Here is a 52,797-nt window from a genome sequence, read left to right as displayed (position 1 = left end):
CGCCAGAACCGCCCAAGCCCCTCCCAACGCTAGGAGCAGTGCGGCGCAGGACAGGAAGGGGATATGCCTGCCCGTCGCGACGGCGGACCCCACCATGGCAACGACAATGGCCGCCGTAAGCAGCAATGGCCCGGGGCCTGGCCCTGCGACGGTGCTGGCCGCTGCCGCAACAGCCACTCCGGCGCACAGGAGGGCCAGCCCTGCAGGCACTGACCGCCACCGGCCAACAAGGGCGCCGGCCAGCATGGCGACCGTGACGAAGACAACCCCGGCGAGAACGCCGTCATAACCGCTCTGGCTGCCCAGAAGCACGCTGGATATGCCGGCACCCGCAAGCAGCAGACCTGCGACAGCAGAGAGTCCGATGGTTCGCAGCGAACCTGCCCACAGCGCAGGAAGCCGCTCGGTCGCATCCGCCGCAAAGGAAGGGACGTCGTAAACATCGGGAGCCGGGGGCACGTCGCGTTCGTCGCGCAGGTAAAGCAAAGCGCCGTCAGTGATGCCCGCCTGCCGAAGGCTCAGCGAGCCATCCAGAGTGAGGCCCAGACTCGTGGTCAATACTGACGACGTGAGTGCACCGCCTCTGCCACTGACCGCATTTTTCGGGGGTTCCCGGTCATCCATGAGCGTCCGGATTTGGGGCATCAGTGAAGCCACCGGTTCGTCGGAGGGAAGCCTCAGATCCAGATGGCGGTGCGGAGCAATGACGGTGACCCGACTCAGGACGCTGCTCATCGGGTCCCCTCAAAAACGGTTACGCCTGCCGCCCGTGCGGACTGACGGGCAGATTGTTCGTCCAGCAGGTGCTGGACAAAGCTAAAGCCGACACAGATGGCGGCGATGAGAGCGGCCAGCAGGAGTGACTGCATTAGTCTTGCCGTCGCCGTCGTGTAGGTCCGTTCCTCGGGGTTCCTGCCGAACAAGAGGGAATCATCGAGCCGGTGCTTCCGCACACGCGCGGACTCCAATAGCCGGGAATCGTAGTCTTCCGCCATGCTTCGTTCCCCTTCAGACTTCACCGTAGGCATGTCCATGCTTGCCGACGTGCCAATCAGCCTTTAAACCTATCGCGGCACTTTTCCAGTGCAAGTCAAGCCATGTTTCTTACCCTGTTTACTGCATCGACTGGACTTAACTATCCGGGTTGTCCATGCTGTTAACGGTGTTCGGTGCCGACCGGCGCCGGCGCAGTCCTAATTCCTACTGGGGGGAACGATGGCTATTTTTGACATGGGTGCTGACACCCTGGGCAACCTCAACAAGCAGACCGACGCATCACATCAGGATCTTGGTGCCCTCGTCAGGCGATTCGTGGATGCCGTTACACCGCTGGAGGGCCGGTTCAGTGGTGCCGGCAAAGCCGCCTTTGACTCTTTCAAAAACCGCTCCGACCTGGTCGCCTCGGAGCTAAACGCAGCCCTCGCCTCCATCGTCCACGGCCAGTCCGGCATGGATACCGCCTTCCAGCAGGGCGATCTGGCCGCCAGCGACAACGCCCGCCGCGGCGAGGGATCGGCGAACTTCGACGCCGCACGCTTTCAGGGCCGCGCCGGCTAATACCGGCTCCCGCCGTCTTTCCGCAGCAATCCTTTCTCTGAACCTGAAACGGAGCAGGGGCCGCTAAGGCTCCGACACAAAAATGACTGCCAACCGCATCGCGTACGACACCAACGTCTCATCCCAGGTCCAGGGCGACATCCAGGCCCTCGCCTCCCAGCTCGAGAGCCTCATCGCGCAGCGCCAGTCCGACATCAACCAGGCCATGTCCGACTTCCGTGCCGACGGCGTAGACGCCGAGTACCAGGCCGTGGAAGCCCGCTGGGGCAACGCCGCGGCCGAAGTCAAGGCGATCATCGCCCTGGTCCGCGGCACGCTGAGCCAGAACGACGAAACCGCAACCACGGCCTCCACCTCTGCCCGCAACGCGGTGCAGAGCATCGGCTAGAGGAACCTGGTTTTCATGGTCGGAGTCTGGAACATTGACGTGCCCGCAAGCGCTGCCACGATCAAGTCCGCGGCCACGCAGCTAGCCGCTGTCGAGCCGGAACTGACGGGCATCGAAACTTCACTCAACGAGGCTGCCGCTGCCATACCAGGGGAGGCGGCCGGAGTGCTCGCAGCGCTGAGCGATGTGCTGACGGCGGGTATCGCCCCAGCGACCCGCGAGGTCCTGGAACGGTCCGGGACGATTTTCACTTCGACCGCCCAAGCCTTGAGCTTTTACGAGCAAGGCGACCTCACGATGGCCGCAGCCTCACAACGGAGTGCAGCCGTTATCACTTCAGAGCATTCTGCACGCCCCGGTCTCCACGGCCCGGCACCGATGTGACGCAACAGAAGGTCTCAGCACAATGGTCTTATCTCCGGAAGTATGTGTCGCACTCGGTCCCTCGGGCCTGGATCCGACGGCCGGTTGCCGGCTGCCCGATGTCGACTCTCTCGACGCCGCCGCCGCGGGGCTGAAGTCGCATACCCAAGGTTTCCATGAGGCAGTTGCTGCGTCTGCAAGACAATGGCAGACGCTGGGAACCTCGTACGCCTCTGACGAGGCGCCGATCGTGCTCACCGCCTTCGACAGGGTGACACCCGTCTCGGCCCGCGTACTGGATCAAGGGCAGGCAACGTCCGCGGCGCTTTCCAGTTTTTCGGGCACATGCCGGGAGCTCAAGGCGCGGTTGGAGCAATACGGTCAAAGGGTTTACGCCCTTGACGCGGACATCCGGTCGTTTCCCACCAAGGTCGAGACAGTCACCATGGTGAAAGGCGAACAGATCAGGAGCGAGGTCCATCAGGACTGGACAGGGGACGCCGATCTGAGCGGTCGCCGGAACGAGCTCCAGGCCGAGGCCATGGCCATTTACAACGCATACCTTGAAGCGCAGAACACCTGTGCGTCCGCTCTCGCTGGGGTCTCGGGTGGCGAAGCCTATTCTCAGGAACCTGCCGCGGCCCACAAACCCTCCGGAAACTTCGTGGACGAGGTCCTGTACAACCTCGGTTCCGCCGTCGGCATCGCCAATAACGATGCCGACCACCCTTGGGGGCGGGAGGTGGTGCCGTACCGCCCGAACGGCACCCTCGGTTTACTGCAAGGCATCGGGGCCGGAGCGGTGGAGCTTGTGGACGGCGTCTGGTCGCTGACCCTGACAGGAGACCAATCCAAACGGGATGCGGCGTGGGGTGGAATCAACGCGTTGATCTCAAACCCGTCGTCCTTCGATTTGCGTCAACAGTTGTTGTCGTTTACGCACGCGGAAGAGGCCGAGACAAATGCATCTTGGGCTTTCGGTGCAACGCTAACCGGAATTGCCTCCTTCGCCATTGGCGGCGGGGCAGGCGCTGCCGTGAAATCGGGAACCGCGGTCAGCAGGGCCGGCCTGGTGGCCGAGAAACTCAGTATTGCCACCATGGACACTGCACGTTTGGGCCACCTGTCCGCGGCGCTGGGACGAACCGCGAGCGGACTGGAATCAGCCGGAGCATTCTTGGCCAAACCGGGGTCGCTCACCCTGAAAATCTCCGATGTGCTGATGCCTCAGACGACAGCAAAAGTCCTCGACACCATGACCCATGCACGTGTCGCCGTCTTCTCAACGCTGGACGCAGCAAAATCGACGGCGGCGGAAACCGTCGCCGGCACCCAACGAACAGCTGCTACAGCAATGACAGCGGTAGCCGAGGGACTCCGGACTGTTGACCATGCAGTGCCCAAAACCCAGTACGCGCTGGCCCACGGGGCGGCCCTGCCGGTCGACGCGCCGCGTCCAGCCACTTGGTTGGACAATAAAGCCGCGTCAATTCGGGAGGCTAATCCGCCGGCCTTTGTGCCTCCGGAACGCCCGTCGACCGGGACAGGGCCAACCTCGCCAAGCGTCAAGACGGAACCGTTCGTCAGGCCTGATCACATTAGTGAGACCGTTGTTCTCCGGCACGGAGATAAGACGTTCCCGGTCTCTCGCAGGGACAACTTCGCTGCCCGAACGGGCCTGAAGCCCAACACCGAGTACATCATCGAGCATCGCGGCAAAATGAAGGATGAAACCGGTCTGCTGCAAGCTGACAGCGTAGAGAAGTACTACACCGACGCCACCGGTGCCGTGACACGTGTGGACACCTACGCCGGCGTGAAGGGAGCCTGGTCGCCCGAGCTGAATAAGCCGATGCCGAACGTGACGTACAACGTTGTCGCACAGGTAGATGGCGGCCTGCACAATACCTTCACATTGGTAATGGACAGCCATGGGCACCTGGCTTCGGCGAAGGGGCACATCTCGTCAACACTTGTCGGAGACGCGAACCGAAATGGCTGGCAGCAGCTCAAGGCCGGGCGGCTCGGCGGGCCAGGCTACGATGGCGGGCACGCCGCCCCGTCGGCCTTGGGATTTATCGGCGAACGGGCTGGACTCTTTCCTCAGCACTCCTGGCAGAACCGTGGAATAGGCGAGGAAATCGATTCGGTCAGATTCGGCAGGGTGGAGTCGGACATCGTCACTGAGGTGAAGAGGCGATTAGGGGCAGGACAACCTGTAAGTTTGAATTGGTCGATGACAACGACTCCCAGTGCCAGACCTGGCCTGCCGGCCAGGTTCCGGCTTCGCCATGGCTTCACAGGAGAACAGTTGACCACCATTCCATTCAACAACATGCCGAAGTCGTAGGGGGCAAGCATCATGCGGCAGAGCGAGACGATTGACAATGCCTTTATATCCGACGGCCTGATCAGGCTGCAGAAGGAGGCGTTTTCAGAGGGCGGCCCGGGGTATGGGGCGGAGGCTATCGTCAGCACCTCCCTCATCCAACAGAGCATGTCCCGTCGGTACGAGGACGTACTGCGGAACGGGGAATGGGGCTTTCCCGACTTCGACACGGAATTTTCGGACGAAGCCATGGATAGTTGGCTTCTGGAAGTGCGCGCACGGTGTTATGTTCCGGGGGAAGGAACATGGGTGACCTATCGTGTCTATCTGTACCCGGACGCTCCGGGACGGCTTGAGGTGTTCGACGAGGAAATCCTGACGAAGGGCCTATTTGAGTCGTCCGGTCAAAAAGAGCGGCCCTCCGATGCCGAAACGCTGAAATCGGAACTCATTGCCTTTCCGCGAACGATGGATAAGGTCCCGGCTTGGATGTTGGACACGCTTCAAGCGGCAGGCGTAACGCCGCCTGTGTACAACCCCACACTGAAAACGGTCGACTGGGACAACCGCCGCCGTCCCGTCACGGAGCGGGGGACAGATTTCTCGGGCGAAGCCACCATCATCGACTCCTCTCTGGAGAAGGGCGTCTTTGCCAAAATAGGCCGAAGGCTTTTCGGGGGTTAGCCAGGACGGGACGCCGTCTCACAAAGCAGATCTCTTTGACTAGGAACGATTTGGACTCGGCGCCCTTGGTTCAGCAGCGGCAAGTTTCGGTTCAGCGTGACAGACCCTCCCACGCTGACCCCGATCACGAACAACAAACGCCTCCGGCGGCGTCTGGAGCTACTCGATTGTTATCCAGTGCCGGGTGCCTGGCTCCTCGAACGCCTGGAGGAGCGCCCCCAAGCCCGTCAATATCACCTGTTGACATTCATGCGCCGAAAGCGTCGGCCAACGAACGTTGGCACGTTCCGGGGGCTCCGTGAAGCAGGGCTTCCCTGGCCGCCCGCCATATAAAGAAACACGCAGGGACAGGCGCCAGGAAGCGCACCTAAACTGGCCCAGTACGAACCACCACGCCAAGACCCGCCGTCGTGACGGCGGGTCTTGGCGTTTCCGGCGCGGCAGGACCCGGATAAGCCTGTCCGCCTCTGAGGCGGCCGATAGCATGGCGGTGACGAAAAGAGGTGTTGATGGTGGCATCTACAGAAAGCCCGACGGAGATCCAGGACGCCGGGGCCACGGAACTTTCCAGCCTGGGAAGTGACGTACAAGCTCGACTGCAATCCCATGAGCTGGCGCACTTCGTCTGCTGCCGGGACCTGGACTGGCGGAAAGCAGTCTGCGGTTACGAGGAACCCGGGGCGGTGATCCTGGAGAACCCAACCACATTCTGCACCAGGTGTGGAGGTCATTCACGCCCATGGGGGAGTGCTGGGCTCCGGCAAGTGCCCCTTCGATGAGCGGTCCTGCCCGGATGATGAAACCGTGGACAAAATGATTGACGAGCGTACGTCCTGACGGGCCGCGACCGATGACACCGAACCATCAGCAGCTGATCGGTCTGCTGGCCGGCGCGGAGCCGGAGGTCCTGGCCGGCCGTTTCGCCACGGAATTCATGCCGGAGACCGGTATGGAAGGCGAGTCGGGTTCCTTTATCTATTTCGGGAATGGATTCTGGGACGTCACGCTCGACGGCGGCACTCGGTTCCTTTCCGCGCCGTGGGGTATGCGGGTCGAGTTGGAACCGGGCTTGGTGGAGGAGGCACCGGGGAGGCGGACGCCACCTCGCCGGCCGCCGTGGTCGCTGGTGCTGCCGAGGTACTCGACTTTCCTGGGACGGGAGCATGATGACTGGCAGATCGCCGCCAGCAGGCCGGTCGTGGAGGAAGCTGGTGAGCTGAGCATGGCATTGACGAACCTGGAGGCCCCCGGTACACCGGCACCCTCACCGTCAGCACCGACGCGTACACGATCAGCCGAGTCGATCTGGTGTACATGGTGCAGACCCTCCTTATCGAACGTAGCGAGCCGAACGCCGAGGATCTGGCTGTGCTCGACTACATCAAAGCCGCCGTCCCGTACGCGGGCGAGGATGCTGGCATGAGTGGATTCGCCGTGGAACTCACAGTGGGCCTCGCTGATGTCGGGTCCATCCGGATCGAGGGTCGAGGGCCGGAAGCGACCGTCTTCCGGCTCCAGGAACCTCAGCGCTGTTTCGCTGGCAGCCAGCTGTAACGGTCCTTGGTCGGTTTCCATGCTGACGATCTTCCAGCGCCGCTTGGCGGCTGTAGGCCTCTTGGCCGGCAGCATTATCGGCTGCGGTGTGCCGGGGATGGAGAAGGAGCTGACCGGTCCGGAGGGCTCCTCCATGCCGGCGCAGAGTGCCTGCTCGAGGTTTTCTCCCGCCGGCTGCGGGGCGCTGGCCTGAGCGTCTCAGCTGCCATCGATGCGCCTTCATCCTGGTTATCCTCTGAAGGAGAGATTGTCCGCCGGGCCCGAAAGCTGGGGGAGTGTCACGGACCCGGCGATCTGAAGCTGCGGTTCGCGGCTACCTTTGCTTCAGCGACAAGACCAGTGTGCGGGACACACATTGTGAAACGCGGGGTGAACCTGAGAGGCGAAGCTCGCTTTAACCCCCTATTTGAGGGGTGTTCTCAAGATTTTCCCAAGCCAGTGCCGTCGTCGCTCTGCGTCCGGGTCGACGGGATGTACGGGGCAGCTGAACAAATGCGGTGAGGGGGGCGGCGGCGAGGAGACCTCCCGTATTCGGATTCATGAAGCCCCCGCCCTGGCCAGCTGTTCAGCTCAAACCTGCCGGCAGGCTGCACGGTGCCTTACCGTGGCTTCCCGTGCTCGCGAGGCTTCCGGCCCCGCCGTCGGCCCGCTGGTGGTGCAGCCAAATGCCGGCGGCCCGGCATTCGACCAGGTCCGCGAGCCGCTCCTCCCACCATGCTTTGTCAGCCTATGACCCGGCCGGAGTCTGCCACACCGAAAGGGTCTTCAGGCCGTCCCGGTAGGCCAGCGCCGGCGCCGTCTGTGCTGTCTTCAGGGCGGCAGCCGCCTCATGCGCGGACTGCAATCTCGGGTGGGCGGCCCCAGCGGCGGCCCAATGGCCACCGACGCTTGACGTCGCGGCTCCGACCAGTTTCGTGATCTGGCCGCGGGTGAGGCCACTCCGGTACATCCGTGCCCGTTCCGGATGCGGGGCAGCCTCCCGGCGCTTCGTCACACGGCTATCCTGCCAGCATCGACGGGCCGGATGTACTGCGCTATCGGCTGACGGTCACGGCTGGTGAGGATCAACGAGTCAGGAACAATAATGTTGCCGTGAGGGCAACGAGTGTACTGATCTCGGGTGCTGGCATCGCCGGCTCGAGTGCGGCATATTGGCTGGCGCGGCGCGGATGGAACGTCACCGTCGTGGAGAAGGCGACCGCCATCCGGTCGAGCGGGAACCCCGTCGACGTGCGTGGGGGCGCGGCTGCCATCGCACGGGAAATGGGCATCTGGGCAAAGCTCCGTGAACAGGCGACCCGGACGGAACGACTGGTGTTCGTCGATCGGCGTGGGCGCGTGCGCGCTGCGATTGCTACCCGTAAGAGCTCCGATCCAGAAGAAGAAGTGGAAATCGCGCGCGCAGACCTGGCCGCCGCCCTGCTGGAGAGCGTCCACGGGCAGGCGGAGATTCTTCACCACGAGTCGGTGACTCGGCTGCGGCAGGACCGCGGCGGCGTCGACGTCGAGTTCATGCAGGTCCCGCCGCGCCGCTTCGACCTTGTCATCGGTGCCGACGGTCTGCATTCCAATGTTCGCCGCATCGCTTTTGGCCCCGAAGCCGACTTCGCCCGTGGTTTCGCAATGTTCGTCGGCACGTTGCGCACCCTAATGCCCGTCGGTGACCCTCGCACCGTGGTCATGTACAACGAGCCGGGGATCTCGCTGTCTGTCCACCCGGCCGGGGGGAAACCGTTGGCCGCATTCATATTTCGGTCTGTCCAAGCCTTTGATCATCAAGACAGACAGGCTCCGATGCGACTTCTCCGGCACAGCTACGCGCATGCGGGCTGGCTCTCGCCACAGGTCCTCGCTGAGTGGGAGACCGCGGACGATGTCTACTTCGACGCGGTCACCCGCATACGGGTGCCCCGATGGAACAACGGCCGCATTGGCCTGCTCGGAGACGCCGCGGACTGCCTATCTCTGCTTGGCGAAGGTTCCAGTAACGCGATCGTTGCCGCGAAAACCCTCAGCGACGCACTCAAGTCGCACCCCGATGACTATTCCGCGGCGTTCGCTGCTTACGAGAACACGCACCGTAAGCAGCTCCGCCCATACCTGCGAGGTGCCACACCCGCCTCCCATTTTCTGGTGCCTGCCAGTGCTGCCGGCCTCGCCCTCCGTAACACGGGAATCCGTCTGGCAACCTTTCCCTCGCGGCACCGACCGATTTCGCCCCACGGAACCACCCCATAAACGGACGGCCATATGGCTTTCCAAGGAGCGCCATGGTACTTCCAAGGAAGAGCATGGACACTAGACTCGGTCGGCGGCGGTGGGCCAGCGGTCCACCCTCCGGGACATGGCTTCCTAACCCAGTCCGCCGTCGACCTCCAGACACTGAACGGCAGGGCGGGTTCCCAGCCCGGCGACACTATGCTCGGGGCTCAAGTGCAATTTTTCATGCATTTCCCTGGCTGATGCCGACAAGACACTGTCGCAACACACCACGATGACCACGAAGGCGACGTTCAGCAGATAACAGTGCCTTGGTAGGGGGTTCCGGTCCAGACGTTGCCAGGGGCGGCCGCATAGTTGCCGCGGACCTGGTACGTCCACGTGCCTTTGGTTGCCGGGTGGGCTGAGTATGTCCCGTTGGTGGTTTGCACCGCGGCGCCGCTCGGGTCGAGGAGGATGAACTGGTAGGAGGTGGCCCGGGGGACCGTTCCGTAGCTGTTGAGGGTGACGTCCAGGGAACGGCCGCTGCCGCACGTTGCGGTGACGCTGGCGCCGACGGGGAGGGCGAGGACCAAAGTGGACGCGGTGAGCTGGCCGGATGCCTTGCCGCTGAACGCTGCCTGGGCGATGGCCGGCCCGCCCGCCAGCAGCATCGCCACCGCGGTGGCGCAGACGGCACGCCGGATCCGGCACACGTTTTTCGTGTCGGCGGGCTGACGTGTACTGGGCACGGATTTCGGCTTTCGTCGGGGGCTGTTGGTTTGGTGCCTACGTAATTGGCGGGCGGGCGGCGAGGGCTTCCTGAAGGTCCGGCAGATGCAGCTTGATGTTATGGACCACAATTACAGCCTCCGCCATATCAGCCATGACCAGGGCTTGTTCCATCTGCCCGCATAGGTGACTCATCCTCAGCGCTCCGGCCATCGACGATGCCGCTTTCAGGCTGAGCGCGGCCTCGGTGGCTTTGTGCCGGTTGCCGGTGCCGACGCTCTGTATGATCCGGTCAACGCGCCCGGGCAGCAGTGCCGCGTAGGACGCCGCGAACGACTCAGCCGCCGCGTTTGTGGACCCCTCCGCCAGCTCCAGAAGATACTCCGGGGCCAGTACGGGCGGCGGTTCAGCCAGCCGAGTGCGCCGGCGCACCGTCCGCCCCGTCCCCGGACCCGTTGACGGGGCGAGGCCCCTTCCGCCAGATCCTGGCCAGAAGCGTCAGCACTAGGATGCCCGGGGCCCCATAGGTCAGGACGATCAGGACCGCCGGTTCGCGCAGGGACCGGATCACCGTTCCAAGGTAGGGGACGGTGGCGGCGTGCACGTCCACGGTGTCGCCCTGGATCGTTGCCTGCCATGGGTCCGCGCCGTTGTTGGCGTCCCCTTTGGTCCGCACCGTTGTCCGGTTGCTGTTGCGTTTGAGTTCGACGATCCGGTGCGTCTCGACGCGCTGGTCCCCGACGGGGATCTTGTAAGTGATGATGTCGCCGGCCTTCAGGGAGCTGACCGGGGTCGGGACGGAGACAACGACGTCGCCCGGGTTGATCAGCGGGGCCATGGAACCAGTGAGCATGGTGGACGTCTGGTAGCCCAGAAACCGGGGGCCGACGGCGAGGAACAGGAAAGCGGCGACGGCGGCAGCCATGAGCGCGGTGGTCACGGCACGGACCAGGATGCGGCGAGCCGTGCGCAGTGTGTTGGCCGACGGAACTTCGGGTTTCGCTGTGCCGGGCGCAGGGGCTTCTGTTGCTGATGCCATGGCTGCCTGCCTTCGGGGATGGGCCCCCTCCGCCGCTGTTGGGGGTCAGACGGCGGAGGGGACGTTCGGGGGCTACTTGTCGGTGCCGGAGCGCTGGGTGCCGGTGAACGCCAGGTCGATGGTGCTGCTCTTGGCCTGGAAGGTGTTGTCGGCGCCCGTGGGCAGGGTTAGGGTGACCCGGAGGTTGTCTGTTTTGTTGGCCGCGACAGTGGTGAGGTTGGTCAGCGAAAGATCGGTGCCGATGACGGCGCGGGAGGCCAGGACACTGTTCGTGATGCCGGTGCACGAGTAGGTGTAGGCCGGTGCGGTGCCTGCTTCGGTCCATGGAACGGAGCAGCTGTCGATGGTCAGCTGCAGGCCCAGGTTCGGGTCGGTGTCCAGCTTGGAAGACGTGGGTGCCGTGGTGGTCAGTTTGATACCGGCCAGCGCCTGGTTTCCGGCGGCGTTGGTCAGGGTGACTGCGCGCTGGACGGTGTCGCCGGGAACCAGGCCAGTGGCGGCCACGCTGAGGCGGTTGGCAGCGCCGGAGCCCAGGGCGATGGACACCGTGCCGGATGAGACGTCAGTGGACGCGGAAGTGGTGGATGTAAAGGCACCGTAGGTGCCCAGCCCGGCGACGGCTGCTGCGCTGCCGACCAGAGCCAGGGATACGACGACCTTGCCGGTAGTGGAGTTCAGGTTGAGACCCATGATGGCGAACGTCCGTTTCTTGAAGGAGTCCGACCCGCGGACTGAGTGCGACCGGTCTTCTGTGCCGGTATTGATCACTCTCGCGGGGGAACCTCAAGGATCGTTGCGGTACCGGTCAATACTCGATCAAGAAAAAACACGGCCGCCTACAGTCGCTCAAGCTTTGCTCAAGCCGGGTGCAAGGAGGGGAATGCGTTCCTAAATCTCTCTGAGGTTGATGACACGCGGATTGCCTCCGTAACGGTGTCAGTGCCTGGTGGGACTATGAGGGCATGACGGCTCCAACGGTGGAGGCGGCGATCCACGAACTGATGGATCTCGCCTGGAATCTTGTTTACGGACTGCTCGAGGACCGGCGCCTGCTCGGCGACGGGTTATGCGTCGAGGAGTACACCGGGATCCATTCCTGGGTGGAGGAAGCAACCCGGTACACCGTCGTCCACTCAAGGACGGTGGCGGTACTCTTCGTGGACACCCGGCCGGTCGACGCCGCCCCGTTCCATCACGATCTCTTGGGCGCCGACGACCCGAAAACGTTCTTCAGCGTCTCGCAGTGACCGGGGACTTCGGGTAACGGCTGCGCCAGCTGCCGGCCTGGACCCAGAACACCAGTGTCGGCACGGCAAAGAAGACGGCAACGTGGATCCATTGATTGGGCACCGGGCGGAGGAGGCAACTGAGTGCCCGTGCCAGCGGCGCGGCGAACACAAGGCCGATTCCGAACGCGTACCACAGCACCATAAAGCGCGATGCCCGCCACGTTGGTAGGGCTGCTCTCCGCCGGCTCGGCCGTCAACTCCCGCAGGACAACGATCAGGCATACAGGTACGGCCCAGAACGCGACTGCAATAAACCATCCCTTGATGAAGGCAGAGGAACCCAGGACCAACCAGCCGGCGTACTTTAACGGGACGTCTCATCGGGCGATCTTTATTCCGGCCACGGCGCCTGTCCATGGACCTGTTGGATCATTCCGTATCAGGCTGACGCCAACGTATCCGGCCTGCAGTTCTACGACCTGGGACAGGACCTCCGAGCAATCGACGGTGAGCGAAATTGGCTCTGCCCCGGTTCCTGGATCCTTGTCGAGGAGCATCTGCACGCCGTCGATGCCAACGCACGCCGCTGTAATTCTGTACGCCCCGGAAACCTTCACTGTTGCGGACTTTCGGAAGCCCACCCCCGGCCCGTCGGCCGGTCCGGAATCGTCAATAAGCACAGAGCCGGTTGCTGCCGCAAGGCGTTTCTTCAGCTCGGCGAAGTTGGTTGCTTCCGCGCTCAGCACCTCACGATCCTTCGTCGGCAGGGAAGGTGCGGGGCGGCTCTTGGGCCCAGCCGCCGTCAGCTGCCCCTCGATGTCATCCTCATAGCTGCAGGCGGCCATGCTGATCGCCAGCAGCGCGCTAACAATTAGAGCCTCAGCGCGGCAGACCGCGTTCGTTCCCCCAGTCGACATGGGGCTGAGTCTACGGTCCGCTCACAGATTGGCAAGTCAATCTCGCACCCGGGGTCCTGGCAGCCGTTGGCTTTGGCGACTATGTACAGGTGGCGGCCCCGGAAGGCCAGTCCGTTCTCGTCGTTCAGGACGACTTCGACGGGGATGTCGTGCTCATCTACACGGAGCAGGACGACTTCACGTACAAGTTCAGCCGCGAAGCGCCGGAATTCTCAGGCTGGCCGAGGGTCGAGGACCAGGATTGCCGGCTGAGTGCTGCCGGCGCGGGCCTCCTGGTGACATGCGATGGCGACGCTGTGGCCATCAACCCGTAGGCAGGTGCTCCCATAGGCAAGCGCTGTGAGAAGCTGTCCGTAAAAGCGCATAGGGGAAAAGCTTTTGGATATCCTTTCGGTCATCGCCGTGGCTACCTTCGTTCTGCCCGTGGCTCTTGGTGCAACTCTGCTGTACTGGATCATTCGCTTGGGCGTGAAACATGGGTTGCGATCCTACGAGGCAGAAAAAGCCCGGGACGCAGATACTGTACCCTGACGGGTCACATCGCTGCTGGTGGACGCTTCCTTCTCTGCCAGGAAGCTTTGCCCGCGGGGAGTGCAGAGGAGCGTACTGATACAAGAATCCCTGCCCCCCGGGATGCGGGGGAGTTGCGGCGCGGGAGATGACGGAGCCAAAGGTCGAGGTTGGGGGGCAGCATGATGGCGCCGGGAAAGATAGGTCGCGGTTTTTGGGGGACAGCACTCTTGATGTGCCTTCTGACCGCTTGCGCTCCGGGAGTACCTGGCGGGACAGCGCCCGGATCGCCCATTTCGGCGTCGCCCGCACCGGTGGACGGTGTCGACGTCGGCCGGGACGCCGCAGTTCCCGAGGCCGGAACCACCAGCTCAGGGGCTGCTCCCGCGAAAGGCGCCCGCCTCTTCTCCCAGGCCGAGGTGGAGGCCTTGGCCGGTCTGGTGGCAGGGCCGGGCGGAGCTTCGGGCAAGGTCCTTACCGGGGGACCGTTGTGGGACCAGAATCAGTCCCTGCATTTCGGTGCGGGTGCGGCACGGGTGAGTCCGGCCGAGTGCTCGGGGGTGCTGGCGTGGGGCATGTTGATGACCGCGGGATTGCCGGCCGCGGGGACTTTCAGCGGAACCCGTGCCGAGCCCGTGTTCGTCGCCGTCACCGCGGACCGTGATGCCGTTTTGGCGCTGGCCTTCCCCTCCATTTTCAAGCTGCCGGACTGTTCCCCCGCCAACCTGACGATAGAGGATGGCTCGTTCACCGCGACGTACCAGCGGGCCTCGGCCTTCACCGACGCTGACCAAAGCTTTGCCGTGATTGCCACGATCATCACGGAGGGCCGGCGCCCCGCCCATTTCCTCCGTGTGGCGGCCAAGAACGGGACCCTGTTTGTCCAGGCGACGATGCCCCTCGCCGACCCCGGCGACTACCGCGACGAGGCGAACCGCCTCACCGGTTACGTCAATCAGGTGGTGCGCGGCGAACAGCAACTCCTGGACGGTGACACCATTAGCCCCGCGCCCGGCCAAGTACCGCCCGCCGGTGTTGTGAGGTCCTGATGCCGACGACGGCGCGGGGGCGCCCGCCGTCGTTCTCTGATCACTTGCCAGTGGTTGCCACGAAGGCTTTGATCTTGCTGGCCATCTCTGGTGCATGGGTCCAGTGCAGGTAATGCCCGCCCGGGAGCATCACAATTTCATGGTGAAGGACATTACGTAGCCGGCTCTCGTGCAGCGCCGGGTCCGGAGCGGTTTCCTTCGCGGAAGCCAGCAAAATCAGCACGGGCAGGTCGGCCGGATAGCGCAGCGGCTGCACCTTGCGGGCGTTGTCAGCGATCCGGTTGGTCTCGTCGACGACGGCAGGGTTGCCGAAGTTCCAGTTGGCCATGCGACGCATCTGCTCCCGTTCACCGGCTGTGTAGGCGGTGCCGTCCGGCTCCACGAGGCCGGGTGCGAGCATGGCCGCCCACCGGAGCAGGCCACTGGCAGCCACCAGGCCTTCCCAGTTGATACCGACGGCGGGGACACCGGTTTGGTCCGCATGTAGAGTCGGGACGGCGGGTACTGTGGGGTCGATGCCGACGACCGCAGCGACGTCGTCCCGGTACCGGTTGGCGTACGCGAGCGTGTAGAAACCGGCGATGGAATGGCCACCAAGAATGTACGGTTTCGGCACGTCCGCTTTTGCCAGGGCCTCGTGCAGCTCGGCGGTAATGTTCTCGACAGTGCGCTCCACCCTAGGCTGGTCGCTATACCCGTAGCCGAAGCCCTCCACAACGACGACGTCGAAGTCCCCCAGCTCCCGGATGAGCGGTGCAAAATCCAGCGCCGGCGCCGGCGTACCGAGCCCGCTGAGCAGCACAATGGACTGTCCTGTCCTTCCGTTCCCCGGTGTGCGGACGACGTTGAGGGCACCATGGCTGGTCTGCACCCTTTGCCCGTACGGCGCGCTCGCGGTCCGCTCCGCATGGTTCATGGCGAAGTTGGCAACTGTGGAGGCAAACAGGAGACCCGCCACGATGGCGGCAGCCAACCCCAGACTGCGAAGCCGGCGGCCTGCTGTTTTCGCCTGGCGCTGCGGCTCGGACCGGCCAGGTGATGCGGACCGGGTTGAAGCGTTGGAGGCTGGCGGTGACACAGATGGCCGAAAGTTGTTCATGGGCCAAGACTGCCAACCGGCGGCAGCACGGGGGAGTGGTAAAAATCCCCGGTATGAAAAGAATCCTGCCGGCAGGGATCCCGGCGGCTGCCGCGTAGGTACAGTGGCCTCATGCACCGTGTCGTTGCGCTGGCCTTGCCGGACGTCGTCGCCTTTGACCTTGCGATTCCAGCGCAGGTTTTCGGCCACGAAGACGAGCGGCGGCTGTACTCCTTCAGGGTCTGCGCAGCCGAACCCGGCCTGGTCCCGACCACCACCGGATACGCCATCCACGCTGCGGAGGGACTCGAAGCCCTGCTGTCGGCCGACACCGTCGTCGTGCCGGGGTTCAGCCCGCTCACCGATCCTCCTGCCAGCGTCTGCGACGCTCTCCGCGAGGCGGCGGGGAACGGAGCACGGGTGGTTTCCGTCTGCACGGGCGCCTTCGCCCTCGCGGCCGCCGGCCTTCTTGACGGAAAACGTGCCACAACGCACTGGAGAAACGCCCAGCGCCTGCAGACACTTCACCCGGCAATCGCCGTCGACCCTGGCGTGCTGTACATCGACGAGGGCGGCGTCAGCACCAGCGCAGGCGTTGCTGCCGGCATCGACCTTTGCCTGCATCTGGTCCGCAGCGACCACGGAACCGAGGCAGCGAACCGGATCGCCCGGCGGATGGTCGTAGCCCCGCACCGCGAGGGCGGGCAGGCACAGTTCATCGAACGCCCGGTCGCCGCACCGCTGGCCCACTTCGCCGAAACGTGCGCGTGGGCGAGGCAGCATCTGGCAGAGCCGCTGACCGTCGTCGACATGGCCGTGCACGCAGGCTGGGCGGCCAGCAGCTTCGCGCGCAAATTCCTGGCGGAGGCGGGAACAACACCGATGCGCTGGCTGACCGGCCAACGCATCGCCGAGGCGTGCCGGCTGCTCGAAACGACCGACCTTACCGTGCAGGCTATTGCTGACAGGACCGGACTGGGAACTCCAGCTAACTTCCGGCTCCACTTCATGCGCGAACTCAACACCACACCCTCCAGTTACCGCCGCCTCTACCAGGGGCGGAACCGCAGCCTCACGCGGGGATCCTAACTGCGCCGTGCTGCGCCCCAACGTGGCAAAGCCGTCACCGCGGTCCCCGGAGGGAGCGCGGTGACGGCCCGGCAGCGGCCAGTATCCCAGAGCGGCCAGTGTCCTGGAACGTCCCGCGTGTTAGAACGTCCAGGGCATGGCGTCGTGGTGGAGGTCGCGGAACGACCCGAACTTCCCCGCGTTGAACGCGAGGCCTTCGCCGTCGCGGTCGCGGCAGGCCACCACCTGTCCGAAGAACACCTGGTGGCCGCCGACGTCGTACTGGCGCACCACCCTGCATTCTGCCTGCGACAGTGCACCGGCGATCACGGACAGGCCGCCCTCGGTGCTCTCGAACTCACCGTCCTCGGCCGAGTTTCCCCCACCTGTCTGCGGCGCAGCAGGCCGTGGCAACCGTCCCGGTGGACCGCTTTGCGTTCCTCGCCGACGTTCTTTCGGCCGGATTACGGGCAGCCGTCGACGGCGGCAGCTGATTTTCGCGGGTGTCGGCAGGTGACCGTTGCCGGACGGCGCATAGGCTGGGGGAGGACGGCCGGGACTGGTCCGCCAACCGGCACCTCACCCGAAAAGCCAGTACCGTCGTCGTAAGAACCAAAGGTGCAATCATTAGGGGCAGCATGAGCAAGAACGGCAGGAACCGGAATAAGCGCAAGGGTGGCGCCGGCGGATCGGGTTCGGGCGCACGTGCCTCTTCGCCCGCCTCGCTGAGCTCGTTCCGGGCCGGACGTGCCGTGGACTCGCTCGCGCCGGCTTTCGTTAGGTGGTTCGATGACGGCACGCCCGGCGCTGCCGCCACCGCTTTGGACTGCCTGGCGGCCATAGAAAGTGTCATGGGCCGGTACATGGACCGGGTGGCTGCTGCCGACCTGACAAGCCTTGACCCTGTGATTTTGGCCGAGGCGCTCGCTGCCGACCTCGCCGCGACCGCGGGAGATGAAGACGACGACGACCGGGGTGAGTTTGTCATCGCCGCCGTGCACGGGTTCGTGGACTTCCTCGAGGAAACGGACCGTTGGTCCGGTTCAGCCGATCAGCTCGCCGACGTCCTTGACCTGCTCAACGCCCTTCTCGGGGAGACCGAGGAATGGGCCCTCGTTGACGTGCCGGTCATCTCCGACGAGGACGCCGTGAAGGCCTTTTCGGAACTCCCGCTGATCCAGCGGACCACGGCCTTGCTGCAGTGGATCGGCGACGCAAAGCCGGTGACCGCAACCGGGGCGCTCCGGACCAAGGACATCGAAGCGGCGGCTGCGTGCCTCGGGCTGAAAGCCAGGGGCGGACCCAGGCAGGCCGGAGCCCCGCAGGCCAGCGGCGGCGTTGCGGAGAAGCCCGTGCCGACGGTCCGCAGCATGTATGAGGTGCCGTTGCTGGCGCAGGTGTGGGAGACGTTGGCCCGCACCGAGCTGATCAAGATCGGCCCAACGAAGGCAGTGCCGTCGCAAGCCGCCGCCTACTTCCAGGCCGGCCCCACCTCGGACCGGCTGGAGGAACTGGTGTTCTTCGTCGAGCAGTTCATCTCGGCCTCCGTGCTCGACTATGACCCTGAACGGCCGTGGGAAGTTCTCGTCGCCGCAACGGTGGCGTCGATCCTTCTCGCGGCAGCGTCGGAAGATCCTCCGCGGGCGGACGCTGTGCTGGATCCTCGGAAGGGAGCGTCGCCAGAGGAGAAAGCCACGGTCGAGTCATTGAAAACTGCGGCGTTGGGCCAACTGGAAACGCTCGCCGGGCAGGGAATTCTGACAATCGACACGCATTTCCGGGTACCGCCGGCCCTGGTCCGGTGCATCGCGACCACCTATGAGGATGCATCGGTGCTCGAGGACCTGGGCCTGCTGGACCTCCCGGATTTGGACCTGGATTCGGAGGATGCGTAGCGCCGGGCACGCGGATGCTCCGTGGCTGCTAGGAAGACTCAAGCTTCCTGAGCCGGAAGCGAAGCTTTGATGCACGGCCGGGGTCATCACCGAGGGCCTTCGTTTCCTCGATGTACTGGTCTCCGAATTCCTTGAGAAGGAGATCATCGACAATCCGCACGTGTCCGGCGGGAAATTTGTAGGCCATTCTTTCCCGCACAAAGTTCCAGTCCGCATTGCCGATCAGCTCCACAGCCTCTTCCACGGTTGTGATGCTCATGGCATTGAGGAGATTCACCAGCCAGTCGTATTGTTCCTTTTTGCTTCGCGGGTGGTCCGGGAGTTCGGCCAATAGAACCTCCGCCAGCGCATCCGACGTTATGGGCTCGGCGCGGCTTTTTGCGTCGGCGGGCAGACTGACTTCTTCGCGGGCAACAGCCTCGTGTATTTTCACGAATTCGTTGTCCGCGAGTTCAATGAGGCCGGAAGCGAGGGTAAACGCACGGTCGATTGCCGGCGGAATGGCGCCGACGGCCTTGTACCGGACGTCGTGCTCAAACTCCGCCCAAGCATGTTGCAGGACAGTTTTCACCTGGACCCCAAAGCGCTGGACGATGCATCCGGCGCATCCAATCGGTGTGTTGTCCCCGCTGACTTCAAGGATTAAGTGGTGGGCCGCGTACCCGAGGACGCCGCGGTTAACCTGCTGGGCCTTCTTGTCCGTGGTCTCCAAAACCCGGAACTGGCCAGCCAGGGCGGCTACAACGTTGGCGACGTCGGGCTCAATGTAAGTAATCACGCGGACGCCCAAAATATCGTCCAGGTCGTCCAACCCGTTCGGATATTTCAAGGTGCCTTCCGGGTTTATCTTGCTTAACTTCCCCTTGACAGACTCGGCGCTCTTCACCCGGCCTTTGACGAGGTGGTAGTTGAGTCCATCGTCCCGCAGCCGGGCTTCGATTGCGGTCTGAATGGCTGTTAGTGACTCGGACAGATGAGAATGCTGGGCAGTCAGCCTCGCAACATGTGCCTCTACTGCAGCAGAAGTGCCAAGCTGGATTCGTCCGATTAGCCCGCTGATGAAGGAGTGTGGTGGCATGCCTAAGACCGGCAGGAACGATCACGCCCGCAAGGACGAAATTCCCTCGACGCTGCAGCGTTCCGAGCAGAAAGCCCAGGACACTTTCGCGAAAACCTACGATTCAGCCCTGGAGTCCTATGGCAACGACGAGGGCCGTGCCGCCCGGACTGCCTTCGCAGCAGTGAAACACAGCTACGAGAAAGTAGGCGACCACTGGGAGGCCAAGGAGAATCGCGGCCCCTCAGACCAGCACGCGGAGGAGGGCATGGATTCCCGGGCGCCAACCGCCGGGGGAGTCGACGCGAACGCTTCAAAGGGCCACCTCTACAAGCTGGCCCAGGAACTGAACATCGAGGGACGTTCGAAGATGGGCAAGGACGAACTTGTCGAGGCGCTGCAGAAAGCCAACGATGCCGCTACCCGGAAGGCGCGCGGGGACTGAACCTACCCCTCTTTTGGGCGGAAGTAGGCGGATCCCGACGGCGTACGGTCCAGCGCGCCGGAATCGACCAGGTAGCGGCGCAGCAGCACAACGTCGTCCGTATAACTGAGGAGCCGCTCATTGACCTGCCGTTCCGTGAGTTCCTCGCCCGGCTCGAACGTATCGCCGGCAATCCAGGCCAGAAGCTCCCGCCGCTCCGCCTGGTTGGCCGGATACCTGTCGATCCGGCCAAGGCGCACGAACCGGGCCACTCCTGTCTGTGCCTGACGTTTGGGCTGTTGGGTAAGAAGGTCCCGGAAGATCGACTCCGACACCGCCAGTCCATTGCTGCCAATGCGTTGCACCAGGCCTGCTTCGAGCAGGGCGGCGATGGCCCGGTCCCGCCGTCGGCCGGCCGGCCCGGTGGACGTGTCGGGGACGCCGAGCACGATTTGTGCGTAGGCCGTCCGCGCGTCGTGGTTGGCGAGGGCCGCAATAACGCGCCGCCAGTGCGGCCCGCTCTGGCTCGTCTCTCTGTTCACGGCTTCCCCCTCGATATGGCGCTGCCGTCAGGCTACGACACCAGTATGGCGCCGGGCCGGCGCCGTGATGTGAAATGGTTTTGGGAGAGCATCCTGCAGCGGGCCTGAAACGGCAGAGAACAACCTGGACTATTGCGCTGGCCGTGTTGGGCGCATGTCTTCTTGGGAGTCATACCAATGGTCCAGGTGGCCCGCGCGACCTCCCTGGCAGGCATACTTTAGGGAGACCGCCCGTACGCCGGAAGAATTCGAGGATGCCTGTGACTCCTGCCAGCACCGTTCCCAATGTCACCCTAAATAACGGCGTCCAGGTCCCGCAGCTCGGCTTCGGCGTCTTCCAGGTTCCGCCGGAGGAGACCCAGCGCATTGTGGAGGACGCCCTGGAAGCAGGCTACCGCCACATCGACACGGCGGCGGCGTACCGCAACGAGGCCGCCGTCGGCGCCGCAATTGCCGCCTCGGGAATCCCACGTGCGGACATCTTCCTCACCACCAAGCTGCGCAACGGCGAGCAGGGCACAGCCCGGGAAGCCTTCCGGAACAGCCGCCGCGAATTGGGCGTCGACTACGTTGACCTGTACCTGATCCACTGGCCGGTGCCGTCCCGGAACCTTTTCAACGAGGCATGGAAAGTCATGGAGTCGCTGCACGCAGACGGCGAGATCCGCGCGATCGGCGTGTCAAATTTCCTGGCGGACCATTTGGACACGCTCCTCCAGTCGGCGGAAGTGGTTCCGGCCGTCAACCAGTTTGAGCTGCACCCGACATTCCAACAGCCCGAACTGGCGGCGAAGAGCCGCACCCTGGGCATCGCCGTCGAGGCATACAGCCCGCTGGGCCAGGGTGCTGACCTGAACGCTGGAGCAGTGACATCCACCGCAGACAAGCACAACATCAGCCCGGCCCGGGTAATACTGGCCTGGCACCTCGCCCAAGGCACCATCGTCATTCCAAAGTCAGCCAACAGCGGCCGCATGCGGGACAACCTGGCCGCCGTCGACGTCGTGCTGTCACCGTCCGAGATTAACGCGATCGCCGCCCTTGAGGCCGGCGCCCGCATCGGCTCTGATCCCGCCGTCGCCGCCCACAGCCAAATGTAAGGGGACCCAATGAAATCCAACGAACTGCTGCTGGACGCCTTTGGCCGCATCCGTGAAATCGTGGAAGCCACGCTCAACGGGATCGACGACGATACCCTGATCCGCCGTCCATCAGGCAACGGAAACTCCATTGCCTGGCTGATCTGGCACCTCAGCCGGGGGGAGGACGCGCAGGTCGCTTCGGCTGCGGGGCTGGCTGAGGTCTGGACCTCGCAGGGCTTTGCTGGCCGCTTTGGCTTGCCGCTCCCCGAACGGGACACCGGCTACGGCCATTCGTCCGACGAGGTCGACGCCGTGCGGGCCCCGGGGGATCTCCTGCTCGAGTACTACGACGCCGTTCACCGGCAAACCGTCGACGTCCTGAACAACCTCGGTGATGATGACCTTGACCGGGTCGTCGATACCCGCTGGGACCCGCCGGTCACGTTCGGCGTCCGGCTGGTCAGCATAGTTGCCGACTGCCTGCAGCACGCGGGACAGGCCGCCTACGCCAGAGGCCTGAAAGGCGGCGTGCACGCCTGACAGTCCGGGGGTGCCCTTGCCCGGTTTTGGCGGTCGGAGGAGGATAGGCGGCACCAACTCCAGGAGGCCGTGATGACCCAGCTTGGCAAGTTTGAGAAGTACCTGATCGAGGAATTTTTCGACGATTACCGCGCCGGGGCCCTGAGTCACCACACCTTCACCCGCCGGGTGGCCTTCATCACCGGCAGCATGGCTGCCGCGTCTGCCGCCATGCTCCTGGTCGGTTGCACGCCGCAGGAAGTTCCGCGGAGCACCGATCCCATGCCCACCCCCATACCCACATCCGGTTCCGCGACGGGAACCGCCTCCGGTGGCGCTGTTCCGGGGGCAAAGAGCCCGCTGTCCGTTCCCGAGGGTGCGGCAGGGATTACGACGGCGACAGTGAAGTTCCCGTCCGCCGGCACCGAGATCAGCGGGTACCTCGCCCGGCCCGAGTCGGGTAAGCCCGGGCCCGCCGTCCTGGTCTGCCATGAGAACCGCGGGCTGACCCCCCATATCCAGGACGTGGCCCGGCGCTTCGCGAAGGAAGGCTATGCCGCCCTGGCGATCGACCTGCTGAGCAGGGAAGGCGGCACGGCGAGCCTGGACCGGGACGCAATTCCGGGTGCTTTGACGCAGGCCGGCGCCCAGCGGCACGTCGGGGACTTCTCAGCGGGCTTCGACTACCTGCAGAAGCAGGACTTCGTGGAGCCTGGCCGGATTGCCATGACCGGCTACTGTTTCGGCGGCGGCATCACCTGGCAGTCCGCGGTGGAGATCACCGGCCTCAAAGCCACGTCAGCTTTCTACGGGCCGGCACCCGACTTGGACAAAGTTCCGGCCATCAAACCCGCTGTGTTTGGCGTCTACGCCGAGCTGGACGACCGGATCACCGGCGCCATGCCGGAACTGCGGGATGCCCTCGCCGCCACCAGCGTGCGGAACCAGCTCAAGGTTTATCCCGGCGTCGACCACGCATTCCACAACGACACAGGCGACCGCTACAACGAGCAGCAGGCAACGGCCGCCTGGAACGACACACTGGCGTGGTTCAAGAAGTACGTCTAGCCGCCTAACCTGCGGCGTCCGGGCTCCCTCCGGAGTCCGGTCCGGATGCGTCGTGGGCCAGGGCTTTCTGGCGGCGGTACACCTGAATGGCGATGGCGGTCGGAATGACGGCCAGGGCAAAGGCCCGCATCCAGGGGCGGTCCAGGACGTGGCCGGTGAGGGAATCGAGGGAGAAGCTCCCCGGCCCGCCGATCGTGAAGGACGCTGCCGCAAGGCCGAGGACGGCCGGGTATTCGAGGCCGCCCTCGGTGGCGAAAAAGCCGTTGGGGGCGTGCACGCTGGCAGCAACGCCCATGGTGGTGGCGGCAGCGGCGCCGGCAGCCGGCGTTCCAAGTCCCAGCGCGAGGGCCAGGCCGGCCCCCGCTTCGCCAAGGCCGGCCAGCACTGCGCTTGGCTTGGCTGGCCGGAACCCCATGGCGTGCATCCCTTTGCTGGTGCCCTCGATTCCGCCGCCGCCGAACCAGCCGAAGAGCTTCTGGGTGCCGTGGGCAATCAGGACGCTGCCCAGACCCACGCGGAAAATGGTCTGTGCGGCTGAGGCGGCGACCGGGGCGACTGGACTGGTGCTCGTGCGGCTCATATGAATCCTCCTGTAAACGGTTCAGCCATTCGGCTGCTCTTCAGGCGATCTTGTCCGACGATTCTAGTCCGGCTCCTGTCTAGTTGGGCTCCTGCGGTTTCGGCTCCTGCGGCTTAGCGTCCTGGCCTTTTGGCCTGGACTGCGGGAGGTGCCCCTGGCGTCCGGCTTCACGCAACAGCAGCCGGATGTTGGCGTACAGCACTGCCCTGACCGCGTCCGGTTCCAGCCGCTGCCCGCGCCGGATGCGGGATTCCAGTTCCTTGCAGCAGCGCTCCAGCCGCAGTGCTCCCGCCATGGCGGAGGTCGCTCTAAGGCTCACGACGGCGTCGGCCGCCATCCGCGGATCACCGCCGGCCAGGCCGCGCAGGATCTTCGACGCCCGCTCCGGCAACATCTGCAGGTAGTCGTCCATGAAGGCCTCTGCGAAGGCGGGACCCACTTCCGTGGCAAGGACCTGCAGCGGACCGGCGTCCAGGACAGGAATGTCTTCTGTGCCGGTCACTTCACACCGCCTGCTGCTGTCCCCTGCATGCCTCGCCCGTCGCTTCGTGCCGCGGCCCTGCTGCGCGGCTTACCGGACACTTTCCCGCGGGGACCTCAAGACGGGAGAAACTTTTGCCGATGTTCGGATCAAGAATGCGGACCGTTCAGGCCCGCTCCAGCAGCACCATCACTTCGTAGTGGGTGGTCTGCGGGAACATGTCCAGTATGCGGGCCCGCCGTGCGGTGAAAGAGGGGAGTGCGGCGAGATCGCGGGCGAGCGACTGGGCGTTGCAGCTCGAGTAGACCACATGCTGCACGGAGGACTCTTCAAGCCAGCCGCACAGTTCCTTGCCGATGCCCCGCCGTGGCGGATTGACGATCACCAGTTCAGGCTCCTGGGCCGAAGCGACGGCAAAGGCCGTGGCATCTCCGGCCTGGAAGCTCATACGCTCAAGCCCTGCCTCGTCGCTGCTTAGCTTGGCCGAAACGATAGCTTCACTGCTGGTTTCGATGCCGGTGACGTCACGCGACGGGTCAGCGCAGTGCAGGGCAAAGCCGCCGACGCCGCAGTACAGGTCCCAGACCGACGCTGGCGAGAGTTCGTTGACCCACTCGCGTCCCTGCCGGTACAGGGCCGCGGCCATCTCGCTGTTCGTCTGGAAGAAGCTCTGCGGCCGGAGGTGGAGATCGAGGTCATTGACCCGCATGCGCAGCGTTGACTGCTCGGTGAGCAGGATCTCGCGGTCGCCTTCCAGTACTGCCTTGTGTTCCGGGTGCAGGTTGACCGACACAACCTTCACCTGCGGCAGGGCGGCCAGGAGCGAGGGGAGGTGCTCCCGGATGCGGGGCACCAGCTTTTCGGAACGCAGGACCAGGCGCAGCATGATCTCGCCGTCGGGGGACTCGGTGATGATCAGGTGCTTGAGTTCGCCGCTGCGCCGCGGGACATCATAGGGCGTGAGGTGGGCCCGGGTGATGAACGCAGCCAGGACGGGAAAGCAGGCGAGCAGTCCGGGCGAGCAGACGCCGCATTCGCGCAGGTCCACGCCCCGGCCCTCGGCGTCAAGGATTCCGATGGTGGGGTTCTTGGCCGTTCCGCCCACCACCATCTTGGCTTTGTTGCGGAAGCCGGATTCGCGGCTGGCGACAGGCTGCAGCCACGCCAGGGACGTGTGGTCGGCTAGGAGCGTCTGGCAGTGCAGCTGCTTGCCGGTCAGCTGTTCGTCATAGGGCCTGCCCATGTGGGTGCAGGAGAGGCAGCGGGCGGCATCGAAGTAGGAACATTGCATGTCTGGTTAATTCTACTTTTTCTGCGGGCTCCCTTTCGACGCCGGTCATGATGGCGGCCGTTGCCGCTTGGGAAGGCTGATCCGGTCCAGGTCATTGGCAGGTACGACGGCGGTCCCTCCCGACCGTGCCCGGGCCTGCCCGGCCAGGATATTCACGTCTGCGTACCGGGAAGAGAAATGGGTGAGGACCAGCTTTCCGGCGCCGCCGTGGGCGGCCAGATCCCCGGCCTGCCCCGCCGTTAGGTGGGCATACTGCGCCGCCAAAGCGGCGTCGTCGTCGCTGAATGTGGATTCGGTGACCAGGAGGTCGACGCCGGCGGCGAGACGTTCGGCGCCCTCACAGGGTGCGGTATCCATGATGAAGGCGAAGGCTTGGCCGGGGCGTGGAATGCTGACGTCCTCCAACCGCACCCCCCGCAGCACTCCCTCGCGTTGCAGGCGCCCGGCGTCCGGACCCGTGATGCCCGCCGCCGCCAGCCGTTCCGGCAACATGGTGCGGCCATCCGGCTCGGTCAGCCGGTAACCGTACGCCTCAATGCGGTGGAGCAGGGGCCGCACCTCCAGCCCGGCCGCGATCTCACCGGCGCCCGAGTGGGGCTGCAGGCGAAGGTCGATCCCGGCCGAGGCGACGGAGACAAGTGCCCGGACGACGTCCTCTCCGGAAGCGGGATAGTGCAGGTACACGGGGTGCTTCACGCCGTCCAGCGCCATGCGGGACAGGACGCCGGGAAGCCCATAGCAGTGGTCGCCGTGAACATGGGTCAGGCAGATGCGGGTGATCTGGCTGGCGGACACACCTGCATGGATCATCTGCCGTTGGGTGCCCTCACCTGGGTCGAAGAGCAGGCCCTCGCTATCCCACCGCAGCAGGTAGCCGTTGTGATTGCGCGTCCGTGTAGGCACCTGCGATGCGGTTCCGAGGACGACGAGTTCGCGCATGTGACCGAGTGTCTCACAGCTGCATTTCGACATGGACGGATACCGGCCGAAGATAGGTCAGGAACTACCCGTCCAGTGCCGGCCTCCTCCACCCCGCCCTGGCCGCGCTACGGCGCTGGGCCGCAGTGTTGGGACTGGTGAGTGCCCCTATCGGCGGTTCCCGAGGGGGTTCCACCCAGCCGAGATTCACCTACCCCAGATTCACCTACCCCAGTTCCGCTCAGCCTGGTTCCGGGTAGTGGTGGTGCGGTTGAGCGGTAGGTGTGGCCGGTTGGGGTGGTGATTTCGATGGTGTGTCGTGGTCCTGGTCTGGGTTGTGTTTTCCAGCCGGGGAGTTCTTTGGTGTGGTTGCAGGCTTCGCAGAGTCCGGCGCCGTTGGCGAGGGATGTTGGGCCGTTGTTGTGCCAGGGGATGATGTGGTCGTGGTGGCGGATGGGTGCGTCGCAGTAGGGGGTGCGGCAGGTGTCGTCGCGGATTTGGATGAAGCGGCGCAGTGGTGGCGGGAAGAGCCTGCGCCGGGAGTCCATGGCGACGAGGTCGCCGGGGTCCGGGGCGGTGTAGAGCCGCCGGAGCCAGATCTTCAGGTCCTTGACCGCGTCCTTTGCGGCGTCTTCCTGGTGCGCGGTTTCCTGTGCCTGTTCGGGGTTGAGGAGGTTCCGTGCCCATCCTGCGGGGACGATGCCGTAGCCGGTGAGTCTTGCTGGTTCGGTGTCGCCTTGGAGGAGGGTGCGGTCGGTCATGACCAGGTTGACCTCGATGCCGGTGATGCCGCCGGGGGTGCCGGTGATGCTTTCGACGAGGGTGTCGGCCATGGCCTGGTTCCGGGACCTCGGGTCCCCGGCGGAGCGGAGGGCATCGGCCTGCCGGGTGAGGGCCGTGTAGACGGCGACGCCCTGGTGGGCGGGCAGCAGGGCTGTCAGGTAGGTCATGCAGTCGGGGGCCGGGCGCAGGCTCACGCCCCGTTCCGAGGCGGCGTGGCTGGCGCGTTGGGTGACCGAGCGCGGGTCCCGTCGGGTGGCGGCGGCCTTCACGGCGGCGATGACCCCGCGGGTCCCGACCCCGTCGAAGGTTCCGGTGTCGGCGGCGAGTTCCTCATCGACCGCGGCCCGGTCTTCGACGGTCAGGCAGGCCGTTTCCTTCACGACATACATGGCCTTTTCTTCATTCAGCTGGCCGGTATCCAGCGCACCGAGGGCGTGCGGCATCCCGGTGACCAGGGCCTTGGCCACGCCGAGCAGCCGGCCGCCGCGGTGCGGGGACTCGCCCCGGGCCAGGGCGACCTGCTCGGCCACGCCCATCGTGTGTTCTTGGGGGCGTTTCCTGCCAAGGTCCTCGGCCGCCAGGGCGCTGCGGTGGGCCTGCCCTGGGCCGGTCCCGGCTTCGAATTCGGCTTGTTCCCGCCGCTGTCTCGCCTCGAACGCGACGGCAAGCCGGGCCTGTTGCCCGGCAATCATGGCCTTGATGTTCTCGCCCGCCCGGATCTGGTCGATCAGCCCGGGACCGTCGGCGGTGAGATCGGCCCGCAAAAGAGTCTTTACCTCCCCGATCCGGTCGTCGAGACTCGGCCGGGGTGTGCCCGTGCAGGAGGCCCCGCTACCGGTGAACTGGGAACGGTAAAACAGCGCCTCGGGAAACGGGTCCTCCGGGAAATCGCCGTCGGCATACTCTCCTCCGGGGAACGGGTCCTCCGGATACACGGCGTCGGGATGATCGTCGAAGGGAACGCCGTCCTCCAGGAACCCGTCCCCGGGGAACCCAACCCCGGCGAAGCCATCGAACGGGAAAACCTCGCCGGTGAGCCAACCGGCGGGCACCGCGTCAAAAGGGAAAACTGCGGCCGGAACAAGGGCTTCGGGAACCGCGGCAGCATGCAGAAAGTCGCCTTGCGGCGCCTCCGCTGCCAGTGCCGAATCCCCGAGAACCTCCATGAACACAGTCTGCCAAGGGGGTACGACAATAAAGGGCCGTCCCGACCCCGTATGGAGACGGATCCAAAAAAACTTTTTTGAACCCACCCGAGAACGAAGACCAGGTAGCAGATCCCGGCGTTCCCAACCCTGAGAACACCCCGTGCTGCCACCCAGTTGCGGTCGGGAACCGGCTGGCAACAGCCGGACAGAAAAGCCCGACCGCGCAATGATGAAGGGTGCCCGCTTTTTTGAACGGACACCCTTCATCTCAGTCAGTATTTACTTGTAAACGCGCTTTACTTGTAAACGCGGACCCAGTCGACCTGCATCTGGGACGGCGTGGTCCGGGTACCGTCCGGGAACCAGTCGAGCTGCAGCGTCTGGTGCATGCTGCCGGAGGGCTGGTGGGCCGGGTTGGTGTCGGTGAAGGTCTTCACGCCGTCGATGTAGCCCGTGATGCCGGCAGGAGTCCACTCCACCGCGTAGTTGTGCCACTGGGTGGTATCTACAGGCTTGGAGGAGTAGGTCTGCTTGCTGCTGCCGCTGCATGCGTAGTGCAGGAAGAACTTCACCAGGGCCGTTTCGGACGTGCTCTCCGCGTAGTCGATCTCCGCACAGTTCGAGGAGGCGTTGTCGGGCCAGAGGATAAGGACCGGGTGGTACTCGGAATCCCGCTGATTCGTCTTCATGCGGGTTTCCCAGCGGCCATACTTCTGGTTGGCAAATTTCGCCGACATGCCGCCTGTGGTTCCGGCCGAGTCGCCGCTGACCGTTGCGACACCGTTCCCGACAGACCAGGCCTGGGGGCTGCGGACGCCCTTGCCGGCATGGCCGGAGCCGTTGTAGACGCCCCACTTGGCGCGGTCCGGCGCTCCGGTGTAGTTGAACTCGTCGCCGGCGACAACCGTTCCCCAGCCAAGGGTGCTGGCGGCCTGGGTGCCGCTGCCGGCCGGGGCGGGAGCGGGCTGGGCCGGTGCCGGCTGGGCGGGCGCCGGCGCGGCGGGAGCAGCCGGTGCCGGAGCGGGCTGGGCGGGAGCAGCCGGGACGGCGGCCTTGACGGCAGTGGCCGGAGCAGGGGCGGCGACGGCGGGTGCAGGCTGGGCGGCAGCGGCTGCGGCGCTAGCGGCGGCAGCCTTCTTGGCTGCGGCGGCCCTTGCTGCAGCTGCCTTCTTCGCCGCGGCAGCCTTCCTGGCCGCGGCAGCCTTCCTGGCGGCAGCGGCCTTCGCCGCGGCAGCCTTGCTGGCGGCGTGTGACGACGAGACGGCCGAAGCCCTTTTCGCGGTCGCAGAGCCCGCTGACGACGGGCCGCCGGCCTGGCTGGTTGAGACCGTTCCAGCGGCAGCAACACCCTTGCCGGAGGCCTGTTCCGCGGAGGGAGCGAGGCTGCAACCGGTCAGTGACAGAGCACCGATGCTAATGGCGATGGCTATGTTTCTCTTAAGCAAAAGACCCCTCCGGGCAAACGGCTGCCGCGCAGAAGACAGCCGCAATCTAGGTGGAAAAGAAACGCACGAAGCATCTCTGGGCCCCGGTCGACGGAGCCGGAGCGGCCAACAGCCGCCCTGCGCATCCGGAGCCCAGCGCTGGCCCCCGGAGGCCCCAGCGGGGCCGTCCCTAGCGGAACAGGGGTCAACGTTACTTGATCGTTACCAAAAGCCGCAAAACGCCGGTCCGGTCGTCGGCGCGGCGTCCAACCGTTTCCCCGAACTGACCTGCGGGAAGATTTTTGTGACGGCGGCCGGAAATACGATGCCGGCCGCCGTCTCGAAACGTGGGACCGGAGCCCAGGGCGGCAGTTGGACGCTCCGGCGCCCGGCCCGGAAGAATGCGCGGGTGAGTGCTGCCGGAGAATTCGTGGATGACACCTTGCAGCGCGAGTCTTCCTGGTACCGGGCGGAGGACATGCGGCACCGTTTCGGCGGCCGAATGCAGTATTACGGCGCATCGGTCGGCGCCGTGCGCGGCACAGTCCGGGACGCTCTTCGCCGCCATCCGGGACTGGCCCACGACGAGGTCACCGCCCTGAGTTCTGAGCTGTGGGAGGTGCCTGTTTACGAGCGGCGCCTGGCCGCCGTCGTTCTTTTGCAGTCCAAGGTGGAGTTGCTGACCAACTCCGACCTCACACGGATAGAAGGCTTTGTGCGGGAGGCGCACCTGCCGACGCTCGTGGACCCGCTTGCTGTCGACGTCGTTGGTCCGCTGGTGGAGAGGCTCGCCGGCCAGCCGCGCCTGCGTGCCGACGCGGTGCTGGACCGCTGGGCGGGGGACCCGGACGTCTGGCTGCGCCGGGCGTCTTTGATGGCGCCGCTGCGGGCGCTCAAGACGGGTGGCGGTGACTGGGATGGTTTCGCCCGCCGGGCCGGGATCGTGGCGGACCTGCCGCCAAGGCCGGACAACAGCCCCGATCAGGAGGCGATTATGGCCGTGCTGGAGGCTGTGGCGGAGCGGCGGCCGGAGCTCCGGCTCTCCTTTCGCCGCTAGGAACAGGGCGCCAGTACTAGGCGGAAGCCGGTGCGGGCTGTAGCTCGTCGGTCGCCTCCGGGGAGACGGAGTCGACGGCGTTTTCCGCGCCCGCGTTTGCCGGGGAGCCGGCCGGGCGGGCAACTGTGGTGGTGGCGGCCGGGGCGGTGTGGATGAGCTGGCGGAGCGGGTGGAACTGGCTGTGGCCCATGCTCCCGAATTCGTAGGCGCTCTCGGCGTGCTCGGACCGGTCAACGCCGGCCACCTCGGCCTCGTGGCTGACCCGGAAGCCGATGGTCTTGTGAATCGCGAGTCCGATGATCGTGGTCACCAGGCCGGAGAGTGCGAGCGTGATGAGAACGGCGACCGTCTGCGCGATGAGTTGCTGGACGCCGCCGCCGTAGAACAGGCCTCCGCCTTCGCCGTTGACGGGCAGGGCGATGAAACCGAGGGCCAGGGTGCCGACCAGGCCGGAGCCCAGGTGTACGCCGACGACGTCAAGGGAGTCATCGAAGCCGTACTTGAACTTCAGCTCGACGAACAGCGCCGAGGCCACGCCGGACACGAGGCCCAGGCCGATGGCGGCCACTGGGCTGATGTTGGCGCACGACGGCGTGATGGCCACGAGGCCGGCGACGGCACCTGACGCTGCGCCCAGGGACGTGGGGTGGCCGTGGCGGACCTTTTCGGTGACGAGCCAGCTCAGCATGGCGGCGCAGGGCGTCACCAGGGTGTTGATCCAGATCAGTCCTGCCTGCTCTGCCGTGGTGGCGGCGCCGGCATTGAAGCCGAACCAGCCGAACCAGAGGAGCCCGGCGCCGAGCATGATGAACGGGACGTTGTGCGGGCGGTGCCCCGGGTCCTTGCCAAAGCCGTGGCGCTTGCCGACGATCAGGGCGAGGACCAGCGCGGCCATGCCGGAGCTGATTTCGACGACGGTGCCGCCGGCGAAGTCGATGACCTGGCCGAAGATCGCGGACACTGCGCCGCCCTGGCTCATGAGGCCGCCGCCCCAGATCATGAAAGCGAGCGGGCAGTAGACGGCGGTGATCCAGATCGGCACGAAGAGCACCCAGGCGGTGAACTTGGCACGGTCGGCGATCGCGCCGCTGATGAGGGCCACGGTGATGATCGCGAAGGTTCCGGCAAAGCCGGCCTTGATCAGGTCGGGCGTGCCCATGAGCCCGCCCAGGCCGAAGCTTGCGAACGGGTTGCCGAACAGGCCAAGGATGCCTTCGCCGGTGCTCATGGAGTAGCCCCACAGCACCCAGACGACGCCGACGATGCCCGCGGACACGAAGCTCATCATGATCATATTCAGGGAGGCCTTGGCGCGGGTCATTCCGCCATAGAAGAGGCCCAGTGCCGGGGTCATGAGCAGCACCAGTGCCGCCGACACCATCATCCAAACGTTCGCCGCAGTGATTTCCACGCGTTTTCCCTTCCCAGGAAACTCATCCTCTCCGCGGACCGCTGATGCCGGCGCCACGCCCCTCATTGATATTGGTGGATTTATGTTTCGGGTCTGGGCGCTGCAAGTTACACAGGGGTTTCAAAAATCGCCGTTACGTAAAGCCCGCGTGACTGCCGTGTTTCGGGTTTGTTAACGGCCTCTGTTCGCCGGAGCTGATTTTCGTGGATGCCGCGGGTATTTGCCCGGAATGACGGGGCGAACGGTGTTGGGCGCGGTGAAGGCGCTCTGTACAAGGCCGCGTTACAAGCGCATGAATGAAACATATCCATGTTGACCGCGTCTGAGCAGCGCCGTCACCATGGGATATGACTGAATCTGCAGCAACGGGCGATGACTACTTCACTGAGAATCCGCACGCGGATGTTGCGGCGGGAGCCGCTGATACCTCGGGAAATGCTGAGGGGCCGCAGACGGTCGAGGACATCGCCGAGGAGGTGCGCGACGAGATCCGGCTGGGCCATGTGGAGGACGAGGTGAGCCACGTCCTGGAAGAACGCCTGGACGATGCCGGCATCATCATGCGCCCCGAGGATGTGGACGACCTCGCCGAGGACATCGAACGGGACGTCTCCAGCTAGGAACTGCCGTGAACGATCCTCATGACCTGGAACGGTTCGTCACCGCCCAGAATGACGGTGCCACTTACGCCCACGCTCTGGAGGAACTGCGCGCGGGGAGCAAGCGCAGCCACTGGATGTGGTTCGTCTTTCCCCAGATTTCCGGTCTGGGGCAAAGCGCCACCTCCAGACGGTACGCCATCGCATCTTTGGACGAAGCGCGTGCCTACCTGCAGCATCCTGTTTTGGGGCCGCGGCTGATCGAATGCGCCACCGCGGTGGATAACGTGGTCAACCGCGGAGCGGCCGAGATTTTCGGCGGCATCGACGCCCGGAAGCTGCACTCCTCCATGACGCTGTTCCTGCGCGCGGCCCCGGACGAACAGGTGTTCCGTCGCGTTTTGGACCACTACTTCGACGGGGAACCCGACGCCGCCACTGACAGGCTGCTGGCCGGCCCGGGCGGGTAAGTGGTAGCTGCCCTTCACCCTGCCAGTTGGCGGACCTAGACTGGGACCACGAGCCGGTCCGCACCCAGCGGGCTGCGCAGACGGAAGGACAGTGGCATGGGTCTGGACGACAAAATCGACAATGCAGCAGAGAAACTCGCCGGCAAGGCCAAGGTGGGGGCGGGCAAGGCCAAGGACGATCCCGGCCTTGAAGCCGAGGGCAAAGCCGACCAGTCCGCGGCCGATCTGAAACAGGCCGGCGAAAAGGTCAAAGACGCATTCAAAAAGGACTGACCACACAGGATCACCACGTCTGGCTCTCCGTCTGCAAGCGGAGATTCGAAGGGAGTCCCGCCCGTTAGCCGCGGCCGAGGCTCCCTTCCTGTTCAGACCTCCACCAGCCGGACGTCGCCCAAACGGCCGTTCACGACGACGGCGGTCATGTACGTGCAAACAGGTTGCCGGCGGCGGTCGGTGGGGGAGCCGGGGTTGAGCAGGCGCATTCCACCGGGCGCCACCGTGTCCCAGGGAATGTGCGAGTGGCCGAACACCAGCACGTCCGCATCGGGGAAGAGGGCTTCGCAGCGCTCCTCGCGGCCCTTCGCCGGTCCGGTCTCGTGGACCATGCTGAACCGGACGCCGTCGAGCGTCACTCCGGCCGTCTCGGGCAAGCGCCGCCGGAGTTCATCGCCGTCGTTGTTGCCGTAAACGCCGATCAGGCGCCGGCTGCGCTGTTCGAACTCGTCCAGCAGGCCGGTGCTGACCCAGTCACCGGCGTGGAACACCACGTCGGCGTCGTCGACGGCGGCCCACACCTGGTCCGGCAGCGCCCGGGCGCGCTTCGGGACGTGGGTGTCGGCAACAAGGACCAGGCGCAGGCTCATCGAAGCATCTTCCCATGAGGCAGACTGGGACGATGGAGAAAATAGTTCCGCCCTCACCCGGTGATCCCCGCCGGCCTCTTGGCCCCCGTGACCCGGGCGACGCCTGGGTGGAGGGCGACCGCGGGCGGTTCTGGGGCCGCTTCGGGTCGGCCGGGCTCCTGGTCCATGACGCGCAGAAGGGCGTGCTGCTGCAGCACCGCGCCACCTGGAGCCACCACGGCGGAACCTGGGGACTCCCCGGCGGCGCACTTCACCAGGGCGAGGACGCCGTGACTGGTGCGTTGCGCGAGGCCTTTGAGGAGGCGGCCGTTCCCGAAGACAACGTCAAGGTACTGTTCACGTCCGTGTTCGACATCGGCTACTGGTCCTACACCACCGTGGCCGCGCGGGTCCTGGAACCGTTCGAACCCGCCATCAGCGACCCCGAGAGCATTGAACTGCGCTGGATTCCCGTCGAGGAAGTGGCCCGAATAGACCTGCATCCTGCCTTTGCCGCCTCCTGGCCAGACCTGCGCGGGAGGCTGCTGGACGGCTCCGCCTCCGGACAGGTCCAGTAATGGTCGACACTGCGAAGTTCCGGCTGCTGCTGGAAGAGGAGCGGGCGAGGAAGGTCGCCCTCCTGCCTGCCCTCCGCGCGGACATCGCCTCGGCCAATGCCGCCCGGCAAAACTCCAACGTCGACGACGAGCACGACCCCGAGGGTGCAACGATCGCCTTTGAACTGTCGCAGGCGTCGGCACTCCTTGACCAGAGCCGGTCCGGCCTGGCCGATGTGGATGCGGCACTCGAGCGGATCGAAGCGGGCACCTACGGGATATGCGCGGTGTGCGGGGAACAGATCGCCGAGGGCCGTCTGGAGGCCCGTCCCTGGACCCCCTTCTGCATTCGCCACACGGGCGGCAGGGCATAACCCCAGCCCGTCGCAGGCTACACCCGGCTGCCTGTTCCACCGGAGGGAAGAGCATCGTACTCTAGGGCTGGGAGGTGATTGCCATGCAGGCAACCCAGGGAGACCGCATCATCATCCGGGGCAGGACAGTGGAGTCCTCGGACCGGCACGGTGAGATTTTGGAGGTCAAGGGCCCCAACGGAGCGCCGCCGTACCACGTCCGTTTTGACGATGGTCATGAGACCATCCTGTATCCCGGCGGCGACTTCACCGTCGAGCACCACACCACCTGACTGCCCGGATGACCACACGTCCACGGCCTGACCGGACCCTGATCGCAGTCGTTGCCATCATTGCCGGTCTTGTGGCCGTGGCGCTTGCTGTGGTCCTGTTCCGCGGCCAGCCGGAGCCCCTGCCCGACAACACACCCGCAGGTGTAGTCCAGCGGTACGCTGCGGCCGTCCTTAATGGTGACGCGGCGGCAGCAAGGCGCTACTCGACTGACGGACGTTTCGGGGCCGGCCAGCCGGACGGGCCATGTACCCAGATGGAACGTCCCGGGGCGGGCGGACTGCGGGTCACTCTGGTCTCTACAATCGAGCACGCCGACACGGCGGAGGTGCACGTCGTCCTGGCCACATCCAACGGAGGCGGCCCCTTCGGCAATTCCGAATATGAGACCGAGGCCGTTTTTAACCTCGAACGGGTGAACGGCAACTGGCTGGTTGCCACTGCCCCGTGGCAGTTCACGATCTGCCCGGTTCCGGCGGCGAAGCCATGAGCAACGTCCGGACCGGTCCCGTGAGGGCGGCACCGGGCGCCCTGGCCACGGTGCGGCGGCTGGTGGTGTTTTCGCTCCTGTTTGTCCTCGTGCTGATCGGCACCTCCGGCGTGGCCGGCCTCCTGGAACGGTTGTTGGGGCCAGGCACCGCGCTGGCCGGGAACGACGTCGGCGGCCTGGCCCGGTCCCTCGCATTCGGCGTGGTCGGCGGCTGCATGGCCGCTGTCCTGTGGTGGCTGGCATGGCGCCGTCAGGGTGCGGATGCGGAGCGGTCCTCGGTTGCCTGGGGCCTGTACGTCGCCGGCGTCTACACCGTCGCCCTGGTTACGGCTGCAACGGCACTGCTCGGCGCCGCATCCGAGCTGGCGGGACTGCTGGCGCCTGCCGCATCCGGTGCGGCGGGCGGGCCACGGGGGATTGAAGACACGCAATGGCGCTCCTCCCTCGCCACGGGTCTGGTGTGGGCTGCGGTCTGGGGCTGGCACCGGTGGATGTGGCAGCACCGCGTCAAGGGGCCGCGGCGGCTGGACACCGTCCCGGCGCTCGCGGGGTCGGTATTCGGTCTGCTGATAGGTGCAGGCGGAGCCGTGACCGCCCTCGGAAACCTTATTGACGCGGCCCTGAGGGGGCTGGCAGGTACACAAGACGTAGGGCAGCCGTGGTGGCTCTCCGTACTGCAGCCGCTTGTCTGGGCTGGCGGGGGACTCCTAATTTGGTGGTGGCATTGGGTCCACGGCGAAGCCCGGCGCCTGTCCTCACCTCTGGCCGGCGTGGCCGCCGCAGTCTTCGGTGTGCTCGGCGGCTGCCTCATGGCAGTGGCCGGTGCCGTCACCGCTGTGTTCGTCCTCCTGCGGCTGGTCCTGGACCGCTCCGAGGAGACGGTCCGTCTTGTGGATCCTCTTGGCCCGGCGCTGGCGGCGGCGGCCGTCGGGTCACTCGTCTGGCGCTACTACTGGGCGCTGACGGCCGCGCGGTCCGACAGGCTGCGGGAGACGGGGCTGTTGCTGGCGACGGGAGTGGCGCTGATCGCTGCCGCCTCCGGGGTGGGAGTTGTTGTCAACGCGGCCCTGGGCTTCGCCGAAACAACCCTGGCGGGAACGGGGATGCGCACACTGCTGCTCGGCGGCATCAGTGCCCTGGCCGTTGGCGGGGCAGTCTGGTGGCGGGCGTGGCACGCAGCACGCGGCAGGGGGCCCGCGAGCGCCGATGATCCAGGCGGTGTGCCTTCCAGGGGCGGTGGTGCACGGCGGATCTATCTGGTGGCCATTTTCGGGATCAGCGCCGTCGTGGCGCTGATCGCCCTGCTGGTTGTCGGTTACCAGGCCTTTGAGTTCATGCTGGACCCGGCGAGTTCCGGAAACCTGGTGGGACGGATCCGGGCGCCGCTCGGTCTGCTGACCGCCACCGGGCTTGTGGCCGCCTACCACTACAGCGTCTGGCGGCGCGAACGGGCACCGCTGCCGGAGGCCGGCGCAGATTCAGTCAAAGGGGCCGGTCCGGCACAGGCCATTGGCCAGGTGATTCTGGTGGCCGGTTCCGATCCGGTGCCGCTGTCAGACGCTATCCGGAAGGCCACCGGTGCCAACGTGACGGTCTGGCTGCGGTCCGGCCTGGGTGTGGACTCCAGGCACCCGGACTTCACACACGCGGACTCCGGAGAGCCGGACCCGGCAGCCCTCGTGGCGGCGCTGGAAGGTGTGGCCGGTGAGCGGGTGCTGGTGGTCGCCGGACCCGGCACCCGGATCGAGGTCATCCCTATATGGGCGGGCAACGCCCCACGGCAAGAACCCGGCCACCCAAGCCTCAGGAAACGGGCAGCCCCTTGATCGGAGCCCGGTCCGCGCCGTACTCGGCTGTCACCAGGATGGGCAGGTGGTCCGATTTCCCCCGGGGGAGGGTTTCCACGCTTTCGATGTCCAGGCCCAGTGACGTCGCGAAGTCGAAGTGGCCCTTGAAGACCTTGTAGCGGGTGTACGTCCTGCGGTTGCTCAGCGACAGGGCGTAACCGGAGTTCTTCATGTGCGCATGCAGGCTCTTGGTGAAGAACGGGTAGTTGAAGTCGCCCACCATGAGTGTCATGAGCCCGGTGCCCATGCTCAGGAGCTCGGCGTGCGCCGCGTGGATCTGCTTGCGCCGCAGCGAGTTCGATGCGGTGAGCGGTGCGGCGTGGAACGAGCCCACCACAAGTTCATGGTCAGTTTCGTTGTCCACCATCCGCGTGCCGATCAGACGCTCGTGGGCGGGCGCCATCACACGGTCGTGCATGGACTTCTTCAGGGCGAAGGTCTGGGTGTCCACGGCCGTGAAGCGGTCTGTCCGGTAGTAGATGGCCAGGCCCAGCCGGTTGCCCTTGGTGTAGTCGGCCAGGTGCAGCGGGCCGAGCGTGTCAGGCAGATCGGATGAGTCACATTCCTGAAGGCAGAGGACGTCTATCCCGAAGTTGCGGGCCAGACTCATCAGTTCGCCACTCGCCTTGTGCTTGCGGAGGTTGTAGCTAATAACTCGCATCAGTGGAACACCTCTTCCGAGGACTGCTAGAAGGACCGGTCTCCGAGTCTACCCAGATCATCATATGGACGTCGGGACGTTAAGCGCGCGTCCGGCGCGGCAAAAATATGCGGCGCCGGACGCGTGCGGTCCTGTGACCTTCGGCCCGTTACCTTCCTCCGGGGCCGCGGTGCCGGCCGCGAGGGTGGAGGCGAATGTGACCTGCACGCCTGACTGGGTGGAGCTTGTTCCGGGGGTGACCACCATGCCTGCGCTACCTGTCACGTCTCCGTGCGCCGGAAACGATAGAGTGAACCGGGATTAACCGATCACGCTTTGAAGGAGTCGACGTTGACTGCTGAACTCCCGGAACTCGCCAATGGCGACTTCTACTACCAGGACCTGGGTGGCGGCCGCTTTCGGTCCACCATCCACGCCCAGGGGGCATGGAACGCCCACGAACAGCACATGGCCCCGGCATCGGGCCTCCTGGCGGACCGGCTGGAGCGGCACGAACCCCGGGACGACATGCGGATGGCCAGGCTCAGTTACGAAATCCTGGGACTGATCCCCGGCGGCGAATGTGAAATCGTCACCACGACGCTGCGCCCGGGCCGCACCATCGAGCTGCTCCAGGCCGATCTGGTGGCGGCCGCCCGCGTGGCCATCAGGGCCACTGCCTGGCGCATGGTCACCAGCGACACGTCCGCGGTGGCCGCCGTCGAGGATGGCACCATCCCGTCGCCGGACGAATGCAAGCCCTACGACGGCGCGAGCGTGTGGCCGGGAGGCTACATCCGCTCCCTGGACATGAGGGTGGCCGAAGGCCACCGGCCCGGCGCCGGAAAGGTGTGGCTGCGCACCGACCACCCGCTCACGGACGGGAAGGACAGCTCGGACATGGCCCGGCTCATGGGGCTCGTGGATACCGCCAACGGCATCGCCGCGCGGGTGCCCCCGGGCAAGGGCAGCTACGCCTTCCCGAACCTGGACCTCCAGATCCACATGTACCGGCGCCCGGAGGGCGAATGGCTGGGGCTGGACAACGCAGTCTCCTTTGGCGCCGACGGCATCGGCCTCACCTCGACGGTGCTCCATGACCTGTCCGGCCCGTTCGGGCGGGCGGAACAGATCCTCACGCTGCGGAAATCCTGACCGCTGCCGCCCTAGCGGAAGACCAGCCAGCCCGCCAGCGTGGCCAGCGCGGTCAGCAGGGCGCCCCACGCCATGTCCACGATGATGAGCTGCAGCGGCCAGGTCTTGAGGGTTGCGGCGTTGGTGAGGTCGTACGTCGCGTAGGCGAAGGCGCCCAGCGCCGCCCCGTGGCCGACGGCGGTCAGCCAGGTGCCGCCGTCGAGCGCCGGCCGCAGCGCAAAGAAAACGATCCCCGCAATGTAAATCAAATAGAACGCCACGGCGTACCCTAGATGGGGCCGGCCGGCCAGCAATTCACCGATGTGGCTGCGGTAGAACGGGTTCATGAGCTTGAGCCACACGGCGTCGATCACGGCGAAGGCAGCGGCGACCACCAGAAATTGCAACACGACCATAAGGGAGCTTAGCAACATGCAGCAGGCCGGGGCTGATTCACGGACTCTGACCCTCGTCCGGCAGGAGCAGTCCCTTGGCGCCGTCCGGGACCTTGATTTCGGGATCGAGCTCCTCGGCAAGGCCCGTGCAGGCGACCTCGGCCCCACCCTTCGGCTGTACCGGCCCGCACCGACGGTTGCCTTCGGCCAGCGCGACACCCGCCTGCCCGGCTTCGGTGCCGCCGCCCAGGCCTGCCGCGAACTGGGGTTTGAACCGCTGATCCGCAAGGCCGGAGGCCGCGCCGCCGCCTACCATGAAGGCACCCTCATCATCGACCATGTGGAGCCGCACAGTGATGCCATCGCCGGAGCCAAGGGCCGGTTCGCATTCTTCGGCGGGATGCTGGCAGGAGCCTTGCAGAGCGTAGGTGTGCACGCCGCCGTCGGCGAGATCCCGGGGGAGTATTGCCCGGGCGAATACAGCGTCCACGGTTTCGCGCCTGATGCCCCTGCCCACAAGGTCAAGCTGGTGGGCACAGCCCAGCGTGTGGTGTCCGGCGCATGGCTGTTCAGCTCCGTCGTCGTGGTGGAAAACTCGGCGCCCATCCGTGAGGTGCTCACGGCCAGTTACGCTGCCCTGGGCCTGGACTGGGACCCGGCAACCGCCGGCGCGGTCAACGACCTGGTGCCTGGCCTTGACGTGCAGGCCATCGAGGACGCCGTGGTCCGGACCTACGCGGATTACGCCACCATGGGCCACGCGGACTTCAGCACCCTTCGCGCCTAGCGCTGTGTCCCGCCGCCGGCGCGCGTGATCCCTATTCCGTGGCCGGGGGAATCTGGCAGATCATCAGGACGTTTCCGTCCGGGTCCCGGAAGTTGAACCATTGGTCGTCGTTGACATCGGTGAGTTCCACGCCCCGGGTTGTCATGAATGCGTGGGCCGCGTGGATGTCGGCGGTGTTGAAGTGGAACGCAGGAACCTGGAAGACGGCGCCGGGGGAGTAGATCCCACTGTCCAGAACGAGGCCGGCTCCCTCCATGGGGAGGATGTACAGAGGAACGCGGGAAGGTACTCGAACTGTAACGCGCCGGACTTGGCGCAGCCAGGAGCGGGGCCCGCTCGGATTTTTCGTACCCAGACCGGTCGATTTCAAACGCTGGGAAGAGGACGATTAAGGAACAGCCGCAGAAAAGGAGGTCAGTGATGTGCTATTCATCGCGGGCGGATTTTGGCTGGGACACCCGAAAGGACGCCGTCCGGAAGCCTGAGCCGCACCGGGAACCGGCGCGGCCGGAAGCAGGGCCCGGTAAACCGACGCCGGTGGACCATCCGGAACCCCGGACCCACGCGGACGAAACCAGGCTGTGGGCCTTCCTGGCCCGCCGCAAGGAGCCCCGCGGCGGGGAAGCGCACGCTTCCATGCCGATGGAGGACAGGGTCGGCGAAAAGGTCTGATGCGCCGCAGGGACAGGCAAGCAGCAAAGGAAACAGCAAAGGCACCGGTCTCCGGTGCCTTTGCTGTTACATCCTGTGGCGTCAGCCCTACGCGGCGAGCCTGCTCTTGACCTCGGCCGCGGACGGGTTCGTGGCCGCGGTGCCGTCCGGGAAGAGGACGGTGGGGACGGTGCGGTTGCCGCCGTTGATCTGCTCCACGAGTTCGGCCGTGCCATCCACCTCTTCAATGTTGATCTCGGTGTAGCCGATGCCCTGGGCGTCCAACTGCTTCTTCAGCCGGTTGCAGTAGCCGCACCAGGTGGTCGAGAACATGGTGATAGTGCCGTCTTCGGGGGTAAAGTCCACGGGCTCTCCTCGGATTGATATGGTTCTGTCGGTTTCCTTCCCCACAACCGTAACCCGGGCACCGGTATTCCCCGGCCTCTGTTGCAATGGCATGCTGGTGCCATGTGTGGACGTTACGTCATGGCCCGGGCAGTGGGGGATCTGCTGGCCGAATTCGACGCTGAACTTGAGAACGAAACCGAAATCCCGCCGTCGTGGAACGTGGCGCCTACCGATGGCGCCCCCATCGTCCTCGAGCGGCTCATCGACGGCGGCACAGTCCGCCAGCTGCACGTCGCGCGCTGGGGCCTGGTGCCGTCCTGGGCGAAAAGCCCGGGCATCGGGGCCAAGATGATCAACGCCAGGAGCGAGTCGGTCCTCGAGAAACCGGCGTTCCGCAAGGCCGTGCAGTCCAGGCGCTGCGCGGTCCCGGCCGACGGCTATTACGAATGGAAACAGGGTGAAGGCCGCAGCAAGCAGCCCTACTACGTCCACCCGCGGGACGACTCCGCCCTGGCCTTCGCCGGACTGTACGAGTGGTGGAAGGACCCGTCCGTGCCGCCGGGTGAACCCGGCCAGTGGATGCTCTCCATGTCCATCATGACGGCGGACTCGCCGCCGGCGGGAACTGAAGGCACTGTGTTTGCCGAACTGACAGCACTCCACGACCGCGTCCCGCTGCCCATGAGCCGCGACACCATGTCGGCCTGGCTCGATCCGCAGGTGGACGACGCCGCCGGCCTGGTGGATCTTGTCCGTTCCGGTGTGAAGGACGTTGCTGCCGGCTGGCGGGTGGATTCCGTGGGTAAGGCGGTGGGCAACGTCCGCAATAACTCCCCTGACCTCATCGAACCTGTCGAGGCCCTCTTCTAAGGCTGCGGCCCGGCGCCCTGCAATCAGACGGTGACCTGGCCGCCGTCGTCCACCGTCCAGGTGGGGTTGAACGCAATCTCCCAGCGGAAGCCGTCCGGATCGGCGAAGTACCCGGTGTACCCGCCCCAGGGCTGGGTCTTGGGAGGGGCCACGACGGCGGCGCCGGCGGACTCGGCCTGTGCCATCACCTGGTCCACCTGCTCAGCGCTGCCGACGTTGTGGCTGAGCGTAATGCAGGGTACAGCCGCGGGTGCATCGACGGCGGCCTCGGCCTGCATCTGCCCGGCATCCCACAGGGAGAGAATCAGGCCGTGGTTGGCCTGGATGAACACCACCTCGTCGGGAACCTCGCGGTGGACCGGCCAGCCCAGCCCGTCCACATAGAAGCGGCGGGAGGCGGCCACGCTTCGCACTCCCAATGAAATAAAATCGACCCGGGGCTGCATGGTTCGATACTGTCATGGACATGCCAACAAATCACGGAGACGAGAAACACGCCCAGGCTGACCGGGAACAGCTCGCCGCCGTCAGGATCGCGGTGGACGAGGTGGACGAGCAGATCGTCACGCTGATCGCACGCCGCGAGCGGCTGATCCGCATCGCGGGAACGCTGAAGGGTGACGATGCCGAAGTGCGCGCCCCCGGACGCGTGGAGCGGGTCATCGAGCATGTGCGCGCGGCCGCAGAGAAAAAAGAAATCGACCCGGACATCGTGGAAACCACGTACCGGGCCATGATCTCGAAGTTCATCGAGCTTGAGATGAAAATCCACAACGACAACAGCTGAGCTGTTGCCTCCGGCAGCCGCGTGACTCTGGCAGGCGCGCCGGGATGCGGCAGCGGCAGCTTCAGGCTGGCGCCTGAATGCTGCGTGCGGGACACCAGCCCTTAGAGCTTCTCCTCGACTGGCACGCCGGACTGGAATTCCCGCCCGTCGGCCTCGCTGAACGCGGACATGAGGTGGCTCTTGTCGAGCCCCAGGACCGTGCTCATCGGGAAGTTGCCCGTGATGGTGTTGCCCGAGTGCTCGACGCTGCTGAGGTCGAAGTTCTCCTCCGTGCCGTCATGGCTGAAGGAGTAGATCGAGACGGCCTCGCCGTTCATGAACTCGATTCCCAGCCTCCGTTGATGTGAATAGTCCGGAGTGGCAGCCACGAGCCCCACAACAAAGGCGCCCGATGCTGGAATGCTGCCGTCGATATCAAACTTGGCCACCAGTGTGCTTTCTTTGGCGGCGATGCTTACCTGCTTCAGGAGCGCGTCATTGGAACTCATGGGACCATCCTGCCCTGTGAGCCGCCGTCCGTCCACACCCATCTAGGTTTTGTCCGCCCCCCGGCGTAGACTGGTTATATTCGAATACATGTTCGAATATCTGCTTCGAATATCTGCGTATTTCTGCAGGATGAGATTGGTTTCCGGAGGCACCCATGGGAATGTTCAGCGAGTCTGTCGACGTCGTCTGCGCACCTGGCGGGCAGCCTGCGGAGCTTCGGTGGGGCGGCACTGATTACCTGGTCTGCGCTGAGCCGGTGCGGTGGTACGAACGCCGCCAGTGGTGGGCCGAAGAACGGCGGGCCCCGCTGGGAAGCGGCCCCGGCCTGGTGGACCATGAGATCTGGCGGGTGCAGGTCCTTCCCGCCGGCAGAAACCCTCACCCTGAAACTCCCGCCGCTGAACCGTCGGCGGAACCCTTGACCCTCGATCTGGTGCGGCATGCCGGCAGCGGACGCTGGCGGCTGATCAGGATCCACGACGCCCTCCGGCCCCAAGACACAATCCGGCCCAAGTCAGCATGAGCTTCACTCACCTTCACGTTTCCACCGCTTTCAGCGCCCACTACGGTGTCTCCTGGCCCGATGACCTCGCCCGGGCAGCAGCGGCCCAGGGAGCCACCGCCCTCGGCTGCACTGACCGGGACGGCCTGTACGGCACCGTAAAGCACCTCAAGGCATGCATGGCTGCCGGGATTGACCCGGTGGTCGGCGTCGATCTTTCAGTGTTTGACGACGAGGGGGACCTGGATGCCGGGTTGCCCGGTTCACAAGCATCAGCGGCCCGGACCATCAAAAACCGGTTTTCAGCAAGCCGGATCACCGGGCGGGTTGTGGTCGTCGCCCACGGCCACAACAACGGCGCTGGATACAAAGCCCTGTGCCGGCTGATCTCCGACGCCCATGCCCGCACTACAGGCAAAGCGGGGGGAGCGGTCCCCGTTGCCGTCACCAGGGCTGAACTCGCCTCACGTGTCCTTGACCCGGAAACCCTGAAGCCGGTGCTCACCGTGCTGCTGGGACCGGATTCCGACGTCGGCCTCGCACTGGGCGGGCGGCGGTACCTCCGCCCCCGCACCCTTTTCAAGAGTTGGCTGGACGCCATGCCGGCAGGAAGCATCGCAGCAGAGATCGTTACCCACCTCAGCGCGCCAGGTGAGCCGTTGAGTACCGCCCACGCGGTCCGCATGCTCAAGCTGGCCCAGGAGTTTGGCGTGCCGGCCGTGCTCACCAACTCGGTCCGGTACTGCGAGGAGGACGGGGCTGCAACAGCCGACGTCCTGGATTCCGCCCGCACGCTTAAGTCGCTTCCCGAGCTCTCCGCCGCGCCGGTGCTCCAGCCCAACGGGCAGGGCTGGCTGAAAACACCGGACCAGATGGTGGAATTGGGCAAGGAAATCATCCATGCCGCCGGATACGGGACCGCCGATCTCCAAGTGCTGCTTGCCCAGACCGAGGCGCTCGCGGACCGGTGCCGCATGGATCCCGAGTCTGACATGGGCTGGAAGCAGCCGGTGGTGCCCGAGGCGGCCGTCATTGGTATTGAGGGGGATCCGCTGGCGGAACTGGCCCAGCGCTGCGAGGCAGGAATTGCGCGGCGGTTCCCCGGGATCTCCGGCAAAGCCGAAGCGGACATGCGTGCCCGGCTCCAGCATGAGCTGAAGATCATTGCCCGGCTTGGTTTTGCCTCTTACTTCCTCACCGTTGCCGAGGTATCCCGCATGATCCTGGACATGGGCGTGAGGGCGGCAGCGCGGGGATCGGGGGCTTCCAGCCTGGTCAACTACCTGATCGACATCAGCCAGGTGAACCCGCTCCAGCATGACCTGATTTTCGAACGGTTCCTCTCCGGTGACCGGTCCACCCTGCCGGACATCGACATCGACGTCGAAAGCGCAGAACGGCACAACGTCTACCGGAAGATCTTCGACCGGTTCGGCTCACAGCGCGTCACGCTGATGAGCATGCAGAACGGGTACCGCGCTCGCGGTGCGGTGCGGGACGCCGGGCTGGCCTTGGGGATGGACGACGACGATGTCGGGGAGATTGCCAAGCAGCTGTGGCGCTTTTCAGCACGGAAATTCCGGGAGGCGCTGGAGGAGAAACCCGAACTCCGCGAATTCGCCGGAAGGGTGGAGCAGCGGAACTTTTCCGAGAACCAGCAGCTTGACCTGCTGGTGGATCTCACCGAACGGCTGGACCGGCTTCCGCGCCACATCTCCATGCATCCCTGCGGCGTGATCCTCGGTGATGCCACCCTGCTGGACCGCACCCCTGTCCAGCCCAGCGGCCTTGGCTTGCCCATGAGCCAGTTCGACAAACACGACATGGATCCCATGGGCATGCTGAAGCTTGATGTCCTGGGAGTCAGGATGCAAAGCGCCATGGCCTTTGCCGTGCGGGAGATCATCCGCATCCATCCCTCCAAGGCTGAAGTGGTGGCTGCCGGAGCCCATCCGGTTGGCACTGGGGGCAATGGGCCGGATTACATCAGCGAGGACGGCCTGATCGACCTCAATGCCGTTCCCCTCGATGACGAGCCGACGTATGAGCTGATCAGGAGCACCCACACACTGGGGTGCTTCCAGATCGAATCACCGGGCCAGCGGGAGCTGGTAGGCAAAATGGCACCGAGGGAGTTCAACGACCTCATCATCGACATCTCGCTGTTCCGTCCGGGGCCCATGAAATCGGACATGGTCCGGCCCTTCCTCGAACACCGGCACGGCTTCGCGCCGGAGACCTACCCGCATCCTGACCTGAAGCAGGTGCTGCAGGAAACCCACGGGGTGACGGTCTTCCATGAGCAGATCCTGCGGACCTTCGACGTGATGACCGGCTGCGGGCTGGCCAAGGCGGACGAGTTCCGCAGGGCGTTGAGCAACGAGGTCGGGGAAGCCCACGTCGAGGAGTTTTTCCGCCGCGAGGCTAAAGCCAGGGGATATAAGCCGGACGTCGTGGACAAGGTCTGGGGCACCCTGAAATCGTTCGCGAGTTTTGGGTTCTGCAAAGCCCACGGTGCCGCCTTTGCCGTGCCCACCTACCAGTCGGCCTGGCTGAAGGCCCACCACCCGGAAGCATTCCTCGCTGGCCTGTGGGAACACGATCCCGGAATGTACCCCAAGCGTCTCCTTGTTGCCGAAGCGCGGCGCATGGGCATCCCCATCCTGCCGCTGGACATCAACCGCAGCGGCGCCGAATACCGGGTGGAGCGTGTCACGGAAGGACCGGGCAAGGGGAAGCTGGGCATCCGGCTGAGCCTCAACGGCATCTTCGGGCTTTCCGGTTCTGAACTGAAAAGGATCATTGCCGGACAGCCCTATGACTCCCTGGCGGATCTGAGGGACCGCTCGCGGCTGAGCAAGCCCAGCATCAAACGGCTCGCCCAGCTGGGGGCCTTCGACTCCCTGCACCGGGAATCCGGCGGGAAGGCCAACCGGGCAGACCTTGTCCACCACCTGCAAACCCTTCAGGGCAAGCCGTCCAGGAAAGGTGCCGACGTTATTGAGGGGCAGCTCGCGCTGCCCCTGGGGGATGTCGAACTGCGGAACGTCAAGGCAGGGCTTCCGGAGCCCACCACTGTGGAGAATGTCCGCGCAGAACTTGACCTGATGGCTGTGGACGTCAGCGAACACCTGATGTCCAGCCACCGGCCGCTCCTGGACCGCCTTGGCGTCACCACCGCGGACAAGCTGCTGGCGCTGCGCAACGGCACCGAGGTCCTGGTGGCCGGCGTCAGGATCGCCACCCAGACCCCGCCCATGCGCGGCGGCAGGAGGGTGGTCTTCATCAGCATCGACGACGGCACCGGGTGTGTGGATTCCGTATTCTTCCATGAAGCCCAGGAGCACGCAGGCCCGCTGCTGTTCGGCACCAGGCTGCTGCTTATCCGGGGAACCACCCGGCGGACCGGTCCGCGCGGCATCAGCCTCAGCGCCAGCATGGCCTGGGACCTCAGCCAGGTGGACACCCTGCCGTTCCCTGAAGCTGAACAGATCGCCGTGCCTGAGGAAATCAGGCAGCCGGGACCGCTGGACGGCATCAGCAGAAGCCTGGCCATCACCGGCCTGGGAAGCTGACCCCGCTCCCGTGGCGCTTTGGCTCGCCACTTCAGCAACAGATAGCATTGACGAGGCTGGCTGTGGTCCCCGTACGCCGCAAGCTACGAAGCCTGAACTTTGAATAGGAGACACCCGTGTCAGATGCCCAGCAGATCACCCTCATCGTCGATGGCGAAGAAATGAAGGTGACTACCGGGACCACCGGCGCGGAGCTCTTCTTTGAGCGCCGCGACGTCGTAGTGGCCCGGGTCGACGGCGAACTCAAGGACCTGGACCAGCCCCTTCCCGAGGGCGCCGAGGTTGAAGGCGTCACCATCGAGTCCCCTGACGGGCTCAACGTGCTGCGCCACTCCACCGCCCACGTCATGGCCCAGGCCGTGCAGCAGCTGCGCCCGGACGCCAAACTGGGCATCGGTCCCTACATCACTGACGGGTTCTACTTCGACTTCGACGTCGCCGAGCCCTTCACCCCGGAGGACCTGCGCCAGCTGGAAAAGATGATGCTCAAGATCGTCAACCAGAACCAGAAGTTCGTCCGCCGCGTCGTCTCCGAGGACGAGGCCCGTGAGGCCATGAAGAATGAGCCGTACAAGCTGGAACTGCTGGGCAAGAAGAACGATGCCGCCGACGCCGGCGAAGGCGTCAACGTCGAAGTGGGCGCCGGCGACATCACCATTTACGACAACGTCGACCGCAAGAGCGGGGACAGTGTCTGGTGCGACCTCTGCCGCGGCCCCCACCTGCCCAACACCAAGCTCATCTCCAACGCCTTTGCCCTGACCCGGTCCTCGGCCGCGTACTGGCTGGGCAACCAGAACAACCAGCAGCTGCAGCGCATCTACGGCTCCGCGTGGCCCACCAAGGACGCCCTGAAGGCCTACCAGGAACGCATCGCCGAGGCCGAGCGCCGCGACCACCGGAAGCTCGGCGCCGAGCTTGACCTGTTCTCCTTCCCCGACGAGCTGGGGTCCGGCCTGCCGGTCTTCCACCCGAAGGGCGGCATCATCCGCAAGGCCATGGAGGACTACTCCCGGCAGCGCCATGTGGACGCCGGGTACGAGTTCGTCTACACCCCGCACATCACCAAGGGCCACCTGTATGAGGTCTCCGGCCACCTGGACTGGTACCGGGACGGCATGTTCCCGGCGATGCACATCGACGCCGAGCACAACGAGGACGGCACAGTCCGCAAGCCCGGCCAGGACTACTACCTGAAGCCGATGAACTGCCCCATGCACAACCTGATCTTCCGCTCGCGCGGCCGCTCCTACCGCGAACTGCCGCTGCGGCTGTTCGAATTCGGCTCGGTGTACCGCTACGAGAAGTCCGGCGTGGTCCACGGCCTGACCCGCGTGCGGGGCATGACACAGGACGACGCCCACATCTACTGCACCCGCGAGCAGATGAAGGACGAGCTCACCACCACGCTGAACTTTGTCCTCGGCCTGCTCAAGGACTACGGCCTGGACGACTTCTACCTTGAACTGTCCACCAAGAACGAGGACAAGTTCGTCGGCGACGACGCCACCTGGGAGGAAGCCACCCGCACGCTCGCCGAAGTGGCCGAGGCCTCCGGGCTGGAACTGGTCCCGGACCCGGGCGGAGCCGCGTTCTACGGGCCCAAGATCTCCGTCCAGGCCAAGGACGCCCTGGGCCGGACCTGGCAGATGTCAACGATCCAGCTCGACTTCAACCTGCCGGAGCGCTTCGAACTCGAGTTCCAGGCAGCCGACGGCACCCGCCAACGTCCGGTCATGATCCACCGGGCCCTGTTCGGATCCGTGGAGCGGTTCATGGGCGTGCTCACCGAACACTATGCAGGCGCCTTCCCGGCGTGGCTTGCCCCCGTGCAGGTGGTGGGCATCCCCGTGGCGGAGGCCTTCAACGACTACATGTTCGACGTCGTCGACAAGCTCAAGGCTGCCGGCATCCGCGCCGAGGTGGACATCTCCTCGGACCGCTTCCCGAAGAAGATCCGCACGGCGAGCAAGGACAAGATCCCGTTCGTGCTGATCGCCGGCGGCGAGGACGCCGAGGCGGGCGCTGTCTCCTTCCGCTTCCGGGATGGCAGCCAGGATAACGGTGTGCCGGTGGCCGAGGCTGTCCAGCGGATCGTGGACGCCGTCCGCAACCGGACCAGCTAGCCGCGGCGGAGGGGGCATACGTGCAGGAGAACACAGGGTCGGGCTATCCGGGCGACGCCGAAGTGACGGACGATTTTGGCCTGGCCGGCGTTCCGGATGCCTTCCAGCGCCTGTGGACCCCGCACCGCATGGCCTACATCAAGGGCGGCCAGCACCAGTTCAAGAACGAGGACGACTGCCCGTTCTGCATCGCGCCCGCGCGTACCGATGAGGAATCGCTCATCGTGTACCGCGGACGCACATGCTACGTGGTGCTTAACCTCTTCCCGTACAACCCGGGCCACCTGCTGGTGTGCCCCTACCGCCACATCCCCGATTACACGGACCTGACGGTGGAGGAAACTGCCGAATTCGCCGAGCTGACGCAGACCGCGATGCGCGTCCTGCGGAAGGTGGCGAATCCCGGCGGCTTCAACCTCGGCATGAACCAGGGCGTCGTGGGCGGCGCCGGCATCGCGGGCCACCTGCACCAGCACATCGTTCCGCGCTGGGGCGGGGACGGAAACTTCTTCCCCATCATCGCCCAGACCAAGGCGATCACCCAGACGCTGGACGAGGTCCGCCAGCAGGTTGCCGAAGCCTGGCCCGGGGAGACGCATGCTGAATAGGCATGCCCGCGGGTTTTTCACCGCGCTGTTTACCCCGATTGCACGCTGGCTGTTAAGAATGGGCGTCTCGCCGGACGCCATCACTATTGTGGGAACTGCAGGCGTGGTGGTCGGTGCCCTGGTGTTCTATCCGCTGGGGCAGCTGTTCTGGGGAACCGTCTTTATCACCGCGTTCATTTTTTCCGACGTCATCGACGGCATCATGGCGCGGATGCAGAACCTTGGCGGGCGCTGGGGCAACTTCCTGGACTCCACGCTGGACCGGCTGGCGGACGGTGCCCTTTTTGCCGGCCTGGCCATCTGGTTTTTCACCGGCGGTGCGAACGCCCCCATCGCCGTTGCCGCCGTCGTCTGCCTTGTTCTGGGCATGGTGGTCTCCTACGTCCGGGCGAAGGCCGAATCCCTTGGCTTCCAGGCGAACGTGGGCATTGCCGAACGTGCCGAACGGTTGGTCTCAGTGCTGGTGATTACCGGCCTCACCGGCGTCGGGCTGCCGCCCGTGGTGCTGCTGGGCACCCTGGTGCTGCTTGCAGCCGCGAGCCTGGTCACGGTGGTCCAGCGCATCCTGGCCGTGCGCGTCCAGTCGCTGGAAGACTCCGAACAGACCTGATTAAGCCCCGTCGCCGCGGTGGGACTAGTATATTAGAACTGCCGGTCAATGGATCCGGTGTTCCGGTGTGTGCGAAAAACGGCATGTCCTTGCCGCCTGCACTGCCGGCGAAAGGTCATCTAGCTACCCATAGGGGTTTTTGTGTCTACACCTGATGTAAGCAACGAAGCCGGCTCGTCCGCCAACAGCGTGACGGGCAGCAGCCGTGTGAAGCGCGGCATGGCGGAGATGCTCAAGGGCGGCGTCATCATGGACGTCGTCAACGTCGAGCAGGCCCGCATCGCCGAAGACGCCGGTGCCGTTGCCGTGATGGCGCTCGAGCGCGTCCCGGCCGACATCCGCGCCCAGGGCGGCGTCTCCCGCATGTCCGATCCGGACATGATCGACCAGATCATCGACGCCGTGTCCATCCCGGTCATGGCCAAGGCCCGCATCGGCCATTTCGTCGAGGCCCAGGTCCTGCAGTCCCTCGGCGTCGACTACATCGACGAGTCCGAGGTCCTGACCCCGGCTGACTACGTCAACCACATCGACAAGTGGAACTTCAAGGTTCCCTTCGTCTGCGGTTCCACCAACCTCGGTGAGGCGCTGCGCCGCATCAACGAGGGCGCGGCCATGATCCGCTCCAAGGGTGAGGCCGGCACCGGCGACGTTTCCAACGCCACCGGGCACATGCGCCAGATCCGCGCCGAGATCGCCAAGCTCGCGGCCCTGCCCGAGGACGAGCTGTACGTCGCGGCCAAGGAACTGCAGGCCCCGTACGAACTGGTCAAGGAAGTTGCCGCCACCGGCAAGCTCCCCGTCGTCCTGTTCACCGCCGGCGGCATCGCCACCCCGGCTGACGCCGCGATGATGATGCAGCTCGGCGCCGACGGTGTGTTCGTCGGTTCCGGCATCTTCAAGTCCGGCAACCCGGCCCAGCGTGCCGCTGCCGTCGTGAAGGCCACCACCTTCTTCGATGACCCGGACGTCATCGCCAAGGCCTCCCGCGGCCTGGGCGAGGCCATGGTCGGCATCAACGTCGACGAGATCCCGCAGCCGCACCGCCTCGCCGAGCGCGGCTGGTAACCCGGCGCCTTGCGCTTCTAGTTAGTACGACGGCGGCGAGTCACCTTTGTTGGGTGACTCGCCGCCGTCGTTCTTTAACTTGGAGTTTTTGTACAGATAATGGGACTTAAACGCCCCTGAAGTCGTGACAAGTGGACAAAAACTCCTGTGAGGCGGGCGGTTGGCGCGGGGTGTTATTCCAGGCCGCGGCGCTTGAGCAAGGGTTCCAGGGTGGCATCGCGGCCCCGGAGGGTGCGGAACGACTCGAGCGGGTCACGGCTGTTGCCGCGGGAGAGGAGCTCGGTCCGGAAGCGGTCGCCGTTGGCCCGGGTCAGCCCGCCCTTTTCGGTAAACCAGTCCACGGTTTCGGCGTCCAGCACCTCGCTCCAGATGTAGGAGTAAT

At 65.4% G+C, this 52,797-nt stretch carries 64 protein-coding genes (2 of these 64 cut by a window edge); 35 read left to right on the top strand and 29 right to left on the bottom strand.

Annotated features, from left to right (window positions below; translation table 11 throughout):
* Nucleotides 1–735, bottom strand: partial view of a type VII secretion integral membrane protein EccD gene (eccD, locus tag ACFRAH_RS10585; protein ID WP_377990844.1) — the 5' portion only. It extends 612 nt beyond the left edge of the window; 735 of the gene's 1,347 nt are visible here — the first part of the coding sequence; its start codon is at nt 733–735; its stop codon lies off the left edge, out of view.
* Nucleotides 732–995 carry a hypothetical protein gene (locus tag ACFRAH_RS10580; protein WP_377990843.1) on the bottom strand — a complete coding sequence of 88 codons (264 nt, stop codon included), beginning with the start codon at nt 993–995 and terminating at the stop codon, nt 732–734. The genes eccD and ACFRAH_RS10580 overlap by 4 nt, the downstream gene beginning before the upstream one ends.
* Nucleotides 996–1,215: 220 nt before the next feature.
* On the opposite strand from ACFRAH_RS10580, the gene ACFRAH_RS10575 reads away from it, so the two are divergent.
* The 5 genes from ACFRAH_RS10575 (at nt 1,216) to ACFRAH_RS10555 (ending at nt 5,321) form a co-directional block, all read left to right on the top strand.
* Complete coding sequence (locus ACFRAH_RS10575) at nt 1,216–1,557, top strand: hypothetical protein (protein WP_377990842.1); 342 nt, start codon at nt 1,216–1,218, stop codon at nt 1,555–1,557.
* A gap of 82 nt (nt 1,558–1,639) precedes the next feature.
* On the top strand, nt 1,640–1,945 hold the full coding sequence (locus tag ACFRAH_RS10570; protein WP_377990841.1) for a pore-forming ESAT-6 family protein: 306 nt from the start codon (nt 1,640–1,642) through the stop codon (nt 1,943–1,945).
* 15 nt (nt 1,946–1,960) lie between these two features.
* A complete protein-coding gene (locus ACFRAH_RS10565) occupies nt 1,961–2,329 on the top strand; it encodes a DUF6507 family protein (RefSeq protein WP_377990840.1) in 369 nt (122 codons plus the stop codon).
* A 229-nt stretch (nt 2,330–2,558) separates the two neighbouring features.
* The gene (locus ACFRAH_RS10560) at nt 2,559–4,658 is read left to right on the top strand and encodes a hypothetical protein (RefSeq protein WP_377990839.1); all 2,100 of its coding nucleotides are present in this window, start codon (nt 2,559–2,561) and stop codon (nt 4,656–4,658) included.
* Nucleotides 4,659–4,670: 12 nt separating this feature from the next.
* Nucleotides 4,671–5,321: a hypothetical protein gene (locus tag ACFRAH_RS10555; protein ID WP_377990838.1), complete on the top strand. Its 651-nt coding sequence runs from the start codon at nt 4,671–4,673 to the stop codon at nt 5,319–5,321.
* Between the two features lie 975 nt (nt 5,322–6,296).
* Here the strand turns inward: ACFRAH_RS10555 and ACFRAH_RS10550 are convergent.
* Together ACFRAH_RS10550 and ACFRAH_RS10545 are read right to left on the bottom strand one after the other, a co-directional pair.
* The gene (locus ACFRAH_RS10550) at nt 6,297–7,010 is read right to left on the bottom strand and encodes a hypothetical protein (protein ID WP_377990837.1); all 714 of its coding nucleotides are present in this window, start codon (nt 7,008–7,010) and stop codon (nt 6,297–6,299) included.
* A 592-nt stretch (nt 7,011–7,602) separates the two neighbouring features.
* A complete protein-coding gene (locus tag ACFRAH_RS10545; RefSeq protein ID WP_377990836.1) occupies nt 7,603–7,869 on the bottom strand; it encodes a hypothetical protein in 267 nt (88 codons plus the stop codon).
* Nucleotides 7,870–7,967: 98 nt separating this feature from the next.
* Between ACFRAH_RS10545 and ACFRAH_RS10540 the strand changes: the two genes are divergently transcribed.
* Nucleotides 7,968–9,113 (top strand): FAD-dependent oxidoreductase, encoded by a 1,146-nt coding sequence (locus ACFRAH_RS10540; RefSeq protein WP_377990835.1) that lies wholly within the window; start codon nt 7,968–7,970, stop codon nt 9,111–9,113.
* 275 nt (nt 9,114–9,388) lie between these two features.
* On the opposite strand, the gene ACFRAH_RS10535 is transcribed toward ACFRAH_RS10540, so the two are convergent.
* From ACFRAH_RS10535 to ACFRAH_RS10520, 4 genes are all read right to left on the bottom strand, one after another.
* A complete protein-coding gene (locus ACFRAH_RS10535) occupies nt 9,389–9,826 on the bottom strand; it encodes a hypothetical protein (RefSeq protein ID WP_377990834.1) in 438 nt (145 codons plus the stop codon).
* Between the two features lie 37 nt (nt 9,827–9,863).
* The gene (locus tag ACFRAH_RS10530) at nt 9,864–10,238 is read right to left on the bottom strand and encodes an Hpt domain-containing protein (protein WP_377990833.1); all 375 of its coding nucleotides are present in this window, start codon (nt 10,236–10,238) and stop codon (nt 9,864–9,866) included.
* A complete protein-coding gene (locus ACFRAH_RS10525) occupies nt 10,213–10,845 on the bottom strand; it encodes a signal peptidase I (protein ID WP_377990832.1) in 633 nt (210 codons plus the stop codon). Before ACFRAH_RS10525 ends, ACFRAH_RS10530 begins: the two co-directional genes overlap by 26 nt.
* Nucleotides 10,846–10,917: 72 nt before the next feature.
* A complete protein-coding gene (locus ACFRAH_RS10520) occupies nt 10,918–11,613 on the bottom strand; it encodes a TasA family protein (RefSeq protein ID WP_377990831.1) in 696 nt (231 codons plus the stop codon).
* Between the two features lie 194 nt (nt 11,614–11,807).
* Here ACFRAH_RS10520 and ACFRAH_RS10515 point away from each other — a divergent pair, with 194 nt between their 5' ends.
* The gene (locus ACFRAH_RS10515; RefSeq protein ID WP_377990830.1) at nt 11,808–12,092 is read left to right on the top strand and encodes a hypothetical protein; all 285 of its coding nucleotides are present in this window, start codon (nt 11,808–11,810) and stop codon (nt 12,090–12,092) included.
* Between the two features lie 359 nt (nt 12,093–12,451).
* Here the strand turns inward: ACFRAH_RS10515 and ACFRAH_RS10510 are convergent, their stop codons facing one another.
* Nucleotides 12,452–12,991, bottom strand: coding sequence for a hypothetical protein (locus ACFRAH_RS10510; RefSeq protein ID WP_377990829.1), 540 nt, complete (start codon nt 12,989–12,991; stop codon nt 12,452–12,454).
* An 89-nt stretch (nt 12,992–13,080) separates the two neighbouring features.
* Between ACFRAH_RS10510 and ACFRAH_RS10505 the strand changes: the two genes are divergently transcribed.
* Nucleotides 13,081–13,305, top strand: a complete 225-nt coding sequence (locus ACFRAH_RS10505; protein WP_377990828.1) for a hypothetical protein — start codon at nt 13,081–13,083, stop codon at nt 13,303–13,305.
* 510 nt (nt 13,306–13,815) lie between these two features.
* On the top strand, nt 13,816–14,550 hold the full coding sequence (locus ACFRAH_RS10500; RefSeq protein ID WP_377990827.1) for a hypothetical protein: 735 nt from the start codon (nt 13,816–13,818) through the stop codon (nt 14,548–14,550).
* Between the two features lie 40 nt (nt 14,551–14,590).
* Here ACFRAH_RS10500 and ACFRAH_RS10495 read toward each other — a convergent pair whose 3' ends face one another.
* Nucleotides 14,591–15,523 carry an alpha/beta fold hydrolase gene (locus ACFRAH_RS10495; RefSeq protein WP_377990826.1) on the bottom strand — a complete coding sequence of 311 codons (933 nt, stop codon included), beginning with the start codon at nt 15,521–15,523 and terminating at the stop codon, nt 14,591–14,593.
* 237 nt (nt 15,524–15,760) lie between these two features.
* Here ACFRAH_RS10495 and ACFRAH_RS10490 point away from each other — a divergent pair, with 237 nt between their 5' ends.
* Nucleotides 15,761–16,717: a GlxA family transcriptional regulator gene (locus ACFRAH_RS10490; protein WP_377990825.1), complete on the top strand. Its 957-nt coding sequence runs from the start codon at nt 15,761–15,763 to the stop codon at nt 16,715–16,717.
* 120 nt (nt 16,718–16,837) lie between these two features.
* On the opposite strand, the gene ACFRAH_RS10485 is transcribed toward ACFRAH_RS10490, so the two are convergent.
* On the bottom strand, nt 16,838–17,110 hold the full coding sequence (locus ACFRAH_RS10485; protein WP_377990824.1) for a flavin reductase family protein: 273 nt from the start codon (nt 17,108–17,110) through the stop codon (nt 16,838–16,840).
* A 224-nt stretch (nt 17,111–17,334) separates the two neighbouring features.
* Between ACFRAH_RS10485 and ACFRAH_RS10480 the strand changes: the two genes are divergently transcribed.
* Complete coding sequence (locus tag ACFRAH_RS10480; RefSeq protein ID WP_377990823.1) at nt 17,335–18,591, top strand: hypothetical protein; 1,257 nt, start codon at nt 17,335–17,337, stop codon at nt 18,589–18,591.
* A gap of 28 nt (nt 18,592–18,619) precedes the next feature.
* On the opposite strand, the gene ACFRAH_RS10475 is transcribed toward ACFRAH_RS10480, so the two are convergent.
* Nucleotides 18,620–19,669, bottom strand: coding sequence for a GTP pyrophosphokinase family protein (locus ACFRAH_RS10475; protein WP_377990822.1), 1,050 nt, complete (start codon nt 19,667–19,669; stop codon nt 18,620–18,622).
* Here ACFRAH_RS10475 and ACFRAH_RS10470 point away from each other — a divergent pair.
* Nucleotides 19,668–20,093 carry a ChaB family protein gene (locus tag ACFRAH_RS10470; RefSeq protein ID WP_377990821.1) on the top strand — a complete coding sequence of 142 codons (426 nt, stop codon included), beginning with the start codon at nt 19,668–19,670 and terminating at the stop codon, nt 20,091–20,093. The genes ACFRAH_RS10475 and ACFRAH_RS10470 overlap by 2 nt on opposite strands.
* Nucleotides 20,094–20,095: 2 nt before the next feature.
* Here ACFRAH_RS10470 and ACFRAH_RS10465 read toward each other — a convergent pair whose 3' ends face one another.
* Nucleotides 20,096–20,614, bottom strand: a complete 519-nt coding sequence (locus tag ACFRAH_RS10465) for a DUF2087 domain-containing protein (RefSeq protein ID WP_377990820.1) — start codon at nt 20,612–20,614, stop codon at nt 20,096–20,098.
* A gap of 254 nt (nt 20,615–20,868) precedes the next feature.
* Here ACFRAH_RS10465 and ACFRAH_RS10460 point away from each other — a divergent pair, with 254 nt between their 5' ends.
* The 3 genes from ACFRAH_RS10460 (at nt 20,869) to ACFRAH_RS10450 (ending at nt 23,283) form a co-directional block, all read left to right on the top strand.
* Nucleotides 20,869–21,714: an aldo/keto reductase gene (locus ACFRAH_RS10460; RefSeq protein WP_377990819.1), complete on the top strand. Its 846-nt coding sequence runs from the start codon at nt 20,869–20,871 to the stop codon at nt 21,712–21,714.
* A gap of 9 nt (nt 21,715–21,723) precedes the next feature.
* A complete protein-coding gene (locus ACFRAH_RS10455) occupies nt 21,724–22,236 on the top strand; it encodes a DUF664 domain-containing protein (RefSeq protein WP_377990818.1) in 513 nt (170 codons plus the stop codon).
* A gap of 72 nt (nt 22,237–22,308) precedes the next feature.
* Complete coding sequence (locus tag ACFRAH_RS10450) at nt 22,309–23,283, top strand: dienelactone hydrolase family protein (protein WP_377990817.1); 975 nt, start codon at nt 22,309–22,311, stop codon at nt 23,281–23,283.
* Between the two features lie 4 nt (nt 23,284–23,287).
* On the opposite strand, the gene ACFRAH_RS10445 is transcribed toward ACFRAH_RS10450, so the two are convergent.
* The 6 genes from ACFRAH_RS10445 to ACFRAH_RS10420 all read right to left on the bottom strand — a co-directional run bounded on the left by ACFRAH_RS10445 (nt 23,288) and on the right by ACFRAH_RS10420 (nt 29,929).
* Nucleotides 23,288–23,863 (bottom strand): DoxX family protein, encoded by a 576-nt coding sequence (locus ACFRAH_RS10445; protein WP_377990816.1) that lies wholly within the window; start codon nt 23,861–23,863, stop codon nt 23,288–23,290.
* A 79-nt stretch (nt 23,864–23,942) separates the two neighbouring features.
* Nucleotides 23,943–24,365, bottom strand: a complete 423-nt coding sequence (locus ACFRAH_RS10440) for an Hpt domain-containing protein (protein ID WP_377990815.1) — start codon at nt 24,363–24,365, stop codon at nt 23,943–23,945.
* Nucleotides 24,366–24,510: 145 nt separating this feature from the next.
* Complete coding sequence (gene rlmC / locus ACFRAH_RS10435; RefSeq protein ID WP_377990814.1) at nt 24,511–25,635, bottom strand: 23S rRNA (uracil(747)-C(5))-methyltransferase RlmC; 1,125 nt, start codon at nt 25,633–25,635, stop codon at nt 24,511–24,513.
* A gap of 45 nt (nt 25,636–25,680) precedes the next feature.
* Nucleotides 25,681–26,574 (bottom strand): ribonuclease Z, encoded by an 894-nt coding sequence (locus ACFRAH_RS10430; protein ID WP_377990813.1) that lies wholly within the window; start codon nt 26,572–26,574, stop codon nt 25,681–25,683.
* A gap of 107 nt (nt 26,575–26,681) precedes the next feature.
* On the bottom strand, nt 26,682–28,502 hold the full coding sequence (locus ACFRAH_RS10425) for an HNH endonuclease (RefSeq protein ID WP_377990812.1): 1,821 nt from the start codon (nt 28,500–28,502) through the stop codon (nt 26,682–26,684).
* Between the two features lie 278 nt (nt 28,503–28,780).
* The gene (locus tag ACFRAH_RS10420) at nt 28,781–29,929 is read right to left on the bottom strand and encodes a glycoside hydrolase family 16 protein (protein WP_377990811.1); all 1,149 of its coding nucleotides are present in this window, start codon (nt 29,927–29,929) and stop codon (nt 28,781–28,783) included.
* A 388-nt stretch (nt 29,930–30,317) separates the two neighbouring features.
* On the opposite strand from ACFRAH_RS10420, the gene ACFRAH_RS10415 reads away from it, so the two are divergent.
* The gene (locus ACFRAH_RS10415; RefSeq protein WP_377990810.1) at nt 30,318–30,965 is read left to right on the top strand and encodes a DNA alkylation repair protein; all 648 of its coding nucleotides are present in this window, start codon (nt 30,318–30,320) and stop codon (nt 30,963–30,965) included.
* 16 nt (nt 30,966–30,981) lie between these two features.
* Here the strand turns inward: ACFRAH_RS10415 and ACFRAH_RS10410 are convergent, their stop codons facing one another.
* Entirely contained in the window at nt 30,982–32,376 is a 1,395-nt protein-coding gene (locus ACFRAH_RS10410) for an ammonium transporter (RefSeq protein ID WP_377990809.1), read from the bottom strand.
* Nucleotides 32,377–32,723: 347 nt separating this feature from the next.
* Here ACFRAH_RS10410 and ACFRAH_RS10405 point away from each other — a divergent pair, with 347 nt between their 5' ends.
* The 3 genes from ACFRAH_RS10405 (at nt 32,724) to ACFRAH_RS10395 (ending at nt 33,718) form a co-directional block, all read left to right on the top strand.
* Entirely contained in the window at nt 32,724–32,996 is a 273-nt protein-coding gene (locus tag ACFRAH_RS10405; protein ID WP_377990808.1) for a hypothetical protein, read from the top strand.
* A gap of 8 nt (nt 32,997–33,004) precedes the next feature.
* Complete coding sequence (locus tag ACFRAH_RS10400; protein ID WP_377990807.1) at nt 33,005–33,445, top strand: DUF1810 domain-containing protein; 441 nt, start codon at nt 33,005–33,007, stop codon at nt 33,443–33,445.
* 96 nt (nt 33,446–33,541) lie between these two features.
* On the top strand, nt 33,542–33,718 hold the full coding sequence (locus ACFRAH_RS10395; RefSeq protein WP_377990806.1) for a CsbD family protein: 177 nt from the start codon (nt 33,542–33,544) through the stop codon (nt 33,716–33,718).
* Between the two features lie 92 nt (nt 33,719–33,810).
* Here ACFRAH_RS10395 and ACFRAH_RS10390 read toward each other — a convergent pair whose 3' ends face one another.
* Complete coding sequence (locus tag ACFRAH_RS10390) at nt 33,811–34,308, bottom strand: metallophosphoesterase family protein (RefSeq protein ID WP_377990805.1); 498 nt, start codon at nt 34,306–34,308, stop codon at nt 33,811–33,813.
* Between the two features lie 32 nt (nt 34,309–34,340).
* Here ACFRAH_RS10390 and ACFRAH_RS10385 point away from each other — a divergent pair, with 32 nt between their 5' ends.
* From ACFRAH_RS10385 to ACFRAH_RS10365, 5 genes are all read left to right on the top strand, one after another.
* Nucleotides 34,341–34,865 carry an NUDIX domain-containing protein gene (locus ACFRAH_RS10385; RefSeq protein WP_377990804.1) on the top strand — a complete coding sequence of 175 codons (525 nt, stop codon included), beginning with the start codon at nt 34,341–34,343 and terminating at the stop codon, nt 34,863–34,865.
* A complete protein-coding gene (locus tag ACFRAH_RS10380; protein WP_377990803.1) occupies nt 34,865–35,218 on the top strand; it encodes a TraR/DksA family transcriptional regulator in 354 nt (117 codons plus the stop codon). Before ACFRAH_RS10385 ends, ACFRAH_RS10380 begins: the two co-directional genes overlap by 1 nt.
* Nucleotides 35,219–35,301: 83 nt before the next feature.
* Nucleotides 35,302–35,490 (top strand): DUF1918 domain-containing protein, encoded by a 189-nt coding sequence (locus ACFRAH_RS10375; RefSeq protein ID WP_377990802.1) that lies wholly within the window; start codon nt 35,302–35,304, stop codon nt 35,488–35,490.
* 8 nt (nt 35,491–35,498) lie between these two features.
* Nucleotides 35,499–35,978: a hypothetical protein gene (locus ACFRAH_RS10370; RefSeq protein WP_377990801.1), complete on the top strand. Its 480-nt coding sequence runs from the start codon at nt 35,499–35,501 to the stop codon at nt 35,976–35,978.
* Complete coding sequence (locus tag ACFRAH_RS10365; RefSeq protein ID WP_377990800.1) at nt 35,936–37,804, top strand: DUF5671 domain-containing protein; 1,869 nt, start codon at nt 35,936–35,938, stop codon at nt 37,802–37,804. Before ACFRAH_RS10370 ends, ACFRAH_RS10365 begins: the two co-directional genes overlap by 43 nt.
* On the opposite strand, the gene ACFRAH_RS10360 is transcribed toward ACFRAH_RS10365, so the two are convergent.
* Both ACFRAH_RS10360 and ACFRAH_RS10355 read right to left on the bottom strand, forming a co-directional pair.
* Complete coding sequence (locus ACFRAH_RS10360; RefSeq protein ID WP_377990799.1) at nt 37,782–38,486, bottom strand: endonuclease/exonuclease/phosphatase family protein; 705 nt, start codon at nt 38,484–38,486, stop codon at nt 37,782–37,784. The two genes, ACFRAH_RS10365 and ACFRAH_RS10360, sit on opposite strands and share 23 nt — an antisense overlap.
* A gap of 60 nt (nt 38,487–38,546) precedes the next feature.
* Nucleotides 38,547–38,750, bottom strand: a complete 204-nt coding sequence (locus ACFRAH_RS10355) for a hypothetical protein (RefSeq protein ID WP_377990798.1) — start codon at nt 38,748–38,750, stop codon at nt 38,547–38,549.
* Between the two features lie 66 nt (nt 38,751–38,816).
* Between ACFRAH_RS10355 and ACFRAH_RS10350 the strand changes: the two genes are divergently transcribed.
* Entirely contained in the window at nt 38,817–39,620 is an 804-nt protein-coding gene (locus ACFRAH_RS10350; RefSeq protein ID WP_377990797.1) for a thioesterase family protein, read from the top strand.
* An 11-nt stretch (nt 39,621–39,631) separates the two neighbouring features.
* Here the strand turns inward: ACFRAH_RS10350 and ACFRAH_RS10345 are convergent, their stop codons facing one another.
* Nucleotides 39,632–40,015, bottom strand: a complete 384-nt coding sequence (locus ACFRAH_RS10345; protein ID WP_377990796.1) for a DUF2177 family protein — start codon at nt 40,013–40,015, stop codon at nt 39,632–39,634.
* A 16-nt stretch (nt 40,016–40,031) separates the two neighbouring features.
* Between ACFRAH_RS10345 and ACFRAH_RS10340 the strand changes: the two genes are divergently transcribed.
* Nucleotides 40,032–40,781, top strand: coding sequence for a biotin/lipoate A/B protein ligase family protein (locus ACFRAH_RS10340; protein ID WP_377990795.1), 750 nt, complete (start codon nt 40,032–40,034; stop codon nt 40,779–40,781).
* Nucleotides 40,782–40,812: 31 nt separating this feature from the next.
* Here ACFRAH_RS10340 and ACFRAH_RS10335 read toward each other — a convergent pair whose 3' ends face one another.
* On the bottom strand, nt 40,813–41,037 hold the full coding sequence (locus ACFRAH_RS10335; RefSeq protein WP_377990794.1) for a VOC family protein: 225 nt from the start codon (nt 41,035–41,037) through the stop codon (nt 40,813–40,815).
* A 164-nt stretch (nt 41,038–41,201) separates the two neighbouring features.
* Here ACFRAH_RS10335 and ACFRAH_RS10330 point away from each other — a divergent pair, with 164 nt between their 5' ends.
* Complete coding sequence (locus tag ACFRAH_RS10330) at nt 41,202–41,453, top strand: hypothetical protein (protein ID WP_377990793.1); 252 nt, start codon at nt 41,202–41,204, stop codon at nt 41,451–41,453.
* Nucleotides 41,454–41,540: 87 nt separating this feature from the next.
* Here ACFRAH_RS10330 and ACFRAH_RS10325 read toward each other — a convergent pair whose 3' ends face one another.
* On the bottom strand, nt 41,541–41,798 hold the full coding sequence (locus ACFRAH_RS10325) for a mycoredoxin (protein WP_078028863.1): 258 nt from the start codon (nt 41,796–41,798) through the stop codon (nt 41,541–41,543).
* A 102-nt stretch (nt 41,799–41,900) separates the two neighbouring features.
* Between ACFRAH_RS10325 and ACFRAH_RS10320 the strand changes: the two genes are divergently transcribed.
* Nucleotides 41,901–42,650, top strand: a complete 750-nt coding sequence (locus ACFRAH_RS10320) for an SOS response-associated peptidase (protein WP_377990792.1) — start codon at nt 41,901–41,903, stop codon at nt 42,648–42,650.
* A gap of 23 nt (nt 42,651–42,673) precedes the next feature.
* Here the strand turns inward: ACFRAH_RS10320 and ACFRAH_RS10315 are convergent, their stop codons facing one another.
* Nucleotides 42,674–43,096: a VOC family protein gene (locus ACFRAH_RS10315; RefSeq protein WP_314192087.1), complete on the bottom strand. Its 423-nt coding sequence runs from the start codon at nt 43,094–43,096 to the stop codon at nt 42,674–42,676.
* Between the two features lie 14 nt (nt 43,097–43,110).
* Here ACFRAH_RS10315 and ACFRAH_RS10310 point away from each other — a divergent pair, with 14 nt between their 5' ends.
* Nucleotides 43,111–43,437: a chorismate mutase gene (locus tag ACFRAH_RS10310; protein WP_377990791.1), complete on the top strand. Its 327-nt coding sequence runs from the start codon at nt 43,111–43,113 to the stop codon at nt 43,435–43,437.
* Between the two features lie 101 nt (nt 43,438–43,538).
* On the opposite strand, the gene ACFRAH_RS10305 is transcribed toward ACFRAH_RS10310, so the two are convergent.
* Complete coding sequence (locus tag ACFRAH_RS10305) at nt 43,539–43,925, bottom strand: hypothetical protein (RefSeq protein WP_377965650.1); 387 nt, start codon at nt 43,923–43,925, stop codon at nt 43,539–43,541.
* 155 nt (nt 43,926–44,080) lie between these two features.
* Between ACFRAH_RS10305 and ACFRAH_RS10300 the strand changes: the two genes are divergently transcribed.
* The 6 genes from ACFRAH_RS10300 to pdxS all read left to right on the top strand — a co-directional run bounded on the left by ACFRAH_RS10300 (nt 44,081) and on the right by pdxS (nt 52,415).
* Nucleotides 44,081–44,449, top strand: a complete 369-nt coding sequence (locus tag ACFRAH_RS10300) for a hypothetical protein (RefSeq protein WP_377990790.1) — start codon at nt 44,081–44,083, stop codon at nt 44,447–44,449.
* On the top strand, nt 44,446–48,003 hold the full coding sequence (locus tag ACFRAH_RS10295) for a DNA polymerase III subunit alpha (RefSeq protein WP_377990789.1): 3,558 nt from the start codon (nt 44,446–44,448) through the stop codon (nt 48,001–48,003). The genes ACFRAH_RS10300 and ACFRAH_RS10295 overlap by 4 nt, the downstream gene beginning before the upstream one ends.
* Before the next feature lie 161 nt (nt 48,004–48,164).
* Nucleotides 48,165–50,129 (top strand): threonine--tRNA ligase, encoded by a 1,965-nt coding sequence (thrS, locus tag ACFRAH_RS10290; RefSeq protein ID WP_377990874.1) that lies wholly within the window; start codon nt 48,165–48,167, stop codon nt 50,127–50,129.
* A 20-nt stretch (nt 50,130–50,149) separates the two neighbouring features.
* On the top strand, nt 50,150–50,737 hold the full coding sequence (locus tag ACFRAH_RS10285; RefSeq protein WP_377990788.1) for an HIT family protein: 588 nt from the start codon (nt 50,150–50,152) through the stop codon (nt 50,735–50,737).
* The gene (gene pgsA, locus ACFRAH_RS10280) at nt 50,727–51,347 is read left to right on the top strand and encodes a phosphatidylinositol phosphate synthase (protein WP_377990787.1); all 621 of its coding nucleotides are present in this window, start codon (nt 50,727–50,729) and stop codon (nt 51,345–51,347) included. Before ACFRAH_RS10285 ends, pgsA begins: the two co-directional genes overlap by 11 nt.
* A 141-nt stretch (nt 51,348–51,488) precedes the next feature.
* Nucleotides 51,489–52,415: a pyridoxal 5'-phosphate synthase lyase subunit PdxS gene (pdxS, locus tag ACFRAH_RS10275; protein ID WP_377990786.1), complete on the top strand. Its 927-nt coding sequence runs from the start codon at nt 51,489–51,491 to the stop codon at nt 52,413–52,415.
* A gap of 173 nt (nt 52,416–52,588) precedes the next feature.
* Here pdxS and ACFRAH_RS10270 read toward each other — a convergent pair whose 3' ends face one another.
* Nucleotides 52,589–52,797, bottom strand: partial view of a M3 family metallopeptidase gene (locus ACFRAH_RS10270; RefSeq protein WP_377990785.1) — the 3' end only. The gene runs 1,804 nt beyond the window's last position; only the last 209 of its 2,013 coding nucleotides appear in the window; the start codon falls outside the window, past its right edge — the gene reads right to left on this strand; it ends in the stop codon at nt 52,589–52,591.

The sequence above is a fragment of the Arthrobacter sp. NPDC056727 genome (genome assembly GCF_042790555.1).
In the GTDB taxonomy this organism is placed as follows: domain Bacteria; phylum Actinomycetota; class Actinomycetes; order Actinomycetales; family Micrococcaceae; genus Arthrobacter.
The sequence above is the reverse complement of the archived record's forward strand: the minus strand, read 5'-3'. Positions and strand labels throughout refer to the sequence as shown.

What these genes read in the sequence shown, in the direction of transcription:
- ACFRAH_RS10555 (WP_377990838.1), top strand. Translation starts at nt 4,671, where the DNA reads ATGCGGCAGAGCGAGACGATTGACAATGCCTTTATATCCGACGGCCTG.
- ACFRAH_RS10480 (WP_377990823.1), top strand. Translation starts at nt 17,335, where the DNA reads ATGAGCAAGAACGGCAGGAACCGGAATAAGCGCAAGGGTGGCGCCGGC.
- ACFRAH_RS10330 (WP_377990793.1), top strand. Translation starts at nt 41,202, where the DNA reads ATGTGCTATTCATCGCGGGCGGATTTTGGCTGGGACACCCGAAAGGAC.
- ACFRAH_RS10370 (WP_377990801.1), top strand. Translation starts at nt 35,499, where the DNA reads ATGACCACACGTCCACGGCCTGACCGGACCCTGATCGCAGTCGTTGCC.
- ACFRAH_RS10510 (WP_377990829.1), bottom strand. Translation starts at nt 12,991, where the DNA reads ATGTCGACTGGGGGAACGAACGCGGTCTGCCGCGCTGAGGCTCTAATT.
- ACFRAH_RS10320 (WP_377990792.1), top strand. Translation starts at nt 41,901, where the DNA reads ATGTGTGGACGTTACGTCATGGCCCGGGCAGTGGGGGATCTGCTGGCC.
- ACFRAH_RS10360 (WP_377990799.1), bottom strand. Translation starts at nt 38,486, where the DNA reads ATGCGAGTTATTAGCTACAACCTCCGCAAGCACAAGGCGAGTGGCGAA.
- rlmC (WP_377990814.1), bottom strand. Translation starts at nt 25,635, where the DNA reads ATGCAATGTTCCTACTTCGATGCCGCCCGCTGCCTCTCCTGCACCCAC.
- ACFRAH_RS10405 (WP_377990808.1), top strand. Translation starts at nt 32,724, where the DNA reads ATGACTGAATCTGCAGCAACGGGCGATGACTACTTCACTGAGAATCCG.
- ACFRAH_RS10380 (WP_377990803.1), top strand. Translation starts at nt 34,865, where the DNA reads ATGGTCGACACTGCGAAGTTCCGGCTGCTGCTGGAAGAGGAGCGGGCG.
- ACFRAH_RS10340 (WP_377990795.1), top strand. Translation starts at nt 40,032, where the DNA reads ATGCAGCAGGCCGGGGCTGATTCACGGACTCTGACCCTCGTCCGGCAG.
- ACFRAH_RS10565 (WP_377990840.1), top strand. Translation starts at nt 1,961, where the DNA reads ATGGTCGGAGTCTGGAACATTGACGTGCCCGCAAGCGCTGCCACGATC.
- ACFRAH_RS10455 (WP_377990818.1), top strand. Translation starts at nt 21,724, where the DNA reads ATGAAATCCAACGAACTGCTGCTGGACGCCTTTGGCCGCATCCGTGAA.
- ACFRAH_RS10470 (WP_377990821.1), top strand. Translation starts at nt 19,668, where the DNA reads ATGCCTAAGACCGGCAGGAACGATCACGCCCGCAAGGACGAAATTCCC.
- ACFRAH_RS10310 (WP_377990791.1), top strand. Translation starts at nt 43,111, where the DNA reads ATGGACATGCCAACAAATCACGGAGACGAGAAACACGCCCAGGCTGAC.
- ACFRAH_RS10300 (WP_377990790.1), top strand. Translation starts at nt 44,081, where the DNA reads ATGGGAATGTTCAGCGAGTCTGTCGACGTCGTCTGCGCACCTGGCGGG.
- ACFRAH_RS10295 (WP_377990789.1), top strand. Translation starts at nt 44,446, where the DNA reads ATGAGCTTCACTCACCTTCACGTTTCCACCGCTTTCAGCGCCCACTAC.
- ACFRAH_RS10425 (WP_377990812.1), bottom strand. Translation starts at nt 28,502, where the DNA reads ATGGAGGTTCTCGGGGATTCGGCACTGGCAGCGGAGGCGCCGCAAGGC.
- ACFRAH_RS10445 (WP_377990816.1), bottom strand. Translation starts at nt 23,863, where the DNA reads ATGAGCCGCACGAGCACCAGTCCAGTCGCCCCGGTCGCCGCCTCAGCC.
- ACFRAH_RS10515 (WP_377990830.1), top strand. Translation starts at nt 11,808, where the DNA reads ATGACGGCTCCAACGGTGGAGGCGGCGATCCACGAACTGATGGATCTC.
- ACFRAH_RS10375 (WP_377990802.1), top strand. Translation starts at nt 35,302, where the DNA reads ATGCAGGCAACCCAGGGAGACCGCATCATCATCCGGGGCAGGACAGTG.
- ACFRAH_RS10390 (WP_377990805.1), bottom strand. Translation starts at nt 34,308, where the DNA reads ATGAGCCTGCGCCTGGTCCTTGTTGCCGACACCCACGTCCCGAAGCGC.
- ACFRAH_RS10345 (WP_377990796.1), bottom strand. Translation starts at nt 40,015, where the DNA reads ATGGTCGTGTTGCAATTTCTGGTGGTCGCCGCTGCCTTCGCCGTGATC.
- ACFRAH_RS10575 (WP_377990842.1), top strand. Translation starts at nt 1,216, where the DNA reads ATGGCTATTTTTGACATGGGTGCTGACACCCTGGGCAACCTCAACAAG.
- ACFRAH_RS10430 (WP_377990813.1), bottom strand. Translation starts at nt 26,574, where the DNA reads ATGCGCGAACTCGTCGTCCTCGGAACCGCATCGCAGGTGCCTACACGG.
- ACFRAH_RS10450 (WP_377990817.1), top strand. Translation starts at nt 22,309, where the DNA reads ATGACCCAGCTTGGCAAGTTTGAGAAGTACCTGATCGAGGAATTTTTC.
- ACFRAH_RS10385 (WP_377990804.1), top strand. Translation starts at nt 34,341, where the DNA reads ATGGAGAAAATAGTTCCGCCCTCACCCGGTGATCCCCGCCGGCCTCTT.
- ACFRAH_RS10315 (WP_314192087.1), bottom strand. Translation starts at nt 43,096, where the DNA reads ATGCAGCCCCGGGTCGATTTTATTTCATTGGGAGTGCGAAGCGTGGCC.
- ACFRAH_RS10490 (WP_377990825.1), top strand. Translation starts at nt 15,761, where the DNA reads ATGCACCGTGTCGTTGCGCTGGCCTTGCCGGACGTCGTCGCCTTTGAC.
- ACFRAH_RS10550 (WP_377990837.1), bottom strand. Translation starts at nt 7,010, where the DNA reads ATGGAGGAGCCCTCCGGACCGGTCAGCTCCTTCTCCATCCCCGGCACA.
- ACFRAH_RS10460 (WP_377990819.1), top strand. Translation starts at nt 20,869, where the DNA reads ATGCCTGTGACTCCTGCCAGCACCGTTCCCAATGTCACCCTAAATAAC.
- ACFRAH_RS10580 (WP_377990843.1), bottom strand. Translation starts at nt 995, where the DNA reads ATGGCGGAAGACTACGATTCCCGGCTATTGGAGTCCGCGCGTGTGCGG.
- ACFRAH_RS10335 (WP_377990794.1), bottom strand. Translation starts at nt 41,037, where the DNA reads ATGGAGGGAGCCGGCCTCGTTCTGGACAGTGGGATCTACTCCCCCGGC.
- ACFRAH_RS10570 (WP_377990841.1), top strand. Translation starts at nt 1,640, where the DNA reads ATGACTGCCAACCGCATCGCGTACGACACCAACGTCTCATCCCAGGTC.
- ACFRAH_RS10525 (WP_377990832.1), bottom strand. Translation starts at nt 10,845, where the DNA reads ATGGCATCAGCAACAGAAGCCCCTGCGCCCGGCACAGCGAAACCCGAA.
- pgsA (WP_377990787.1), top strand. Translation starts at nt 50,727, where the DNA reads ATGCTGAATAGGCATGCCCGCGGGTTTTTCACCGCGCTGTTTACCCCG.
- ACFRAH_RS10395 (WP_377990806.1), top strand. Translation starts at nt 33,542, where the DNA reads ATGGGTCTGGACGACAAAATCGACAATGCAGCAGAGAAACTCGCCGGC.
- ACFRAH_RS10305 (WP_377965650.1), bottom strand. Translation starts at nt 43,925, where the DNA reads ATGAGTTCCAATGACGCGCTCCTGAAGCAGGTAAGCATCGCCGCCAAA.
- ACFRAH_RS10475 (WP_377990822.1), bottom strand. Translation starts at nt 19,669, where the DNA reads ATGCCACCACACTCCTTCATCAGCGGGCTAATCGGACGAATCCAGCTT.
- thrS (WP_377990874.1), top strand. Translation starts at nt 48,165, where the DNA reads ATGAAGGTGACTACCGGGACCACCGGCGCGGAGCTCTTCTTTGAGCGC.